The organism is Enterobacter sp. BNK-14 (assembly GCF_047456095.1).
Classification (GTDB): domain Bacteria; phylum Pseudomonadota; class Gammaproteobacteria; order Enterobacterales; family Enterobacteriaceae; genus Enterobacter; species Enterobacter kobei.
Genome location: NZ_CP179897.1, coordinates 2,747,179 through 2,804,849, shown reverse-complemented (window position 1 = coordinate 2,804,849; position 57,671 = coordinate 2,747,179). Strand labels below are relative to the sequence as shown.

Annotated in this window: 46 protein-coding genes, 1 tRNA gene and 3 rRNA genes (1 of these 50 running past the window's edge); 19 read left to right on the top strand and 31 right to left on the bottom strand. The window is 53.7% G+C overall.

Going from position 1 to position 57,671, the window contains the following annotated elements; translation table 11 throughout:
* Window positions 1–174 precede the first annotated feature (174 nt).
* The 15 genes from glmS to asnC all read right to left on the bottom strand — a co-directional run bounded on the left by glmS (window position 175) and on the right by asnC (window position 15,234).
* Entirely contained in the window at window positions 175–2,004 is a 1,830-nt protein-coding gene (gene glmS, locus ACMGGM_RS13360; protein ID WP_045134505.1) for a glutamine--fructose-6-phosphate transaminase (isomerizing), read from the bottom strand.
* A 224-nt stretch (window positions 2,005–2,228) separates the two neighbouring features.
* Window positions 2,229–3,599, bottom strand: coding sequence for a bifunctional UDP-N-acetylglucosamine diphosphorylase/glucosamine-1-phosphate N-acetyltransferase GlmU (glmU, locus tag ACMGGM_RS13355; RefSeq protein ID WP_045134506.1), 1,371 nt, complete (start codon window positions 3,597–3,599; stop codon window positions 2,229–2,231).
* A gap of 138 nt (window positions 3,600–3,737) precedes the next feature.
* Window positions 3,738–4,157, bottom strand: a complete 420-nt coding sequence (locus tag ACMGGM_RS13350) for a F0F1 ATP synthase subunit epsilon (protein ID WP_006177560.1) — start codon at window positions 4,155–4,157, stop codon at window positions 3,738–3,740.
* Between the two features lie 20 nt (window positions 4,158–4,177).
* The gene (gene atpD / locus ACMGGM_RS13345) at window positions 4,178–5,560 is read right to left on the bottom strand and encodes a F0F1 ATP synthase subunit beta (RefSeq protein ID WP_003862362.1); all 1,383 of its coding nucleotides are present in this window, start codon (window positions 5,558–5,560) and stop codon (window positions 4,178–4,180) included.
* A gap of 31 nt (window positions 5,561–5,591) precedes the next feature.
* Complete coding sequence (gene atpG / locus ACMGGM_RS13340) at window positions 5,592–6,455, bottom strand: F0F1 ATP synthase subunit gamma (protein WP_014881884.1); 864 nt, start codon at window positions 6,453–6,455, stop codon at window positions 5,592–5,594.
* A 51-nt stretch (window positions 6,456–6,506) separates the two neighbouring features.
* A complete protein-coding gene (gene atpA / locus ACMGGM_RS13335; RefSeq protein ID WP_003862367.1) occupies window positions 6,507–8,048 on the bottom strand; it encodes a F0F1 ATP synthase subunit alpha in 1,542 nt (513 codons plus the stop codon).
* A gap of 12 nt (window positions 8,049–8,060) precedes the next feature.
* A complete protein-coding gene (atpH, locus tag ACMGGM_RS13330; protein WP_008500192.1) occupies window positions 8,061–8,594 on the bottom strand; it encodes a F0F1 ATP synthase subunit delta in 534 nt (177 codons plus the stop codon).
* Window positions 8,595–8,608: 14 nt separating this feature from the next.
* Window positions 8,609–9,079, bottom strand: coding sequence for a F0F1 ATP synthase subunit B (gene atpF / locus ACMGGM_RS13325; RefSeq protein ID WP_003862370.1), 471 nt, complete (start codon window positions 9,077–9,079; stop codon window positions 8,609–8,611).
* 48 nt (window positions 9,080–9,127) lie between these two features.
* On the bottom strand, window positions 9,128–9,367 hold the full coding sequence (gene atpE, locus ACMGGM_RS13320; protein ID WP_000429386.1) for a F0F1 ATP synthase subunit C: 240 nt from the start codon (window positions 9,365–9,367) through the stop codon (window positions 9,128–9,130).
* 49 nt (window positions 9,368–9,416) lie between these two features.
* Window positions 9,417–10,232 (bottom strand): F0F1 ATP synthase subunit A, encoded by an 816-nt coding sequence (gene atpB, locus ACMGGM_RS13315; protein ID WP_014881883.1) that lies wholly within the window; start codon window positions 10,230–10,232, stop codon window positions 9,417–9,419.
* Window positions 10,233–10,240: 8 nt separating this feature from the next.
* Window positions 10,241–10,621: a F0F1 ATP synthase subunit I gene (gene atpI, locus ACMGGM_RS13310; protein WP_008500194.1), complete on the bottom strand. Its 381-nt coding sequence runs from the start codon at window positions 10,619–10,621 to the stop codon at window positions 10,241–10,243.
* A gap of 616 nt (window positions 10,622–11,237) precedes the next feature.
* Entirely contained in the window at window positions 11,238–11,864 is a 627-nt protein-coding gene (gene rsmG / locus ACMGGM_RS13305) for a 16S rRNA (guanine(527)-N(7))-methyltransferase RsmG (protein ID WP_014881881.1), read from the bottom strand.
* A 107-nt stretch (window positions 11,865–11,971) separates the two neighbouring features.
* The gene (gene mnmG, locus ACMGGM_RS13300) at window positions 11,972–13,861 is read right to left on the bottom strand and encodes a tRNA uridine-5-carboxymethylaminomethyl(34) synthesis enzyme MnmG (protein WP_008500196.1); all 1,890 of its coding nucleotides are present in this window, start codon (window positions 13,859–13,861) and stop codon (window positions 11,972–11,974) included.
* 374 nt (window positions 13,862–14,235) lie between these two features.
* Window positions 14,236–14,685, bottom strand: coding sequence for an FMN-binding protein MioC (mioC, locus tag ACMGGM_RS13295; RefSeq protein ID WP_045134507.1), 450 nt, complete (start codon window positions 14,683–14,685; stop codon window positions 14,236–14,238).
* Window positions 14,686–14,775: 90 nt separating this feature from the next.
* The gene (gene asnC, locus ACMGGM_RS13290) at window positions 14,776–15,234 is read right to left on the bottom strand and encodes a transcriptional regulator AsnC (RefSeq protein ID WP_014881879.1); all 459 of its coding nucleotides are present in this window, start codon (window positions 15,232–15,234) and stop codon (window positions 14,776–14,778) included.
* Window positions 15,235–15,385: 151 nt separating this feature from the next.
* On the opposite strand from asnC, the gene asnA reads away from it, so the two are divergent.
* Window positions 15,386–16,378: an aspartate--ammonia ligase gene (gene asnA, locus ACMGGM_RS13285; protein WP_023331652.1), complete on the top strand. Its 993-nt coding sequence runs from the start codon at window positions 15,386–15,388 to the stop codon at window positions 16,376–16,378.
* Here asnA and viaA read toward each other — a convergent pair whose 3' ends face one another.
* Together viaA and ravA are read right to left on the bottom strand one after the other, a co-directional pair.
* Window positions 16,379–17,830 carry an ATPase RavA stimulator ViaA gene (viaA, locus tag ACMGGM_RS13280; RefSeq protein WP_023331651.1) on the bottom strand — a complete coding sequence of 484 codons (1,452 nt, stop codon included), beginning with the start codon at window positions 17,828–17,830 and terminating at the stop codon, window positions 16,379–16,381.
* Window positions 17,824–19,320, bottom strand: coding sequence for an ATPase RavA (gene ravA, locus ACMGGM_RS13275; protein ID WP_045269671.1), 1,497 nt, complete (start codon window positions 19,318–19,320; stop codon window positions 17,824–17,826). Before ravA ends, viaA begins: the two co-directional genes overlap by 7 nt.
* A 222-nt stretch (window positions 19,321–19,542) precedes the next feature.
* On the opposite strand from ravA, the gene kup reads away from it, so the two are divergent.
* The 7 genes from kup (at window position 19,543) to rbsR (ending at window position 27,490) form a co-directional block, all read left to right on the top strand.
* Window positions 19,543–21,411 carry a low affinity potassium transporter Kup gene (kup, locus tag ACMGGM_RS13270; RefSeq protein ID WP_014881875.1) on the top strand — a complete coding sequence of 623 codons (1,869 nt, stop codon included), beginning with the start codon at window positions 19,543–19,545 and terminating at the stop codon, window positions 21,409–21,411.
* A gap of 226 nt (window positions 21,412–21,637) precedes the next feature.
* Window positions 21,638–22,057, top strand: a complete 420-nt coding sequence (gene rbsD, locus ACMGGM_RS13265; protein WP_014881874.1) for a D-ribose pyranase — start codon at window positions 21,638–21,640, stop codon at window positions 22,055–22,057.
* 7 nt (window positions 22,058–22,064) lie between these two features.
* Window positions 22,065–23,570: a ribose ABC transporter ATP-binding protein RbsA gene (gene rbsA, locus ACMGGM_RS13260; RefSeq protein WP_023336493.1), complete on the top strand. Its 1,506-nt coding sequence runs from the start codon at window positions 22,065–22,067 to the stop codon at window positions 23,568–23,570.
* A 4-nt stretch (window positions 23,571–23,574) separates the two neighbouring features.
* The gene (gene rbsC / locus ACMGGM_RS13255; RefSeq protein ID WP_014881872.1) at window positions 23,575–24,540 is read left to right on the top strand and encodes a ribose ABC transporter permease; all 966 of its coding nucleotides are present in this window, start codon (window positions 23,575–23,577) and stop codon (window positions 24,538–24,540) included.
* 27 nt (window positions 24,541–24,567) lie between these two features.
* The gene (gene rbsB / locus ACMGGM_RS13250) at window positions 24,568–25,458 is read left to right on the top strand and encodes a ribose ABC transporter substrate-binding protein RbsB (protein ID WP_014881871.1); all 891 of its coding nucleotides are present in this window, start codon (window positions 24,568–24,570) and stop codon (window positions 25,456–25,458) included.
* Between the two features lie 106 nt (window positions 25,459–25,564).
* Complete coding sequence (gene rbsK / locus ACMGGM_RS13245) at window positions 25,565–26,494, top strand: ribokinase (protein WP_045134511.1); 930 nt, start codon at window positions 25,565–25,567, stop codon at window positions 26,492–26,494.
* Window positions 26,495–26,497: 3 nt separating this feature from the next.
* Window positions 26,498–27,490: a ribose operon transcriptional repressor RbsR gene (gene rbsR / locus ACMGGM_RS13240; RefSeq protein ID WP_014881869.1), complete on the top strand. Its 993-nt coding sequence runs from the start codon at window positions 26,498–26,500 to the stop codon at window positions 27,488–27,490.
* Here the strand turns inward: rbsR and mdtD are convergent.
* Complete coding sequence (gene mdtD, locus ACMGGM_RS13235; RefSeq protein WP_045134508.1) at window positions 27,456–28,889, bottom strand: multidrug transporter subunit MdtD; 1,434 nt, start codon at window positions 28,887–28,889, stop codon at window positions 27,456–27,458. The genes rbsR and mdtD overlap by 35 nt on opposite strands.
* On the bottom strand, window positions 28,886–29,593 hold the full coding sequence (locus ACMGGM_RS13230) for a FadR/GntR family transcriptional regulator (protein ID WP_014881867.1): 708 nt from the start codon (window positions 29,591–29,593) through the stop codon (window positions 28,886–28,888). Before ACMGGM_RS13230 ends, mdtD begins: the two co-directional genes overlap by 4 nt.
* Window positions 29,594–30,045: 452 nt before the next feature.
* Between ACMGGM_RS13230 and ACMGGM_RS13225 the strand changes: the two genes are divergently transcribed.
* The 4 genes from ACMGGM_RS13225 to rrf all read left to right on the top strand — a co-directional run bounded on the left by ACMGGM_RS13225 (window position 30,046) and on the right by rrf (window position 35,023).
* A 16S ribosomal RNA gene (locus tag ACMGGM_RS13225) occupies window positions 30,046–31,585 on the top strand.
* An 85-nt stretch (window positions 31,586–31,670) separates the two neighbouring features.
* Window positions 31,671–31,746 (top strand) — tRNA-Glu (locus tag ACMGGM_RS13220).
* A 192-nt stretch (window positions 31,747–31,938) separates the two neighbouring features.
* Window positions 31,939–34,843: ribosomal RNA gene (locus tag ACMGGM_RS13215) — 23S ribosomal RNA — on the top strand.
* A gap of 64 nt (window positions 34,844–34,907) precedes the next feature.
* Window positions 34,908–35,023, top strand: a 5S ribosomal RNA gene (rrf, locus tag ACMGGM_RS13210).
* Together the 16S, 23S and 5S rRNA genes with 1 tRNA gene alongside form the textbook arrangement of a ribosomal RNA operon.
* Before the next feature lie 76 nt (window positions 35,024–35,099).
* On the opposite strand, the gene mobB is transcribed toward rrf, so the two are convergent.
* Entirely contained in the window at window positions 35,100–35,603 is a 504-nt protein-coding gene (gene mobB, locus ACMGGM_RS13205) for a molybdopterin-guanine dinucleotide biosynthesis protein MobB (RefSeq protein WP_050863110.1), read from the bottom strand.
* A complete protein-coding gene (gene mobA, locus ACMGGM_RS13200; RefSeq protein ID WP_023331643.1) occupies window positions 35,600–36,184 on the bottom strand; it encodes a molybdenum cofactor guanylyltransferase MobA in 585 nt (194 codons plus the stop codon). The genes mobB and mobA overlap by 4 nt, the downstream gene beginning before the upstream one ends.
* A 68-nt stretch (window positions 36,185–36,252) precedes the next feature.
* Here mobA and ACMGGM_RS13195 point away from each other — a divergent pair, with 68 nt between their 5' ends.
* The 3 genes from ACMGGM_RS13195 to dsbA all read left to right on the top strand — a co-directional run bounded on the left by ACMGGM_RS13195 (window position 36,253) and on the right by dsbA (window position 38,235).
* Window positions 36,253–36,522, top strand: a complete 270-nt coding sequence (locus ACMGGM_RS13195) for a YihD family protein (protein ID WP_003861904.1) — start codon at window positions 36,253–36,255, stop codon at window positions 36,520–36,522.
* A 75-nt stretch (window positions 36,523–36,597) separates the two neighbouring features.
* Window positions 36,598–37,584 carry a serine/threonine protein kinase gene (locus ACMGGM_RS13190; protein ID WP_047028113.1) on the top strand — a complete coding sequence of 329 codons (987 nt, stop codon included), beginning with the start codon at window positions 36,598–36,600 and terminating at the stop codon, window positions 37,582–37,584.
* 27 nt (window positions 37,585–37,611) lie between these two features.
* Window positions 37,612–38,235, top strand: coding sequence for a thiol:disulfide interchange protein DsbA (gene dsbA / locus ACMGGM_RS13185; RefSeq protein ID WP_014885768.1), 624 nt, complete (start codon window positions 37,612–37,614; stop codon window positions 38,233–38,235).
* A 23-nt stretch (window positions 38,236–38,258) separates the two neighbouring features.
* Here the strand turns inward: dsbA and ACMGGM_RS13180 are convergent, their stop codons facing one another.
* Window positions 38,259–39,167 (bottom strand): acyltransferase, encoded by a 909-nt coding sequence (locus tag ACMGGM_RS13180; RefSeq protein ID WP_063944127.1) that lies wholly within the window; start codon window positions 39,165–39,167, stop codon window positions 38,259–38,261.
* A 440-nt stretch (window positions 39,168–39,607) separates the two neighbouring features.
* Here ACMGGM_RS13180 and polA point away from each other — a divergent pair, with 440 nt between their 5' ends.
* Window positions 39,608–42,400 carry a DNA polymerase I gene (polA, locus tag ACMGGM_RS13175; RefSeq protein ID WP_032635200.1) on the top strand — a complete coding sequence of 931 codons (2,793 nt, stop codon included), beginning with the start codon at window positions 39,608–39,610 and terminating at the stop codon, window positions 42,398–42,400.
* A 312-nt stretch (window positions 42,401–42,712) separates the two neighbouring features.
* Here the strand turns inward: polA and yihA are convergent, their stop codons facing one another.
* The gene (yihA, locus tag ACMGGM_RS13170; RefSeq protein WP_014885764.1) at window positions 42,713–43,342 is read right to left on the bottom strand and encodes a ribosome biogenesis GTP-binding protein YihA/YsxC; all 630 of its coding nucleotides are present in this window, start codon (window positions 43,340–43,342) and stop codon (window positions 42,713–42,715) included.
* A gap of 577 nt (window positions 43,343–43,919) precedes the next feature.
* Between yihA and yihI the strand changes: the two genes are divergently transcribed.
* Entirely contained in the window at window positions 43,920–44,435 is a 516-nt protein-coding gene (gene yihI, locus ACMGGM_RS13165; protein ID WP_014885763.1) for a Der GTPase-activating protein YihI, read from the top strand.
* Between the two features lie 188 nt (window positions 44,436–44,623).
* Window positions 44,624–45,997 (top strand): oxygen-independent coproporphyrinogen III oxidase, encoded by a 1,374-nt coding sequence (gene hemN, locus ACMGGM_RS13160; RefSeq protein WP_032635196.1) that lies wholly within the window; start codon window positions 44,624–44,626, stop codon window positions 45,995–45,997.
* A 99-nt stretch (window positions 45,998–46,096) separates the two neighbouring features.
* Here hemN and ACMGGM_RS13155 read toward each other — a convergent pair whose 3' ends face one another.
* From ACMGGM_RS13155 to glnA, 4 genes are all read right to left on the bottom strand, one after another.
* On the bottom strand, window positions 46,097–46,207 hold the full coding sequence (locus tag ACMGGM_RS13155) for a YshB family small membrane protein (RefSeq protein ID WP_023331639.1): 111 nt from the start codon (window positions 46,205–46,207) through the stop codon (window positions 46,097–46,099).
* 110 nt (window positions 46,208–46,317) lie between these two features.
* Window positions 46,318–47,730, bottom strand: coding sequence for a nitrogen regulation protein NR(I) (glnG, locus tag ACMGGM_RS13150; RefSeq protein ID WP_045134855.1), 1,413 nt, complete (start codon window positions 47,728–47,730; stop codon window positions 46,318–46,320).
* Window positions 47,731–47,741: 11 nt separating this feature from the next.
* Window positions 47,742–48,791: a nitrogen regulation protein NR(II) gene (glnL, locus tag ACMGGM_RS13145; protein WP_045134856.1), complete on the bottom strand. Its 1,050-nt coding sequence runs from the start codon at window positions 48,789–48,791 to the stop codon at window positions 47,742–47,744.
* 169 nt (window positions 48,792–48,960) lie between these two features.
* Window positions 48,961–50,370, bottom strand: coding sequence for a glutamate--ammonia ligase (gene glnA / locus ACMGGM_RS13140; protein ID WP_008501856.1), 1,410 nt, complete (start codon window positions 50,368–50,370; stop codon window positions 48,961–48,963).
* A 378-nt stretch (window positions 50,371–50,748) separates the two neighbouring features.
* On the opposite strand from glnA, the gene typA reads away from it, so the two are divergent.
* The gene (typA, locus tag ACMGGM_RS13135) at window positions 50,749–52,572 is read left to right on the top strand and encodes a ribosome-dependent GTPase TypA (protein ID WP_023331638.1); all 1,824 of its coding nucleotides are present in this window, start codon (window positions 50,749–50,751) and stop codon (window positions 52,570–52,572) included.
* 50 nt (window positions 52,573–52,622) lie between these two features.
* Here the strand turns inward: typA and ompL are convergent, their stop codons facing one another.
* The 4 genes from ompL to ACMGGM_RS13115 form a co-directional block, all read right to left on the bottom strand.
* Window positions 52,623–53,309, bottom strand: a complete 687-nt coding sequence (gene ompL, locus ACMGGM_RS13130; RefSeq protein ID WP_047343719.1) for a porin OmpL — start codon at window positions 53,307–53,309, stop codon at window positions 52,623–52,625.
* Between the two features lie 74 nt (window positions 53,310–53,383).
* Window positions 53,384–54,808, bottom strand: coding sequence for an MFS transporter (locus ACMGGM_RS13125; RefSeq protein ID WP_047343718.1), 1,425 nt, complete (start codon window positions 54,806–54,808; stop codon window positions 53,384–53,386).
* 43 nt (window positions 54,809–54,851) lie between these two features.
* The gene (locus tag ACMGGM_RS13120) at window positions 54,852–56,234 is read right to left on the bottom strand and encodes an MFS transporter (protein WP_014885756.1); all 1,383 of its coding nucleotides are present in this window, start codon (window positions 56,232–56,234) and stop codon (window positions 54,852–54,854) included.
* A gap of 45 nt (window positions 56,235–56,279) precedes the next feature.
* On the bottom strand, window positions 56,280–57,671 hold the 3' portion of the coding sequence (locus ACMGGM_RS13115; protein ID WP_063944125.1) for an alpha-glucosidase. The gene runs 633 nt beyond the window's last position; 1,392 of the gene's 2,025 nt are visible here — the last part of the coding sequence; its start codon lies beyond the right edge, outside the window; it ends in the stop codon at window positions 56,280–56,282.

Here is a 57,671-nt window from a genome sequence, read left to right as displayed (position 1 = left end):
ATGAAATGAGGTCTTAATATAATATTATATTTAAAAAAACAGGATTAATTCTACCAGGATTTATATATCTCTATTATTCCAGAATTATATTTTCAGAGTAAATTTATATTTACCGATCAAAAAATAGCCCCACAATCATAGATTTATGGGGCTATTTCACTTCAATATATAAAATTATTCAACCGTGACCGATTTCGCCAGGTTACGCGGCTGGTCAACGTCAGTGCCTTTGATCAGCGCCACGTGATAAGCCAACAGCTGCAGCGGAACAGTGTAGAAGATCGGTGCAATCACCTCTTCGACATGCGGCATTTCGATGATGTGCATATTGTCGCTGCTGGCAAAACCGGCATCTTTATCAGCGAAGACGTACAGGACACCGCCGCGAGCGCGCACTTCTTCGATGTTGGATTTCAGTTTTTCCAGCAGTTCGTTGTTTGGTGCAACAACGATGACCGGCATATCCGCATCAATCAGCGCCAGAGGGCCGTGTTTCAGCTCGCCTGCCGCATAAGCTTCAGCGTGAATGTAGGAGATCTCTTTCAGCTTCAGCGCGCCTTCCAGCGCGATCGGATACTGATCGCCACGGCCCAGGAACAGGGCGTGATGTTTGTCAGAGAAATCTTCCGCCAGCGCTTCAATACGTTTGTCCTGAGACAGCATCTGCTCAATACGGCTCGGCAGCGCCTGCAGCCCGTGAACGATGTCGTGCTCAACGGAAGCATCTTCACCTTTCAGGCGCGCCAGCTTCGCCACCAGCATCAGCAGAACCGTCAACTGAGTGGTAAACGCTTTAGTAGAGGCGACGCCAATTTCGGTGCCCGCTTTGGTCATCAACGCCAGATCGGACTCGCGCACCAGTGAAGAACCTGGAACGTTACAGATGGCCAGAGAGCCCAGGTAACCCAGCTCTTTAGAAAGACGCAGCGCTGCCAGGGTATCTGCCGTTTCACCGGACTGAGACAAGGTGATCATCAGGCTGTTGCGACGCACAGCGGATTTGCGATAGCGGAATTCAGACGCGATTTCCACGTCGCACGGCACACCCGCCAGGGATTCAAACCAGTAGCGAGAGACCATACCGGAGTTGTAGGAGGTGCCACAGGCGACGATCTGAATATGCTCAACCTTGCCGAGCAGTTCATTGGCATTGGCACCCAGTTCGCTCAGATCCACCTCGCCGTGGCTAATGCGCCCGGTTAGGGTGTTTTTGATCGCGTTTGGCTGCTCGTAAATCTCTTTCTGCATGTAATGACGGTACGCACCTTTATCGCCCGCATCGTACTGCAGATTCGATTCGATCTCCTGACGCTTAACCTGCTCGCCTTTGGTATCGAAGACGGTCACGCTGCGGCGAGTCACTTCCGCGATATCTCCCTCTTCCAGGAAGATAAAGCGGCGGGTCACTGGCAGAAGTGCCAGCTGATCGGAGGCGATGAAGTTTTCCCCCATCCCCAGACCGATAACCATTGGGCTACCGGAACGCGCGGCCAGCAGCGTGGACGAGTCGCGGGAATCCATGATTACCGTACCGTACGCACCGCGCAGCTGAGGAATAGCGCGCAGTACCGCTTCACGGAGCGTGCCGCCCTGTGCCAGCTCCCAGTGCACCAGGTGAGCAATCACTTCGGTGTCGGTTTCTGAGACAAAGGTATAACCGCGCGCTTTCAGTTCTTCTCGCAGGGGTTCGTGGTTTTCGATAATGCCGTTATGGACGACCACGATGTGTTCAGACACATGCGGGTGGGCGTTACCTTCGGATGGTTCACCGTGCGTCGCCCAGCGGGTGTGCGCAATACCCGTCCCGCCGTGCAGCGGATGTTCTTCCGCAGCCTGGGCCAGCATCTGCACTTTACCCAGGCGGCGCAGACGGGTCATATGACCTTCTGCATCTACGACAGCCAGACCGGCAGAGTCATAACCACGGTATTCCAGACGACGTAAACCTTCGAGAAGGATTTCAGCAATATCACGCTGCGCAACTGCGCCAACAATTCCACACATATTTTAGATTCCGAATTTAGGCATGATGCCTGCGTTGTCGCTGACCTGTATTTGCCCTTTCCGGGCACCCCGAGCCTTGTAGAGAGTGGGGTTATAGTTATGGGTACTGCTTGTGGGGGGAGATATATATTTATCTCCTCACCCGGATTTGCCTGATGACGGCTACGCCTTATCAGGCAAACTCAATGGTAGGGCGGGTAAGCGTAGCGCCACCCGCCTTGTTGTTACTTCTTCTTCACCGGGCGTTTCCAGCCCTGCTTGTGCACCTGCGGCACGCGGCTTAACACTAACTCGTTATCCGCCACGTCACGCGTCACGGTCGTCCCGGCGGCAATGGTCACGCCGTTACCTACGGTGACAGGCGCCACCAGCTGCGTGTCAGAACCCACAAACACGTCGTCGCCGATAATGGTTTTGAACTTGTTGGCACCGTCATAGTTACAGGTAATGGTTCCTGCACCAATATTCACGTTGTCGCCAATTTCTGCGTCACCCAGATAGGTCAGATGACCGGCTTTCGAGCCTTTCCCCAGACGCGCTTTTTTCATTTCCACGAAGTTGCCTACGTGAGCGCCTTCCAGCAGCTCAGCACCTGGACGCAGACGCGCAAACGGACCGATAGTACACGCCGCGTCCAGATGAGCATCTTCAACCACGCTGTACGGGCTAATTTCGCAGTCGTCACCGATGACGCTGTTTTTGATCACACAGCCGGCGCCAATTTTGACGCGGTTGCCAAGCTGAACGTTGCCTTCAAGGATAACGTTAGTATCAATCTCAACATCTCGCCCGTGCGACAAGGTCCCGCGCAGATCGAAACGCGCTGGATCGCGCAGCATTACGCCGGCCAGCAGCAGCTTTTCGGCCTGCTCAGACTGATAAATGCGCTCGAGACGAGAAAGCTGCAGACGGTTATTCACGCCGTCCGTTTCACTGATGCGCGCCGGATGAACGGCGGCAATTTCACGCCCTTCGTGGTACGCCATCGCAATGATATCGGTGATGTAGTACTCACCCTGCGCGTTGTTGTTATTGAGCTTCGACAGCCAGCGCTTCATATCTGCGCCATTGGCAATCAGGATACCGGTGTTGATCTCCTGAATCTGACGCTGTTCATCGCTGGCGTCTTTGTGTTCAACGATACCCGTTACGTGGCCGTTCTCACGCGTGATACGGCCATAGCCTGTTGGGTCGTCCAGCACGACGGTTAATAAACCGATGCCGCCCTGCGGTTTGGCTGCACGCAGGCGAGTCAGCGTCTCGACGGAGATCAGCGGGACGTCTCCGTAGAGCATCAGGATGTCTTCGTCATCGGCAAAGAAAGGGGCGGCCTGCTGCATTGCATGGCCAGTACCCAGTTGTTCAGCCTGGAGCACCCAGTTGAGCGCGTCATCGCTCAGCGCCTTTTTAAGCAGATCGCCACCGTGTCCATAAACCAGATGGACCTGGCGGGCCCCCAGTTCATTCGCTGCATCAATGACATGCTGCACCATTGGCTTTCCTGCCAGACGGTGAAGCACTTTAGGCAGATCGGAATACATGCGGGTACCTTTGCCAGCGGCAAGGATCACCACGCTCATCGCACTGTTTGACATACGCATCCTGACGGTAATTTAAGTGAGAAGTAAAAACGTTTGATGCTTAAAATTCTACATCTTTTTCATCATGAATTAAGGCACAAAAAAAAAGCCAGCCTGGTATACAGACTGGCTTTTGAGCTTTTCAAGCCGGTGTTACATCGCTTTTTTGGTCAACTCGATAACGCGCAGTTTCGCGATCGCTTTGGCCAGCTCCGCAGACGCCTGAGCGTAATCCACGTCACCATGAGAGCTGCTAATGTGCTCTTCAGCCTTACGCTTCGATTCCAGGGCTCGTGCTTCGTCGAGATCCTGGCCACGAATAGCGGTATCGGCCAGAACGGTCACACTGCCTGGCTGCACTTCAAGAATGCCGCCGGACAGATAGATAAACTCTTCATGACCGAACTGTTTAACGATGCGGATCATACCAGGCTTAATGGCGGTGAGCAGCGGTGCGTGACCCGGGAAAATACCCAGTTCACCTTCACTACCCGTTACCTGGATTTTCTCGACCAGACCAGAGAACATTTGTTGCTCTGCGCTGACGACATCCAGGTGGTAAGTCATTGCCATATCACCCTCCGATTAAGGCGTTAAAGTTTTTTGGCTTTTTCCACTGCTTCTTCGATGGAACCAACCATGTAGAACGCCTGCTCTGGCAGGTGATCGTATTCGCCTTCCATGATGCCTTTAAAGCCACGGATGGTGTCTTTCAGGGAAACGTATTTACCCGGAGAACCGGTGAATACTTCCGCAACGAAGAACGGCTGGGACAGGAAGCGCTGGATCTTACGCGCACGTGCTACCACCAGTTTGTCTTCTTCAGACAGCTCATCCATACCCAGGATGGCGATGATGTCTTTCAGTTCCTGGTAACGCTGCAGCAGGGACTGTACGCCACGCGCGGTGTCGTAGTGTTCCTGACCCACAACCAGTGGATCCAGCTGACGGCTGGTGGAGTCCAGCGGGTCAACGGCCGGGTAGATACCCAGAGACGCGATCTGACGGCTCAGTACCACGGTTGCATCTAAGTGCGCAAAGGTGGTGGCTGGTGATGGGTCAGTCAAGTCATCCGCAGGTACGTATACCGCCTGAACGGAGGTGATAGAACCGGTTTTGGTAGAGGTGATACGTTCCTGAAGAACACCCATCTCTTCCGCCAGCGTAGGCTGATAACCTACCGCTGAAGGCATACGACCCAGCAGTGCAGATACTTCAGTACCGGCCAGGGTGTAACGATAGATGTTATCAACGAACAGCAGAACGTCACGGCCTTCGTCACGGAACTTCTCAGCCATCGTCAGACCAGTCAGCGCAACGCGCAGACGGTTTCCTGGTGGCTCGTTCATCTGGCCGTAAACCAGGGATACTTTGTCCAGAACGTTGGAGTCGGTCATTTCGTGGTAGAAGTCGTTACCCTCACGAGTACGTTCACCTACGCCCGCAAATACAGAGTAACCGGAGTGCTCGATCGCGATGTTACGGATCAGCTCCATCATGTTTACGGTTTTACCTACACCCGCACCACCGAACAGACCCACTTTACCGCCCTTCGCAAACGGACACATCAGGTCGATAACTTTGATGCCGGTTTCCAGCAGTTCCTGAGAGCTTGACAGCTCTTCGTAGGAAGGTGCCGCGCGGTGGATAGCCCAACGCTCTTCTTCACCGATGTCGCCTTTCATGTCGATTGGCTGACCCAATACGTTCATGATACGACCCAGTGTTGCTTTACCTACAGGCACTTCGATCGGGTGCTCAAGGTCTTTCACTTCCAGACCACGACGCAGACCGTCGGAAGAACCCATCGCGATGGTACGCACGATACCGCCGCCGAGCTGCTGCTGAACTTCCAGCACCAGGCTCTCGTTACCATTCTGTACCTCAAGCGCGTCGTACACGCGTGGTACGGCGTCCTGAGGGAACTCGACGTCCACCACGGCGCCGATTACCTGGACAATCTTTCCAGTAGCCATCTTGAATCCTCTACGTAATTCGTAAACCTGGTTAAACCGCGGCGGCCCCCGAGACAATCTCGGTGAGTTCCTGAGTAATGCTGGCCTGACGAGCTTTGTTGTAAACCAACTGCAGCTCTTTAATCAGGCTGCCGCCATTATCGGTCGCGGCTTTCATCGCCACCATTCGTGCGGCCTGCTCGCTGGCCAGGTTTTCTACAACGCCCTGATAAACCTGAGATTCAACGTAACGACGCAGCAGGGTATCCAGCAGCGGTTTCGGATCGGGTTCATACAGGTAATCCCAGGCTTTCTGCTTCAACTCGTCATCTTCTGATGCCGGTAAAGGCAGCATCTGAGTGATCGTTGGCACCTGAGACATGGTGTTAATAAATTTGTTGCTGACAACGTACAGTCTGTCCAGACGGCCTTCATCATAGGCCTGCAACATCACTTTAACCGGGCCGATCAGTTCGGACAGGGACGGGTTATCACCCATACCGGTCACCTGAGCGACAATGTTGCCACCAACGGAGTTAAAGAAAGAGACGCCTTTAGAGCCAATCAGTGCCAGATCGCACTGAACGCCTTTATCGGACCAGCCTTTCATATCCGCCAGCAGTTTTTTGAACAGGTTAATGTTCAAGCCGCCACACAGACCACGGTCAGTCGACACCACCAGGTAGCCCACGCGCTTAACGTCGCGCTCTTCCAGGTAAGGGTGCTTGTATTCCAGATTACCGTTTGCAAGGTGACCAATCACTTTGCGCATGGTCTCTGCATAAGGACGGCTGGCCGCCATGCGATCCTGCGATTTACGCATTTTGGAAGCGGCGACCATCTCCATCGCTTTAGTGATCTTTTGCGTGTTCTGGACGCTTGCGATCTTACTACGTATCTCTTTTGCGCCGGCCATGAGCTTCTCCTCAATGCCAGGCGGCTTGTCCTGAGACAAGCCGCCGGACGATTACCAGGATTGGGTTGCTTTGAAGGAATCGAGGATAGCTTTCAGCTTGCCTTCGATTTCGTCGTTATAGCCACCGGTCTGGTTGATCTCTTGCATCAGCGGAGCGTGATCACGGTCGACGTAAGCCAGCAGAGCGGCTTCGAAGCTACCGATTTTCGCCAGTTCCACATCTTCGAGGTAACCGCGTTCAGCCGCGAACAGTACCAGGCCCTGCTGAGCAACAGACATTGGTGCGTACTGTTTCTGCTTCAGCAGCTCGGTCACTTTCTGACCGTGGCTCAGCTGTTTACGGGTTGCTTCGTCCAGATCGGATGCGAACTGAGAGAACGCAGCCAGTTCACGATACTGTGCCAGCGCGGTACGGATACCACCGGACAGTTTCTTGATGATCTTGGTCTGAGCAGCACCACCAACACGGGATACGGAGATACCCGGGTTAACCGCCGGACGAATACCGGAGTTAAACAGGTTGGTTTCCAGGAAGATCTGACCATCGGTAATGGAGATTACGTTGGTCGGAACGAACGCAGAAACGTCACCCGCCTGGGTTTCAATGATCGGCAGTGCGGTCAGAGAGCCCGTTTTACCCTTCACTTCACCTTTGGTGAAATTCTCGACGTATTCCGCGTTAACGCGGGAAGCACGCTCCAGCAGACGAGAGTGGAGGTAGAATACGTCGCCCGGGAATGCTTCACGTCCTGGTGGACGACGGAGCAGCAGGGAAACCTGACGATAAGCAACAGCCTGTTTAGACAGGTCATCGTATACGATCAGTGCATCTTCACCGCGGTCACGGAAGTATTCGCCCATTGCGCAACCCGCGTATGGCGCCAGGTATTGCAGTGCAGCAGATTCAGAAGCGGTAGCCACAACCACGATGGTGTTAGACAGCGCGCCGTGCTCTTCCAGTTTACGAACCACGTTAGAAATGGTGGACGCTTTCTGGCCGATAGCCACGTACACACATTTGATGCCGGAGTCACGCTGGTTGATGATGGCGTCGATTGCCATCGCGGTTTTACCGGTCTGACGGTCACCGATGATCAGTTCACGCTGACCACGACCGATTGGGATCATGGCGTCAACAGACTTATAGCCTGTCTGAACAGGCTGATCGACGGACTGACGATCGATAACGCCTGGTGCGATAACTTCGATTGGAGAGAAGCCATCGTGCTCAACCGGACCTTTACCGTCGATTGGCGCACCCAGGGTGTTAACAACGCGGCCCAGCAGGCCACGGCCAACCGGCACTTCCAGAATACGGCCAGTACACTTAACCTTCATGCCTTCGGCGAGGTCAGCGTATGGACCCATCACAACCGCACCTACGGAGTCGCGCTCCAGGTTCAGTGCGATAGCGTAACGGTTACCCGGCAGGGAAATCATCTCACCCTGCATACAATCGGCCAGGCCGTGGATGCGGATAACACCGTCACTTACAGAAACAATAGTACCTTCATTGTGAGCTTCGCTCACAACATTGAACTGAGCAATGCGCTGCTTGATCAGTTCGCTGATTTCGGTGGAATTCAGTTGCATGCTCCAGTCCCCTTAAGACTGCAAGACGTCTGCAAGGCGTTCAAGACGGCCGCGTACGCTGCCATCAATGACCATATCACCCGAGCGGATGATTACGCCTGCCATTACAGACTTATCGATTTTGCAATTCAGCTTAACTTTGCGTGACAGACGTTTTTCCATCGCGGCGGTGATTTTCGCAAGCTGTTCATCACTCAGTTCAGTCGCTGAAGTCACTTCGACTTCAGCTGTTGCTTCACTAAGGGCACGTAAGTGCTCAAACTGCTCGAGAACATCCGGGAGCACACGGAGACGACCATTTTCTGCCATCACCTTAATCAGGTTCTGGCCGTTGGCATCCAGTTGCTCTCCGCACACGGCGATAAACGACGCGGCGAGAGTTTCAGGCGCTAACGCACCGGAAAGCAACTCGGCCATTTGTTCGTTTTTCGTCACCTCAGCGGCAAACGCCAGCATATTCTGCCAGCGATCGACATTTTGGTGTTCGATAGCAAAGTCAAAAGCTGCTTTGGCGTAGGGGCGAGCTACCGTAACAAATTCAGACATCAGCCCCTCCCTCCTTACAGTTCAGCGACAAGTTTGTCCACGATGTCGCTGTTAGCAGCTTCATCCACGGAACGTTCGATGATCTTCTCGGCGCCAGCAACAGCCAGAATCGCAACCTGCTTACGCAGTTCTTCACGAGCACGTTTACGCTCAGCTTCAATTTCAGCCTGAGCCTGTGTCACGATCTTAGTACGTTCCTGTTCTGCTTCAGCTTTGGCTTCGTCCAGGATCTGCGAACGGCGTTTGTTAGCCTGTTCGATGATGACCTGAGCTTCCGCTTTCGCTTTTTTCAGCTGGTCTGTCGCGTTGGCCTGTGCAAGGTCCAAATCTTTCTTAGCGCGTTCTGCAGAAGCCAGACCGTCAGCAATTTCTTTCTGACGTTTTTCGATGGCAGCCATTAAAGGCGGCCATACATACTTCATGCAGAACCAGACAAAGAGAATAAACGCGATGGCCTGGCCGAGGATTGTTGCGTTCATGTTCACAGCACAATACCTCTTAAATTTCTGTGGCTTGGGGTTTTAAAACAACTACTACGCGACAGCAAACATCACGTACAGACCCAGACCTACAGCGATCATTGGGATAGCATCCACCAGACCCATAACGATAAAGAACTGAGTACGCAGCAGAGGAATCAGATCAGGTTGACGCGCTGCGCCTTCCAGGAATTTGCCCCCGAGGATGCCGATACCGATCGCAGCACCGATAGCCGCCAGACCCATCATCACAGCGGCAGCCATGTACAGCAGATCCATATTCAGGTTTTCCATGACAGTCTCCAGTTTGTTTCAATTAAAACGTAGTAGTGTTGGTAAAAAATCAGTGCTCTTCAGACGCCATCGACAGATAGACGATCGTCAGAACCATGAAGATAAAGGCTTGCAGCGTAATGATCAGGATGTGGAAAATGGCCCATGGCACATTCAGAATCCACTGTGACCACCACGGCAGAAGACCCGCGATCAGAATGAAAATCAGCTCACCCGCATACATGTTGCCGAACAGTCGCAGACCCAGTGAAACAGGTTTGGACAGCAGGCTAACGCCTTCCAGGATCAGGTTGACCGGAATAAACGCCCAGTGGTTGAACGGCTGCAAGGTAAGCTCTTTCACAAAGCCGCTTACGCCTTTCATTTTGATGCTGTAGAAAAGAATCAGGATAAACACGCCCAGCGCCATCGACAGAGTGATGTTCACGTCCGCAGACGGTACAACACGCAGCGCAGGCAGGCCGAAGATGTGCTCGCCGATGAACGGCAGCAGGTCAATTGGCAGCAGGTCCATCAGGTTCATCAGGAAGACCCAAACGAACACGGTCAAGGCCAGCGGAGCAATCAGCTTGCTCTTACCATGGTACATGTCTTTCACGCTGCCATGGACGAAGCCGATGATCATTTCAACGAATGTCTGGAATTTCCCTGGAACACCGCTGGTCGCCTTTTTAGCAACGCTGCGGAACATGGCCAGGAACAGAAGACCCAATACCACCGAGAAGAACATGGAGTCGATGTTGATCGTCCAGAAGGTGGCCGGGGGGTTATGCGGATCCACCAGCGAGAATGTACGCAGGTCCAGCTGAAGGTTATTCAGATGGTGACCTATGTAATCCTGCGGCGTCATATTTTCTGAAGCCATGATGCCTTTTACCCTTTGTTATTGATTACAGCTGGAGCCAGAACTTGTACCACCAGCACCAAAACCCACGTTGCTATCAGCGGCATGAAGACCACTTTCAAAACCGCCAGCGCCATCACCAGTAGAGCAAAGGTCAGCAACACCTTACACACTTCGCCAAGAGCGAAGGACCAGGCCACGCGGCCTTTGGCGGGTGTATGCGCCTGATGACGCCAGGCAAAAATCATAAATAACACGTTTGGCAGCACAACTGCCAAACCCCCGCACACGGCGGAGATGCCCCAGAAGGGGTCTTTGAGGCTAAACAGCAGTCCACTTGCTATCACAGCCAGAAACTGAATGAACAGAAGCTTACGAGCAACGTTTCTACTCAAGAGCGACACAGACATCACGTTTTTACTCCTGCTCCCTTCGAGGTATGCCGCGTGTCGTATAAAACGTCCTTTAAGGCTCAGAGTCAAGCATCAAAAAGCGGACAAATTATACGGTGCGTACCCGTGATTTCAAACATTAAGTAGCGAAAAGGTGAATAAATGTTTAAATATTTTTCCCCACCGCTATTTTTCAACTTTCGCTGAAAGCATCGACCTTCGAGCAAAACTGCAAACAGCGCGAAAACGTTGACTACAAAGCGTGCACGAGATCACAAAACACACATTTGCGATAAGGTTGTATTTATCAAAGCCGTAAATCGCACAGGAGTATCTTTCTGAAATCAAAGATAAAATATCGCAACTATTTTCAAAACAGCCCCGTACACAATAAAAACCTTTTATTGACATTCTTAATAAATAATTAACATCACACTCTGATTACAGTCATCCACTTTTAGCAGACTGATATTTTCATAGTTGACTATCTTCACGGTGAATAATAGGCGCAACGTTAACCATAAGAAAAACCATGGTAAAAAAGAGGTTAAATGCTAACGGGTAAATCCATGTGAGTTGTGCTGTTTTTTAACATCACCAGAACAGCACAAATTCCACATTTTTTATTAATTTTTTAAAAATTGTTTGGCTTAATTATCACCAGATGACGTTCACCGTCGAGCTGAGGAATGTTTAATTTCTCGATGGATTCAACGGCAAAACCGTCCGGAAGCTGTTCAATTTCATCACCCGGCAGTTGCCCTTTCAGCGCATAGAAACGCCCTTTCTCTTCTGCGGGCAAATGTTTACACCAGCTCACCATGTCATTGAGTGAAGCAAAGGCGCGGCTGATAACACCGTCAAACGGCGGTTCTGCCGGAAACGCCTCTACCCTGCTTTGAACGGGCGTGATGTTCTCAAGCTTCAGCTCATGCTGAACCTGTCGTAAAAAGCGCACGCGCTTACCGAGGCTGTCCAGCAGCGTGAAATGACTTTCCGGCCGGACAATCGACAGCGGAACCCCTGGCAGACCGGGCCCCGTGCCAACGTCGATAAAACGCTCACCCTTCAGATACGGTGCAACAACGATGCTATCGAGAATATGGCGTACCAGCATCTCGTTGGGGTCGCGTACCGACGTCAGGTTGTACGCTTTGTTCCATTTGTTCAGCATATCGACATAGGCCACCAGCTGGTTTTTCTGGTGATCGGTGAGCGAAATACCTGCCTGATCCAGCAGACGAGAGAGTTTGTTGAGCACGGTGAATACCTGTTGGAAAACTTAGGTGGCGGGTGGCGCTTCGCTTACCCGCCCTACGGGTTCAGTAGGCCCGGTAAGCGCATCGCCACCGGGCAATGTTCTGGGCATTACGCGCTGCGGCGCAGCATACCCTGTTTCTTCAACCACACCAGCAGAATCGAAATCGCGGCGGGCGTAACGCCAGAGATACGTGATGCCTGGCCGATGGATACCGGTTTATGATCGTTCAGCTTAGCGATCACTTCGTTGGAAAGCCCCGTCACCTGACGGTAGTCCAGCATTTCCGGCAGCAACGTGTTTTCGTTACGCTGCTGTTTTTCAATCTCATCCTGTTGGCGCGCGATATAGCCTTCGTACTTCACCTGAATTTCGACCTGTTCAGCGGCTTCGGCATCTTCAAGACCCGGGGCGAACGCGGTGAGTTTCACCAGATTCTCATAGGTCACTTCCGGACGACGCAGCAGATCTTCACCGCTGGCTTCACGTGAGAGCGGCGCAGTTAAGTGAGCGTTCACTTCGGCAGCGGTTTCCGCCTGTGGATTAACCCACGTGGTTTTCAGACGCTGACGTTCCTGTTCAATGCGCTCCAGCTTCTCGTTAAAGCGTGCCCAGCGTTCGTCATCGACCAGACCCAGCTCGCGGCCCATTTCAGTCAGACGCAGGTCGGCGTTATCTTCGCGCAGCATCAGGCGATATTCCGCACGAGAGGTAAACATACGGTACGGTTCTTTAGTGCCCAGGGTGCAGAGATCGTCAACCAGTACGCCCAGATAGGCCTGAGAACGCGCCGGGGCCCAGCCCTCTTTTTCGGCAGAGAAACGGGCAGCGTTCAGACCGGCCAGCAGACCCTGTGCAGCCGCTTCTTCGTAACCGGTGGTGCCGTTAATCTGGCCCGCGAAGAACAGACCGTGGATGAATTTGCTCTCCAGGGTTGGCTTCAGGTCACGCGGGTCGAAGAAATCGTACTCAATAGCGTAGCCAGGGCGAACGATTTTCGCATTCTCCATGCCCTGCATTGAGCGAACAATCTGCATCTGCACATCGAACGGCAGGCTGGTGGAGATACCGTTCGGATAAATTTCGTTTGAGGTTAGCCCTTCCGGCTCCAGGAAGATCTGGTGCTGGTTACGATCGGCAAAGCGCATCACTTTGTCTTCGATCGACGGGCAGTAACGCGGACCGATCCCTTCGATCACACCGGCGTACATTGGGCTGCGATCGAGGTTATTGCGGATCACGTCATGGGTTTTTTCGTTGGTATGCGTGATGTAGCACGGTACCTGCTGCGGATGTTGCGCCGCATTGCCCATGAACGAGAAGACCGGCATCGGGTTATCACCGTGCTGTTGCGCAAGCACGCTGAAATCAATGGTGCGCGCGTCAATACGCGGCGGTGTGCCAGTCTTCAGGCGGCTTACGCGCAGTGGCAGTTCACGCAGACGACGAGAGAGCGGAATGGATGGCGGATCGCCTGCACGGCCACCGCTGTAGTTATCCAGACCAATATGAATTTTCCCGTCCAGGAAGGTGCCGACGGTCAGTACCACCGCTTTGGCGCGGAATTTAAGGCCCATCTGGGTCACAGCACCCACGACGCGATCGTTCTCAACGATAAGATCTTCTACCGCCTGCTGGAAGATCATCAGGTTTGGCTGATTCTCCAGCGCGGTACGTACGGCCTGACGATAAAGCACGCGGTCTGCCTGTGCACGAGTGGCACGCACTGCCGGCCCTTTACTCGCGTTTAGTATCCTAAACTGGATGCCTGCATGATCGATCGCTTTCGCCATCAGGCCGCCAAGCGCATCCACTTCTTTTACCAGGTGTCCTTTCCCAATGCCGCCAATCGCCGGATTACAGGACATTTGTCCCAGCGTGTCGATATTGTGTGTCAAAAGCAGGGTCTGTTGACCCATACGCGCTGCGGCCATTGCGGCCTCAGTGCCTGCGTGACCCCCGCCAATGATGATGACGTCAAAAGGATCCTGATAAAACATGGTGGTCTGCCTCGCGTAAAGCGGTATGAAAATGGATTGAAGCCCGGGCCGTGGATTCTACTCAACTTTAGTCTTTCGAGAAAGCATTGGGATCCTGGGCTATTAAAAAGAAGATCTTTTTATTTAGAGATCTGTTCTATTGTGATCTCTTATTAGGATCGCGTACTTGTGTGGATAAGTCCGATCCGGCAAATAAGATCATGCAGTTAGGAAGGATCGTTTGCTGTGAATGATCGGTGATCCTGGACCGTATAAGCTGGGATCAGATCGCGACTTTATACACAGGCTAAAAACGATACAACAGTTGTTCTTTGGATAACTACGGGTTAATACGAGCTTTTAACCAGAGTTATCCACATCTGATCGCGCGATCTTTAATCGTTTTTGAGTAAATTTTTCCATTCACCCAACCAGATCTCGGCCGGATCCTCCGGAATATCATGATCGAGGATGTTGATCTTGAGTGTTTCACCCAGCTGTTTTGCTCCGCAAGAGGTGATAACAGCTTCGACTTTCTCTATTGCCCCGCAAAAGGTGTCATATTCACGACTGCCGATCCCCACAGCGCCAAAACGGACCTTTGAGAGGTCAGGCTGCTGTTCCTGCAGTTCGTCATATAAAGGTTGCAGGTTATCCGGCAGATCGCCCGCGCCATGCGTGGAGGTGATCAGCAGCCAGACCCCGTCAGTCGGGAGATCTTCAAGCAGCGGTCCGTGCAGGGTTTGTGTTGAAAAGCCCGCATCTTCCAGCTTCTCAGCCAAATGTTCCGCTACATATTCCGCACCACCGAGGGTGCTGCCGCTGATAAGGGTAATGTCCGCCATTGATCGCTCGCTCAGATAAAGAGGGAGATATTGTACGCTGTGAACGAGCTGGGATCTACCTGTGGAAAATGTGGGAATGAATTTGCCCGATCATGGGCGGATGGTACGCATGATCGGGTTTTGCAGGGAGATCAGTGTCTCGGTGGACTGAATTTCATCAATTGTTTGGATCTTGTTGATAAGTACCTGCTGGAGGGCATCGATGGATCGGCACATCACTTTTATAAAGATGCTGTAGTGCCCCGTGGTGTAGTACGCCTCGGTGACCTCATCCAGCGCATTGAGCCTGGCCAGGGCGGAAGGATAGTCTTTTGCGCTTTTAAGAATGATGCCGATAAAGCAGCAGACGTCGTAACCCAGCTGCTTCGGGCTGACGTCAATGCGCGCGCCGGTAATGATCCCCGCCTGCTTCATTTTCTCTACGCGAACGTGAATGGTTCCCGGGCTGACACCAAACTGTTTCGCCAGTTCGGCGTAGGCGGTACGGGCATTGGCCATTAACGCCTCGAGGATGCCGCGGTCGAGATTGTCGATCTGATAATTTTCCATAGCTTTTTCTTATGAAGATTGATGATTCTTTCTATTCTAGCGTCATATTTTATCGATTCAAAAGTGAAGTCGGCTTTTTGTTGTTGAGTTATTGAATTAAGTGCCGGTTCTGTTGCTTAATCATTACCAACAGGACGCAGGAGTATAAATAATGAAAACCGCTTACATCGCAAAACAACGCCAGATCAGTTTCGTTAAATCCCATTTTTCCCGCCAGCTGGAAGAGAAGCTTGGGCTGATTGAGGTTCAGGCACCAATTCTGAGCCGGGTGGGCGACGGGACGCAGGATAACTTGTCTGGATGCGAAAAAGCGGTACAGGTGAAAGTGAAAACACTGCCAGATGCCCAGTTCGAAGTGGTTCATTCCCTGGCGAAGTGGAAGCGTCAAACCCTGGGACAACACGACTTCAGCGCGGGCGAAGGGCTTTACACGCACATGAAAGCCCTTCGCCCCGATGAAGACCGCCTCTCACCTATTCACTCTGTTTACGTTGACCAGTGGGACTGGGAGCGCGTGATGGGTGATGGCGAGCGTCACCTCGGCACGCTGAAATCCACCGTTGAGGCGATCTACGCCGGGATCAAAGCGACTGAAGCGGCCGTGAGCAAAGAGTTTGGTCTGGCACCGTTCCTGCCGGACACGATCCACTTTGTTCATAGCCAGGCACTGTTGAGCCGTTTCCCGGATCTTGATGCCAAAGGCCGTGAACGTGCGATCGCGAAAGAGTTGGGTGCAGTATTCCTGATCGGCATTGGCGGCAAACTCTCTGATGGCAAACGCCACGACGTCCGTGCGCCGGATTATGATGACTGGAGCACCGCGGGCGAGCACGACTATGCCGGGCTGAACGGCGATATCCTGGTCTGGAACCCGGTACTGGAAGATGCATTTGAGCTCTCCTCTATGGGGATCCGCGTGGATGCCGACGCGCTGAAACGCCAGCTGGCGGTGACCGGTGACGAAGATCGTCTCAAATTAGAGTGGCACCAGGCGTTGCTGCGCGGCGAAATGCCGCAGACCATCGGGGGAGGGATCGGCCAGTCCCGTCTGACCATGCTGCTGCTGCAACTGCCGCATATTGGTCAGGTACAGTGTGGCGTCTGGCCGCAGCAGGTGCGTGACAGCGTGGGATCTCTTCTTTAATTAACGCTGCCAGCGTCTGAGCAGACGGCTACGCAACCCGGTATCAAAGCGCCAGATATGATCGAAGATGCGCATGATGCCGGGTTTTCCATGAGCGGACATCGCGACGGCGTGAAAACGGTGCTGATGTACCCGCTGTAACTCCTTCACTTTATTAACCACATCATCCGGCAGTCGCTGGGCGATAAAATCGGAAATGACGACCGCATCGGCGTCGTACCAGTCACCCCCCTGCATCCGCTCAACGATGCTGCGAAAGCAGCTGGCCAGGTCAGTGCCCCCGCGAAAACGCTGGCTTAAAAAACGGATTGCCTGCTCTATTCCCTGCTGGTTCGTCAGCTCATAACCCACGACTTCGCTGGAGAAGAGCATGATGAAGCAGCGACGGCGGTCGGCGAGCGCCACGCGCATCAGTGCCAGGCAAAACGCTTTTGCACACTGTTCGTTAAATCCGCCCATCGAACCGGACGTATCCACACAAACAATAAACGGCCCGCGCGGCTGTTCATCAAAATCCTGATGGACGACCGGACGCTGGCTAAGTTTCTCGCGCCACGCTTCGCCGTGCAGCCGGTAGGTAAGAAGCTGTTTTTCCACCAGCCGACGGTAGAACTCATACTCCAGCTCGGTCATTCCCAGCGTGCTCAGTTCGGTGGGCAGCAGGCGCAGAATGTCATCGCTCTGCTGGAGCCCGTCGACCTGTTCTGGCACGGTTGCCGGTTCACGCACCAGGGTGCGGAAGGTTTCCATCGGGGCATCCTTCTTTGGAACTGATTTTGCCTCCCTTGAGCGCCCCAGCTGTTCAGCAAGCTTCATCAATTCCGGCTGCTGCGCCAGAAAATCGCCGTATTTGACGATCAACTGGTAATCTCCGCGTTTGAGCTGACCGGCACTCATGTCCCAGAGACGTCCTGCGGCGTTTTCATTTTCCACCAGCACCTGCTCAAGCTGACCGCTTAAGGTCATGCGTTCCTGAACTTCACTGAGCAGCTGTTCACGTTCTTCATCCAGCAACTGCTGGTTTAACGTTGTGGCCTGAACCACCAGACTGAGGCGCCAGCGTTGTAAAAAGAGAGTATGCAGTGCGGGGGTAAAGGTGGCGTTATCCGTGACCAGCGCCCGGGCCTGGCTGGCAAACGGAGAGTGGACGTTATCGAGTACTGCCAGGGTTTGTGGGAGCTGGACGATAAACTGCGTCGTGGAGAGCCGTTGACACTGTTGATAGGCCGCGACTTCCTCCGTCAGTTCCGGCGGAACTTCAGTCTCTTTGAATCGCTGTCGCAGATTATCTCGCCAGCGCGGAAGATCGTCGGTCATCGCCTTTTTGAGCTTCGGGAATTTTTCAAAAAACGCCGCCAGCTGTGGCGACGCCAGAAGGGTAATCACCACCTCCTCGATCAACCCTTCCTCGCTGACCGCCAGCATCACGTTGAGCGTGTCCAGCGTTAGCATTGACGCGCCTGTTTGATCTGCGCGCTGACATCCTGCAGGCTGGCTTCGATGCGACCTAACCAGTCGCTATGAATAAAGAGGCATTTTTGCTGCTCGCTAAAGCGGGTGTGCTGCTGGTGCCATTCGGTATCCAGGGCGTCCAACTGCTGTTTGATCTCTTCCGGCACGCTGTCAGAAGCGGTGCCAGGAAGCGCAAGACGCGAGCCCTGCAGGCTGACGTCGCGGATTACCAGGTGCTGGCTGCTGTCTACTTCCATCGTGAGCGGCTGCGCGAAACCGATGCCGTTGAGTTTTCCGCGGATCTCACCGCCTTTGTCGAGCCACTGAGACAGCGCCTCGCGCTCAACCGTAATGTGTACCACCTGCATATCATGCAGTTTGAGCGGCTGCTGGAGCAGCAGCGTTAGCGTCGTACCGGTCAGATCGGCGGGGAGTTCGTAATGCGGTTTGCGGGCGAACATACCGCCCAGACGATTGACTTTCAGCGCCGTTTTATCACTTTGCTGCTGTTGGAGCTGGATGCGGCGTTGAGTAATCGCCCCCAGCTGGTTGAGCATCGCCTGCTGCCCCCATGCGTGTCCGGTCATCAATACGTCCAGCTGCTGCTGCATCAGGTTCATGCCTTCTGCGTCGTGCCAGAGGCAGTCTTTCAGCAGGATCAGATCGATGGGCGCGACGGCATCACGACCGCTGAACAGGGCGCTCGCCTGGAGCAGACGAATCGCCTTTTTCCAGCGACGGTCCGAGACATACGGTGCGGAAGGAAGTAAATCAAGCTGCTGGCGCAGCATGAAGATCAGTTCAAAAACGGCATCGGGCAGTTTAATTTTGCCGATATCTTCCTGCCACTGGTGATACTCCTCGTCCGTCACCTGCAAAGAAGCCGCCACCGGGTTTTCGTTCTCATCCTGCTGGCTGACCAGCATAGAGCGGAAGTTTGACTTGTCCTGGACTTTATCGAGCCACAGGCGGATCAGCATACGGTCATACAGCGCTTCCAGGCTGCTGTCGGCTTCGGGCAGTTCGTTTGACGCGGCCACCAGCAGACGCATGGGGATTTTCTCTTCGCTGGCCCCGTTGCGAAACCGGCGTTCGTTAATCGCCGTGAGCAGGGTGTTCAGAATTGCCGGGCCTGCTTTCCAGATCTCATCGAGAAAGACAATTTCTGCTTCCGGAAGATAACCCGCCGTCAGACGCTCATAACGCCCCTCGTCTTTGAGGGCCTGAATAGAGAGCGGACCGAAAACCTCTTCGGGGGTGGAAAAGCGCGTCATGAGATATTCAAAGGCGCGAGCATTCTGAAAAGCGAACTTCAGGCGGCGTGCGATCAGGCTTTTGGCAATGCCCGGCGGACCCAGCAGAAACACGCTTTCACCGCTCAACGCTGCCAGTAAGCAAAGGCGAATGGCGTGGCTACGCTCGAAAAGGCCTTTCTCTAGCGCACTGCTGAGGCGGGAAATTCTTTCTGCTAATAAATGTGAGTGAGCCATAATAGTTTTGCATCCTTTCGCCGTCGTGGCGGCCAATTGAAGCGAGTATAGACGTTTCAGTCAGAGCTGGTAATAGGCTGAAGTGCGGCGCAATTTTCTTTGCGCTACATTAATGCGGTTGCATTTAGGGGTTCGATTTTGCAACGAATCGTGCATACTGTGCGCTTTTTGTGGGCCAAGGGACCGGGAACACATTTGTTATTTAAACGAAAAGACTAGTCTATGAGCACTGATAATAAGCAATCATTACCCGCAATAACGCTTGCTGCGATCGGGGTTGTCTACGGTGATATCGGTACCAGCCCGCTTTATACGCTTCGTGAATGTCTGTCCGGCCAGTTTGGCTTTGGTGTTGAGCGTGATGCCGTGTTTGGCTTCTTGTCACTCATCTTCTGGCTGCTGATCCTGGTTGTTTCTGTTAAATATCTCTCCTTCGTTATGCGTGCAGATAACGCTGGCGAAGGCGGGATCCTGACCCTCATGTCCCTTGCCGGGCGCAACACCTCCGCCAGAATGACGTCCGTGCTGGTGATTATCGGCCTGATCGGCGGCAGTTTCTTCTACGGAGAGGTGGTTATCACACCCGCCATTTCGGTCCTCTCGGCGATAGAGGGCCTGGAGATTATTGCGCCACAGCTCGATACGTGGGTGGTTCCGCTGGCGATAATCGTATTAACGCTGCTGTTTGCGATCCAGAAGCACGGTACCGGGCTGGTGGGTAAACTGTTTGCGCCGATTATGCTGGCCTGGTTCCTGATCCTCGCGGCCCTCGGTTTGCGCAGCATTATTGCTAACCCTGAAGTGCTGCATGCCCTGAATCCTTACTGGGCCGTGCATTTCTTCCTCGAATATAAAGTTGTTTCCTTCGTGGCGCTTGGCGCGGTCGTGCTCTCCATCACTGGCGTTGAGGCGTTGTATGCCGATATGGGGCACTTCGGGAAACTGCCTATCCGCGTGGCATGGTTTATTGTGGTGCTGCCGTCGCTGGTGCTGAACTACTTCGGTCAGGGCGCGCTGCTGCTCAAGAACCCGGAAGCGATTAAGAACCCGTTCTTCCTGCTGGCGCCTGACTGGGCGCTGGTACCGATGCTGATTCTGGCGACGCTGGCGACCGTCATTGCTTCTCAGGCGGTGATTTCGGGGGTGTTCTCTCTGACGCGCCAGGCCGTGCGTCTGGGGTATCTCTCGCCAATGCGCATCATCCATACTTCTGAGATGGAGTCGGGTCAGATCTACATTCCGTTCGTTAACTGGCTGCTCTATTTCGCGGTTGTGATTGTTATCGTGAGCTTTGAGCACTCCAGTAACCTGGCGGCGGCGTACGGTATTGCGGTAACCGGTACGATGGTGCTGACATCGCTTCTTTCCACCACCGTGGCGTACCGAAACTGGCACTGGAATAAATTCCTTGTGGCAATGATTCTGGTGGGCTTCCTGTGCATCGACGTACCGTTGTTCTCTGCGAACCTCGACAAGATTGTCTCCGGCGGCTGGCTGCCGCTGACGCTGGGTCTGGTGATGTTCATCGTGATGACCACGTGGAAGAGCGAGCGCTTCCGTCTGCTGCGTCGTATGCATGAGCACGGTAACTCTCTGGAGGCGATGATCGCTTCCCTGGAGAAATCCCCGCCGGTGCGCGTGCCGGGAACGGCGGTGTATATGTCTCGTGCCCTGAACGTCATCCCGTTCGCGCTGATGCATAACCTCAAGCACAACAAGGTTCTGCACGAGCGCGTGATCCTGCTGACGTTGCGTACCGAAGATGCGCCGTACGTTCACAACGTGCGTCGCGTGCAAATCGAGCAGCTGTCCCCGACATTCTGGCGCGTGGTGGCGAGTTACGGCTGGCGCGAAACGCCAAATGTCGAAGAGGTGTTCCACCGCTGCGGTCTTGAAGGGTTAAGTTGCCGGATGATGGAGACGTCGTTCTTTATGTCGCACGAGTCGCTGATTATCGGCAAGCGTCCCTGGTATTTGCGCCTGCGCGGTAAGCTTTATCTTATCCTGCAGCGTAACGCCCTGCGTGCGCCTGACCAGTTTGAGATCCCGCCTAACCGCGTGATTGAGCTGGGAACGCAGGTCGAGATTTAAGTCCTTCTGCGGGCTGATGCCCTCACCCCGCCCCTCTCCCACAGGGAGAGGGCGCAAACATAAAAAACGGTAACCTGACGGTTACCGTTTTGCATTTACCTCCCCCTCTATTTCACTTAGCGAAACGTTTCGACGTTGATCACAAATCTGTTACGCCATGATGGTTTTCTGAACACTCTTGCGGCTACACTCTTTTTAGCGAAACGTTTCGCTAGTGGAGCAGAAAATGAAGAAAGGCACAGTTCTCAACTCAGAAATCTCATCGGTCATTTCCCGTCTTGGTCATACCGATACGCTGGTGGTTTGCGATGCAGGCTTACCGGTTCCGCGCAGCACAACCCGTATTGATATGGCGTTAACGCAGGGAGTTCCTTCGTTTATGCAGGTACTGGATGTGGTGACGTCGGAGATGCAGGTTGAGGCGGCCATTCTCGCGGCGGAAATCAAACAACATAATCCGCAACTCCACGAAACGTTGCTTAAGTTTATTGAGCAACTGCAGCAACACCAGGGAAACACCATAGAAATTCGTTACACAACGCACGAGCAGTTCAAACAACAAACCGCAGACAGTCAGGCGGTGATTCGCAGCGGGGAGTGTTCCCCGTATGCGAATATCATTCTCTGTGCTGGCGTCACCTTCTGAGGCCATCATGGACGCATTACTGCAACTCAAGGGGATCGATAAATCGTTCCCGGGCGTAAAAGCCCTCTCCGGTGCGGCGCTGAATGTCTACTCCGGTCGCGTGATGGCGCTGGTGGGCGAAAACGGTGCGGGCAAATCCACCATGATGAAAGTGCTGACCGGGATCTACCAGCGTGATGCCGGTTCGCTGCTCTGGCTGGGTAAAGAGACCACCTTTAACGGCCCGAAATCTTCTCAGGAAGCGGGTATCGGTATCATCCACCAGGAGCTAAACCTGATCCCGCAGCTCACCATTGCGGAGAACATCTTCCTCGGCCGTGAGTTTGTGAACCGGTTTGGCAAAATCGACTGGAAAACCATGTACGCCGAAGCGGACAAGCTGCTCGCGAAGCTGAACCTGCGCTTTAAGAGCGACCGTCTGGTAGGCGAGCTCTCCATCGGCGATCAGCAGATGGTGGAAATCGCGAAGGTGCTGAGCTTTGAATCCAAAGTCATCATCATGGATGAGCCGACCGACGCTCTGACTGATACCGAAACCGAATCCCTGTTCCGCGTGATCCGCGAGCTGAAATCGCAGGGACGTGGGATTGTCTATATTTCTCACCGCATGAAAGAGATCTTCGAGATTTGCGATGACGTCACCGTCTTCCGCGACGGGCAGTTTATTGCCGAGCGCGAAGTGGCGACGCTGACCGAAGATACGCTCATCGAAATGATGGTGGGACGTAAGCTGGAAGATCAGTATCCGCGTCTGGATAAAGCACCGGGTGAGATCCGCCTGAAGGTGGATAACCTCTGCGGTCCGGGCGTTCACGATGTGACCTTTACCCTGCGCCAGGGTGAGATCCTCGGTGTCGCGGGTCTGATGGGCGCGGGACGTACCGAACTGATGAAAGTGCTCTACGGCGCACTGCCGCGCACCAGCGGTTATGTCACCCTCGACGGTCATGAAGTGGTGACGCGCTCTCCGCAGGATGGACTGGCGAACGGTATCGTCTATATCTCTGAAGACCGCAAGCGCGACGGTTTAGTGCTGGGCATGTCGGTAAAAGAGAACATGTCGCTTACCGCGCTGCGCTATTTCAGCCGCAGCGGCGGCAGCCTTAAGCATAAAGACGAGCAGCAGGCGGTCAGTGATTTTATCCGTCTTTTTAACGTCAAAACGCCGTCAATGGAGCAGGCGATTGGCCTGTTGTCCGGTGGTAATCAGCAGAAAGTGGCGATTGCCCGCGGGCTGATGACGCGCCCGAAAGTCTTGATCCTCGACGAGCCAACCCGCGGCGTAGACGTGGGCGCAAAGAAAGAGATCTATCAGCTGATTAACCAGTTCAAGGCCGACGGGCTGAGCATCATTCTGGTCTCTTCCGAGATGCCAGAAGTATTAGGCATGAGCGATCGCATTATCGTCATGCATGAAGGGCATCTCGGCGGTGAATTCACTCGCGAGCAGGCCACCCAGGAAGTTCTGATGGCTGCCGCTGTGGGCAAGCTTAATCGCGTGAATCAGGAGTAAGAAGATGACTACCCAGGCTGTTTCTGGTCGCCGCTATTTCACAAAGGCATGGCTGATGGAACAAAAATCGCTGATTGCCCTGCTGGTGCTGATCGCGATTGTGTCGACCATGAGCCCGAATTTCTTCACCGTTAATAACCTCTTCAACATTCTGCAGCAGACGTCTGTGAACGCCATTATGGCGGTCGGGATGACGCTGGTGATTTTGACCTCGGGTATCGATCTGTCCGTCGGTTCCCTGCTGGCGCTCACCGGTGCGATCGCCGCTTCGCTTGTCGGGATTGAAGTCAACGCGCTGGTGGCGGTTGCCGCTGCACTGGCAGCAGGCGCGGCGATTGGCGCTGTAACCGGCGTAATCGTGGCAAAAGGGCGTGTTCAGGCGTTTATCGCCACGCTGGTAATGATGCTGCTGCTGCGCGGTGTGACCATGGTCTACACCAACGGTAGCCCGGTCAATACCGGGTTTACGGATAATGCCGATCTGTTTGGCTGGTTCGGTATTGGCCGTCCGCTGGGCGTCCCGACGCCGGTCTGGATCATGGCTATCGTCTTCCTGGCGGCGTGGTACATGCTGCATCACACTCGTCTGGGTCGTTACATTTATGCGCTGGGCGGTAACGAAGCGGCAACGCGTCTGTCCGGTATTAGCGTCAATAAAGTCAAAATTATCGTTTACTCCCTGTGCGGCCTGCTGGCCTCTCTGGCGGGCATCATCGAAGTGGCGCGTCTTTCTTCTGCGCAGCCAACGGCGGGTACGGGCTATGAACTGGATGCCATCGCGGCGGTGGTTCTGGGCGGTACGAGTCTGGCGGGCGGTAAAGGTCGCATTGTTGGGACATTGATCGGCGCACTGATCCTCGGTTTCCTGAATAATGGTTTGAATTTGTTAGGTGTTTCCTCCTATTACCAGATGATCGTTAAGGCAGTGGTGATTTTGCTGGCGGTACTGGTAGACAACAAAAAACAGTAACTGACGACACTACAGGACATCTTAGATATGAACATGAAAAAACTGGCTACTCTGGTTTCCGCTGTCGCGCTGAGCGCAACCGTAAGTGCTAACGCCATGGCGAAAGACACCATCGCGCTGGTTGTCTCTACCCTTAACAACCCGTTCTTCGTCTCCCTGAAGGATGGTGCGCAGAAAGAAGCTGACAAGCTGGGTTACAACCTGGTCGTGCTGGATTCTCAGAACAACCCGGCGAAAGAGCTGGCGAACGTTCAGGACTTAACCGTTCGTGGCACCAAAATCCTGCTGATCAACCCAACCGATTCTGACGCCGTAGGTAACGCCGTTAAAATGGCAAACCAGGCGAAAATTCCGGTGATCACGCTGGACCGTCAGGCGAACAAAGGCGATGTAGTCAGCCACATCGCGTCTGATAACGTGCTGGGCGGTAAAATCGCCGGTGATTACATTGCGAAGAAAGCCGGTGAAGGCGCCAAAGTCATCGAACTGCAGGGGATTGCCGGGACGTCCGCAGCGCGTGAGCGTGGCGAAGGCTTCCAGCAAGCTGTTGCTGCACACAAATTCAACGTCCTGGCGAGCCAGCCAGCAGACTTCGACCGTACTAAAGGTCTGAACGTTATGCAGAACCTGCTGACCGCACATCCTGACGTGCAGGCTGTGTTTGCACAGAACGATGAGATGGCGCTGGGTGCGCTGCGTGCCCTGCAGACTGCAGGTAAATCTGATGTGATGGTTGTCGGATTTGACGGTACGCCGGATGGTGAAAAAGCGGTAAATGATGGCAAACTGGCTGCGACCATCGCTCAGCTGCCTGAGCAGATTGGCGCGACTGGCGTACAAACTGCCGACAAAGTGCTGAAGGGCGAAAAAGTTCAGGCCAAATACCCTGTTGACCTGAAGCTGGTCATCAAGCAGTAAAAGGCGAATCAGGCAGTCGCTGGCTGCCTGAGGGACACCAATAAAGAAAAGTGTGGCATACGCCACCGGTTAACACCGGTGGCGCTCTCAGATGGACAATCCAACCATGAAAACCGCAGGTAACCTCGTCGTCCTTGGCAGTATCAATGCCGATCACATTCTTAACCTTGAATTATTCCCTGCACCGGGCGAAACCGTCACGGGTAATCAGTACCAGGTAGCATTTGGCGGTAAGGGCGCAAACCAGGCCGTCGCCGCCGGACGCAGTGGGGCGAATATTGCGTTTATCGCCTGCACGGGTGATGACGATACCGGTGAGCGCGTACGTAAACAGCTGGCCAGCGATAATATTGATATCGCGCCGGTCAGCGTTGTTGCGGGGGAGTCTACCGGCGTGGCGCTGATTTTCGTCAACGCTGAAGGTGAGAATGTCATCGGTATTCATGCGGGTGCTAACGCTGCGCTGACGACGGCGCGCGTAGAAGCGCAACGAGCACTCATCGGTGGAGCCGAAGCCCTGCTGATGCAGCTGGAGTCACCGGTTGAAAGCGTGCTGGCCGCCGCCAAAATTGCGCATGAAAACCATACCACTGTCGTACTTAACCCTGCTCCAGCCCGTGTATTATCAGACGAGTTGTTGGCGCTGGTGGACATCATTACGCCAAACGAAACCGAAGCGGAAAAGCTGACGGGCATTCGTGTTGAAAATGATGATAATGCCGCGCGTGCGGCGAAAGTGTTGCATGAAAAGGGCATCGGGACCGTTATCATTACTCTTGGCAGCCGTGGGGTGTGGGCAAGCGTAAACGGCGAAGGGCGTCGCGTGCCGGGCTTCAGGGTTAAAGCCATTGATACGATTGCCGCAGGCGATACCTTCAACGGTGCGCTGGTGACGGCGCTGCTGGAAGGCAAAGTGATGGATGATGCGATCCGCTTTGCGCATGCCGCCGCCGCAATTGCGGTGACGCGTAAAGGGGCACAGCCTTCCGTACCGTGGCGCAAAGAGATCGATGAATTCTTAAGTCAGCAGGGGTAACGCTTGGCTACGATGAAAGATGTCGCCCGCATGGCGGGCGTTTCTACTTCGACTGTCTCTCACGTTATTAATAACGATCGTTTCGTTAGCGAGGCGATTCGGGAGAAAGTCGAAGCCGCAGTAAAAGATCTCAACTATGCGCCGTCGGCGCTGGCGCGCAGCCTTAAGCTTAACCAGACGCGCACCATCGGTATGCTGATCACCGCCAGTACCAACCCTTTTTATTCTGAACTTGTTCGCGGCGTAGAGCGCAGCTGCTTCGAGCGTGGCTACAGTCTGGTGCTGTGCAATACCGAGGGTGATGAACAGCGCATGAACCGTAACCTGGAAACGCTGATGCAAAAACGCGTCGACGGGTTATTGCTGCTCTGTACCGAAACCCATCAACCGTCGAAAGAGATTATCCAGCGCTACCCTTCAATTCCTACGGTGATGATGGACTGGGCGCCGTTCGATGGGACCAGCGATCTGATTCAGGATAATTCCCTGCTGGGCGGCGACATGGCAACTCAGCATCTGATCGATAAAGGTCATACCCGCATCGCCTGCATTACCGGCCCGCTGGATAAAACCCCGGCGCGCTTGCGTCTGGAAGGTTATCTCTCGGCGATGGAACGCGCGGGTCTTGCCATCCCTGACGGCTACCGGATCACCGGTGATTTCGAATTTAACGGCGGCTTTGAGGCGATGCAGACATTGCTGATGCAAGAGCCGCGTCCGCAGGCGGTATTTATCGGTAACGATGCGATGGCATTTGGTGCTTATCAGGCGTTGTATCAGGCGGGGTTACGCGTTCCGGACGATATGGCGATCATTGGCTACGATGATATCGAACTGGCGCGCTACATGACGCCGCCGCTGACCACCATTCATCAGCCGAAAGATGAACTGGGTGAGCTGGCCATTGATGTGTTGATCCACCGAATGGCGCAGCCCACGCTGCAACAGCAACGTCTGCAGCTTACTCCTGTTCTGATGGAACGGGGTTCGGTTTAGCCTTTGCTTTGTGGCGCTCTTTGATCAGGTTTCGGCCGTCTTTCGGTTTTAACAGCATAAAGACCAGCGCCGATACCACCGTGAGTGCGCCCATCGTAATAAAGGTATAGTGGAACTGCTCAACGGTATTCGCGCTGTCAAAACCCTCATAAAAGCGCAGCACTGCTGCACTTACCGCCACCCCTAAACTGATCGACAGCTGCTGCGTTACCGCCAGCACGCTGTTGCCGCTACTGGCATTGTCGTCAGTCAGATCGGCAAGGGTAATGGTGTTCATCGACGTAAATTGCGTCGACATTGCCATGCCCAGCACAAACAACGGCAGGATCAGCATCCAGACGGGAAGAGAGGCGGATTGCAGAGAGAATTGCGCAATCATCAGGCCGATAAAGATCGTCACGCCAACCAGCGTCTTACGATAGCCAAACCAGCGCAGTACCTGCGTAACGGTTGATTTTGCCAGAATTGAACCCATTGCCGTGGGCGCCATCATGCAGCCGGCAATCAGGGCCGGATAGCCAAAACCTACCTGCAACATCAATGGCATCAGGAACGGTACGCATCCTGTCCCCAGGCGTGAAGCTATGTTTCCTGCAATCCCGACGGAGAAGGTCCGGGTGTTAAACAGCGATAAAGAGATAAGCGGTGTCGGGTGGCGACGCGCATGACGTATATAAAGAAGGAAAAGCAGAATACCGCTGAGGATGACGGCCAGTGCCAGCCACGTTTCAACGATTTTCTCACCAAACAGCTCCATCCCGCTGGAGAACAGCACCAGGCTCAGACCAAACAGGAAAAATCCGCCCATATCGAAGCTGCGTCTTGGCGTGGTGAAGTTGGGCATATATTTGCGAGCGTAGAACAGCCCTGCCACACCAATCGGGATATTAATCAGGAAGATCCAGTGCCAGCTTGCCCAGGTCACAAACACGCCGCCGAGTACCGGGCCCAGTATCGGGCCGACGAGGCCCGGCATGGTGACGAAGTTGAGCACGGGAAGCAGCTCGCTGCGTGGGTAGGCACGCAGCAATGCCAGGCGCGCCACGGGCATCATCATCGCGCCGCCAATGCCCTGTAACACGCGGAAGATAACCAGCTCTGTTAAGGATGTGGAGAGCGCGCAGGCCAGCGAACCCAGGGTAAAGAGCGTTACGGCCAGCATGAAAACTCTGCGGGTACCGAAGCGGTCAGCCAGCCAGCCGCTTACCGGGATCAGCATCGCCACCGTCAGGGTATAGCTGATGATGGCGGATTGCATTGCCAGCGGGGAGCGGTTGAGGCTTTGTGCAATGGCGGGAAGCGCTGTGTTGAGGATGGTGGCATCCAGTGCCTGCATAAAGAACGCCATGGCTGCAATCCACGGCAATCCGGCCATGCTGCGCGCTTTTTTCTTTGTCATTTATCTACCTGCTGGTGGGTTGGCGCGGCCAGCAATGCCTGGCACGCACTCAGGGCTCGCTGCCCGTCGCTCTCCTGAATGGCATCCACTATCGCCTGATGCAAATCCAGCTTTACCACTTCGTCTTGTGTAATAGAGGAAAAGTAGGTGTGGTACACCGAATGGAATAACGAGGCAAAGGAGGTCAGGAAGGGATTGGCGCTCATCATATAGATATGTTCATGCCAGGCCATATCGACCTCAACCCAGCGTTCCCGGTTGAAGTGTTTTTTCAGGAATACCATTTCTTCCATCAACGCGTTAAGTTGCGCTTTCTGCTCTGCTGTTCCGAGCGTGGCGGCAAGCAGGCAGGCCTGGGGTTCAAGGCTGCTACGCATCACGAGGAAGTGATCGACCACCTGATGAAAGTTATCTTCGGTCATCCACCAGGAGAGCAGCTCCTGATCGAGAAAATTCCAGTTACTCTGCGGCATCACGCGCGTACCAATGCGCGGGCGCGGGAGAACCATCCCTTTTGCCGTCAGGGTTTTCACCGCTTCACGAACGGCGGTACGGCTCACCCCAAACTGCTCGCCCAACTCCATTTCACCCGGCAGGATGCTGCCCGGGGCATATTTTCCCGCTAAAATCCGCTGCGCCAGCTTTTCTGCCAGCACATAGGAGAGGTTTTTTTGGGCGGCCAGCTGTTGTGCGCTTAATGGCATCGCGTTTATTCCTTAATGTTTCATGCTGATAATTATGCCACCTCGAATGTGATTGTGGTTGTAGATACATCAAATAGAACAATTTGTAGCTTGATTTCACCGCTATTGGTGAAAAAAAACACGGACGGAAACTTTTTTTAAATTTCCTCTTGTCACTGTGAAATAACTCCCTATAATGCGCCTCCACTGACACGGAACAACGGCACACACGCCGCCGGGTCAGCAGAGAAAAGCAAAATAAACGCTTGACTCTGAAGCGGGAAAGCGTAATATGCACACCCCGCGCCGCAGCGAAAACGAAGCGGCACTGCTCTTTAACAATTTATCAGACAATCTGTGTGGGCACTCAAAGTGACATGGATTCTTAACGTCGCAAGACGAAAAATGAATACCAAGTCTCTGAGTGAACATACGTAATTCATTACGAAGTTTAATTCACGAGCATCAAACTTAAATTGAAGAGTTTGATCATGGCTCAGATTGAACGCTGGCGGCAGGCCTAACACATGCAAGTCGAACGGTAGCACAGAGAGCTTGCTCTCGGGTGACGAGTGGCGGACGGGTGAGTAATGTCTGGGAAACTGCCTGATGGAGGGGGATAACTACTGGAAACGGTAGCTAATACCGCATAACGTCGCAAGACCAAAGAGGGGGACCTTCGGGCCTCTTGCCATCAGATGTGCCCAGATGGGATTAGCTAGTAGGTGGGGTAACGGCTCACCTAGGCGACGATCCCTAGCTGGTCTGAGAGGATGACCAGCCACACTGGAACTGAGACACGGTCCAGACTCCTACGGGAGGCAGCAGTGGGGAATATTGCACAATGGGCGCAAGCCTGATGCAGCCATGCCGCGTGTATGAAGAAGGCCTTCGGGTTGTAAAGTACTTTCAGCGGGGAGGAAGGTGTTGTGGTTAATAACCGCAGCAATTGACGTTACCCGCAGAAGAAGCACCGGCTAACTCCGTGCCAGCAGCCGCGGTAATACGGAGGGTGCAAGCGTTAATCGGAATTACTGGGCGTAAAGCGCACGCAGGCGGTCTGTCAAGTCGGATGTGAAATCCCCGGGCTCAACCTGGGAACTGCATTCGAAACTGGCAGGCTAGAGTCTTGTAGAGGGGGGTAGAATTCCAGGTGTAGCGGTGAAATGCGTAGAGATCTGGAGGAATACCGGTGGCGAAGGCGGCCCCCTGGACAAAGACTGACGCTCAGGTGCGAAAGCGTGGGGAGCAAACAGGATTAGATACCCTGGTAGTCCACGCCGTAAACGATGTCGACTTGGAGGTTGTGCCCTTGAGGCGTGGCTTCCGGAGCTAACGCGTTAAGTCGACCGCCTGGGGAGTACGGCCGCAAGGTTAAAACTCAAATGAATTGACGGGGGCCCGCACAAGCGGTGGAGCATGTGGTTTAATTCGATGCAACGCGAAGAACCTTACCTACTCTTGACATCCAGAGAACTTTCCAGAGATGGATTGGTGCCTTCGGGAACTCTGAGACAGGTGCTGCATGGCTGTCGTCAGCTCGTGTTGTGAAATGTTGGGTTAAGTCCCGCAACGAGCGCAACCCTTATCCTTTGTTGCCAGCGGTTAGGCCGGGAACTCAAAGGAGACTGCCAGTGATAAACTGGAGGAAGGTGGGGATGACGTCAAGTCATCATGGCCCTTACGAGTAGGGCTACACACGTGCTACAATGGCGCATACAAAGAGAAGCGACCTCGCGAGAGCAAGCGGACCTCATAAAGTGCGTCGTAGTCCGGATTGGAGTCTGCAACTCGACTCCATGAAGTCGGAATCGCTAGTAATCGTAGATCAGAATGCTACGGTGAATACGTTCCCGGGCCTTGTACACACCGCCCGTCACACCATGGGAGTGGGTTGCAAAAGAAGTAGGTAGCTTAACCTTCGGGAGGGCGCTTACCACTTTGTGATTCATGACTGGGGTGAAGTCGTAACAAGGTAACCGTAGGGGAACCTGCGGTTGGATCACCTCCTTACCTTAAAGAACCTGCCTTTGTAGTGCTCACACAGATTGTCTGATGAAAAGTAAATAGCAAGGCGTCTTGCGATTGAGACTTCAGTGTCCCCTTCGTCTAGAGGCCCAGGACACCGCCCTTTCACGGCGGTAACAGGGGTTCGAATCCCCTAGGGGACGCCACTTGCTGGTTCGTGAGTGAAAGTCACCTGCCGTCATATCTCAAAACTGACTTGCGAGTCATGTTTGAGATATTTGCTCTTTAAAAATCTGGATCAAGCTGAAAATTGAAACGACACACATGTTATGTGTGTTCGAGTCTCTCAAATTTTCGCAAACCGATGATGAATCGAAAGAAACATCTTCGGGTTGTGAGGTTAAGCGACTAAGCGTACACGGTGGATGCCCTGGCAGTCAGAGGCGATGAAGGACGTGCTAATCTGCGAAAAGCGCCGGCGAGGTGATATGAACCTTTGACCCGGCGATGTCCGAATGGGGAAACCCAGTGTGATTCGTCACACTATCGTTAACTGAATACATAGGTTAACGAGGCGAACCGGGGGAACTGAAACATCTAAGTACCCCGAGGAAAAGAAATCAACCGAGATTCCCCCAGTAGCGGCGAGCGAACGGGGAGCAGCCCGGAGTCTGAATCAGCTTGTGTGTTAGTGGAACGGTCTGGAAAGTCCGACGGTACAGGGTGATAGTCCCGTACACGAAAATGCACAGGCTGTGAACTCGAAGAGTAGGGCGGGACACGTGGTATCCTGTCTGAATATGGGGGGACCATCCTCCAAGGCTAAATACTCCTGACTGACCGATAGTGAACCAGTACCGTGAGGGAAAGGCGAAAAGAACCCCGGCGAGGGGAGTGAAAAAGAACCTGAAACCGTGTACGTACAAGCAGTGGGAGCCTACTTGTTAGGTGACTGCGTACCTTTTGTATAATGGGTCAGCGACTTATATTCTGTAGCAAGGTTAACCGTATAGGGGAGCCGAAGGGAAACCGAGTCTTAACTGGGCGTTAAGTTGCAGGGTATAGACCCGAAACCCGGTGATCTAGCCATGGGCAGGTTGAAGGTTGGGTAACACTAACTGGAGGACCGAACCGACTAATGTTGAAAAATTAGCGGATGACCTGTGGCTGGGGGTGAAAGGCCAATCAAACCGGGAGATAGCTGGTTCTCCCCGAAAGCTATTTAGGTAGCGCCTCGTGAACTCATCTTCGGGGGTAGAGCACTGTTTCGGCTAGGGGGCCATCCCGGCTTACCAACCCGATGCAAACTACGAATACCGAAGAATGTTATCACGGGAGACACACGGCGGGTGCTAACGTCCGTCGTGAAGAGGGAAACAACCCAGACCGCCAGCTAAGGTCCCAAAGTCATGGTTAAGTGGGAAACGATGTGGGAAGGCACAGACAGCCAGGATGTTGGCTTAGAAGCAGCCATCATTTAAAGAAAGCGTAATAGCTCACTGGTCGAGTCGGCCTGCGCGGAAGATGTAACGGGGCTAAACCATGCACCGAAGCTGCGGCAGCGACGCTTATGCGTTGTTGGGTAGGGGAGCGTTCTGTAAGCCGTTGAAGGTGGCCTGTGAGGGTTGCTGGAGGTATCAGAAGTGCGAATGCTGACATAAGTAACGATAAAGCGGGTGAAAAGCCCGCTCGCCGGAAGACCAAGGGTTCCTGTCCAACGTTAATCGGGGCAGGGTGAGTCGACCCCTAAGGCGAGGCCGAAAGGCGTAGTCGATGGGAAACAGGTTAATATTCCTGTACTTGGTGTTACTGCGAAGGGGGGACGGAGAAGGCTATGTTAGCCGGGCGACGGTTGTCCCGGTTTAAGCATGTAGGCGGAGGTTCCAGGTAAATCCGGTACCTTTTAACGCTGAGGTGTGATGACGAGGCACTACGGTGCTGAAGTAACAAATGCCCTGCTTCCAGGAAAAGCCTCTAAGCATCAGGTAACACGAAATCGTACCCCAAACCGACACAGGTGGTCAGGTAGAGAATACCAAGGCGCTTGAGAGAACTCGGGTGAAGGAACTAGGCAAAATGGTGCCGTAACTTCGGGAGAAGGCACGCTGATATGTAGGTGAAGCCCCTGCGGGTGGAGCTGAAATCAGTCGAAGATACCAGCTGGCTGCAACTGTTTATTAAAAACACAGCACTGTGCAAACACGAAAGTGGACGTATACGGTGTGACGCCTGCCCGGTGCCGGAAGGTTAATTGATGGGGTTAGCGGCAACGCGAAGCTCTTGATCGAAGCCCCGGTAAACGGCGGCCGTAACTATAACGGTCCTAAGGTAGCGAAATTCCTTGTCGGGTAAGTTCCGACCTGCACGAATGGCGTAATGATGGCCAGGCTGTCTCCACCCGAGACTCAGTGAAATTGAACTCGCTGTGAAGATGCAGTGTACCCGCGGCAAGACGGAAAGACCCCGTGAACCTTTACTATAGCTTGACACTGAACACTGGTCCTTGATGTGTAGGATAGGTGGGAGGCTTTGAAGCGTGGACGCCAGTCTGCGTGGAGCCGACCTTGAAATACCACCCTTTAATGGCTGGTGTTCTAACGTAGACCCGTGATCCGGGTTGCGGACAGTGTCTGGTGGGTAGTTTGACTGGGGCGGTCTCCTCCCAAAGAGTAACGGAGGAGCACGAAGGTTAGCTAATCCTGGTCGGACATCAGGAGGTTAGTGCAATGGCATAAGCTAGCTTGACTGCGAGAGTGACGGCTCGAGCAGGTGCGAAAGCAGGTCATAGTGATCCGGTGGTTCTGAATGGAAGGGCCATCGCTCAACGGATAAAAGGTACTCCGGGGATAACAGGCTGATACCGCCCAAGAGTTCATATCGACGGCGGTGTTTGGCACCTCGATGTCGGCTCATCACATCCTGGGGCTGAAGTAGGTCCCAAGGGTATGGCTGTTCGCCATTTAAAGTGGTACGCGAGCTGGGTTTAGAACGTCGTGAGACAGTTCGGTCCCTATCTGCCGTGGGCGCTGGAGAATTGAGGGGGGCTGCTCCTAGTACGAGAGGACCGGAGTGGACGCATCACTGGTGTTCGGGTTGTCATGCCAATGGCACTGCCCGGTAGCTAAATGCGGAAGAGATAAGTGCTGAAAGCATCTAAGCACGAAACTTGCCCCGAGATGAGTTCTCCCTGAGACTATAAGTCTCCTGAAGGAACGTTAAAGACTATGACGTTGATAGGTCGGGTGTGTAAGCGCAGCGATGCGTTGAGCTAACCGATACTAATGAACCGTGAGGCTTAACCTTACAACGCCGAAGCTGTTTTGGCGGTGAGAGACGATTTTCAGCCTGATACAGATAACAGAATTTGCCTGGCGGCTTTAGCGCGGTGGTCCCACCTGACCCCATGCCGAACTCAGAAGTGAAACGCCGTAGCGCCGATGGTAGTGTGGGGTCTCCCCATGTGAGAGTAGGGAACTGCCAGGCATCAAATAGAAGAACCCCGTACCGTAAGGTGCGGGGTTTTTTGCTTTGGGCTTCTCTCTCCCACAGGAAGAGGGCATCAAACCGCACTCCACGTCGTAATAAACTCCGCTATCCCATCCACATCATTTAAATCCAACAGCGGAACCTCAAGCGGCAATACAACATCACTGGCCACCGCAATCACATGCTCATCAAGCGTTAACTCGCTAACATCATGCCCGGCATCGCTTCGGAACAGCAGGATCTTAGGTACAGCCTCATGCTTAAACCCCTCGACCAGCACCAGATCCAGGCTGGAATGATCCATCCGGCTGACCAGATAAGCCAGATCCAGCGGTGCCTCATCTGGCGTTTCTGTCATTAATGCCCAGCGCTGATTGCTTGCCACGATTGTCTGCGCGGCACCCGCTTTACGCAGCTCATAGCTGTCTTTTCCCGGTTTATCGACATCCATGTTATGGTGCGTATGCTTAATCAATCCGGGGCGAATACCTTTCGCACACAGTGCGGGTATTAGTTTCTTCAGCAGCGTGGTTTTCCCTGTGCCGCTCCATGCGGAAATAGCTAAAACGGGGATCATCTCTTCTCCTGCATCCTCTGCAAATCTTCACTCGTATTCACGTTCACAAAAGCCGATTTGAAATCGCTAAAATCAACAGGATGGCCGCCAGACTGGCGCATAAACACCATCACTCTGCGTTCTCCCGCCGCCAGATACGCCTCCAGAGAAGACACTAGCGAGCGGTGCATTAAGGCAATAGCAGGATGGTCGCGCTCGCCGTCATGTACCCAAACCACGGATGCTGTGCCACGAAGCTGAACCAGACGCTCAACGAGACAGGATGGAATAAACGGGGTATCGCAGGGACAGAACAGAAACCACTCACTGTTCGACTGCTGCATCACTGAGAGCATACCGGCCAGCGGCCCCGGGTAATCCTCAATATTATCCTGATACACGGCATACCCGCTGTGCTGATACGTGTCGATATGCCTGTTCGCGCTGATGGCAAGGGTTGTCACCTGGCCGGCGAGCGTATCAGCGACACATTGCCATAAGGGTTTGCCATTCAGGAGCTGGAGCCCCTTATCTTTCCCTCCCATCCGCGTTGCTCTGCCACCTGCCAGAACGACCCCAATGATTTCCTGGCTAAGATTCACGAATATCGCCTCTTTTATTGTGGGATTGACCCTGCTAACGTGTCACTCTAAATGAAAGGAGCACCACCATGAAATGTAAACGTCTGAATGAAGTTATTGAACTCCTCCAGCCAGCCTGGCAAAAAGAGCCAGAGCTTAATCTGATGCAATTCTTGCAGAAACTGGCAAAAGAGTCAGGTTTTGACGGCGAACTGGCAGACCTTTCTGACGACATCCTGATCTACCACCTCAAAATGCGCGATTCTGCCAAAGATGCTGTTATTCCTGGTATTCAGAAGGATTATGAGGAAGATTTTAAAACGGCGCTGCTGCGCGCCCGTGGCGTAATTAAAGAGTAAAAGCTTGTAAGCGGAGCCACCGAAATCGCCACAAGATGATATCCTGAATCATTCGTATAATTTCCGGATGATCGGATGAACGACCAGGCTTTTACTTTCCAGACATTACACCCGGATACCATTATGGATGCCCTGTTTGAACAGGGCATTCGTGTGGATTCGGGGTTAACGCCTTTAAATAGCTACGAAAACCGTGTCTATCAATTTCAGGATGAGGATCGTCAGCGCTTTGTCGTGAAGTTCTATCGGCCTGAACGTTGGACCGCAGAACAAATTCAGGAAGAGCATCAGTTTGCTCACGATCTGCTGGATGACGATGTCCCGGTTGCCGCACCGATAAAATTCAACAACCAAACGCTGCTGACGCATGAAGGCTTTTATTACGCTGTATTCCCAAGCCTGGGTGGCCGCCAGTTTGAAGCGGATAATATCGATCAAATGGAGTGGGTTGCCCGCTATCTGGGTCGCATTCACCAGACGGGAAGAAAAACGGCATTCACAGCCCGACCGACGATCGGTATTCAGGAATATCTTATCGAGCCGCGCCAGGTATTCGAAACCTCTGCACTGATCCCCACTGGGCTAAAGGCTGATTTCCTCAGCGCCACCGATAAACTTATTGCTGCGGTAAAAACCTGCTGGCGCGATGATATTTCCGTCCTGCGCCTGCACGGCGATTGTCACGCCGGAAATATACTCTGGCGCGATGGCCCGCTGTTTGTTGATCTTGATGATGCGCGCATGGGGCCCGCGGTTCAGGACCTGTGGATGCTGCTGAATGGCGACAAAGCCGAGCAACGCATGCAGCTTGAAACCATTATTGAAGCCTATGAAGAATTTAGCCCGTTTAATTCAGACGAAATTGCCCTGATTGAACCTTTACGTGCGATGCGTTTTGTATATTATCTCGCGTGGTTAATCAGGCGTTGGGACGATCCCGCATTTCCCCGTAATTTCCCGTGGCTTACCGGGGAAGATTACTGGCGCAGCCAGATATCTACATTCACTGAGCAGGTTAAGGTTCTTCAGGAACCCCCGCTGCAATTAACGCCGATGTATTAATAGGACACACCCAGGAGAGAGTTAATCATGAAAAAAATTTGGCTGGCGCTGGCAGGTATGATTCTGGCATTTAGCGCTTCTGCTGCACAATTTACCGACGGCAAACAGTACACTACGCTGGAGAAGCCGGTTGCTGGCGAGCCACAGGTTCTCGAGTTCTTCTCGTTCTACTGCCCGCACTGCTACCAGTTCGAAGAAGTGCTGCATGTTTCTGACAACGTGAAGAAAAAACTGCCGGAAGGCACCAAAATGACCAAGTACCACGTTGAGTTCCTGGGCCCATTGGGTAAAGACCTGACTCAGGCGTGGGCGGTTGCGATGGCACTGGGCGTGGAAGATAAGATCACTGCCCCAATGTTTGAAGCCGTGCAGAAAACCCAGACCGTTCAGACCACAGCGGATATCCGTAAAGTGTTCGTTGATGCTGGTGTGAAAGGGGAAGAGTATGACGCCGCGTGGAATAGCTTTGTGGTGAAATCTCTGGTTGCTCAGCAGGAAAAAGCGGCGTCTGACCTGCAGCTTCAGGGCGTTCCGGCGATGTTCGTTAACGGTAAATATCAGCTGAACATGCAGGGCATGGACACCAGCAGCATGGATATTTTCGTTCAGCAGTATGCTGACACCGTGAAATACCTGGTTGAGAAAAAGTAAGTTCTTAGAGATGAAAACGCCGGTCACTGACCGGCGTTTTTGTATGAAGATTTAATGCTGTCTATCTGCTCGTCTTTTTCTTTCCAGAGTGTATTAAGCCACTGCTGGAAACGACGTTTGAAATTTTTATCGTTAACGTAGTCGCCATGCAGTTCGGCATCGACGGGAACTAAATTCACCCGCACAACAATGTGTGTCAGCTTGCCGCTGAGCATATCGAAGAACGGGGTGTTATCGTTCTTCGGGTAGCAGAGCGTGACGTTGAGTAACTTATCGAACTGAGCACCCAGTACATTAAGCGCCATCGCAATGCCCGCCGCCTTTGGCGGCAGCAGGTTTTGATACGGGGAGCGTGTTTGCTGACGTTTCTCTTCCGTAAACCGGGAGCCTTCCACAAAGTTCACAATGGTTGTTGGATGCGCGCGAAACTTTTCGCAGGAACGGCGGGTGGTCTCTACATCCTTACCACGACGCTCCGGATGACGAAGCAAATAGCTGCGCGAATAGCGTTTCATAAACGGCATATCGAGCGCCCAGCAGGCCAGCCCAATAAAAGGTACCCAGGCAAGTTGTTGCTTGAGGAAGTATTTATTCATCGGGATGTGTTTGCGGAAAAGCACGCATAACACCACGATGTCGGCCCAGCTGTGATGATTACAAATCAGCAGATACCAGTTCTTTTTATTGAGGCTCTCCAGTCCTTCGACATCCCACTTCAGATGCGGGTTCAGACACAACAGGATCGCCAGCCCTTCACACCAACAGTACATCATGAAGTTACAAAACGCTGACACGGCTCGCCACACCGAGGGCACAGGCAGCAGCAGTTTAATGATCCCGGCGATGATGATCGGCACGGAACAGGCGATCGTCACCAGAATAGTTAAAATGATGCTTAACAGTAAGGTTATTGCAGCGAGCAATCTCGACATGATGAGTTTTTTCAGGTGGTTAGCGGTAAGAGCGCGGCCGACACGTCGGCGCTGGGCGCTGATTTTACCAGAAAAACGACAAAGTATTGGCGCTTTCACGCCGTCATTTGACCGCTTTTACCCTGACGCAGAAGATTTCTCTAATATTGCGCACTAATCAGGACTTATATCCACATAGACTAAATTGCCATCAGTAAGTTGTTTTTATGTGATGCGCTTAATTAACAATATGATATTTAATGATTTATTATCAGTCTTGATCTGCAATGGCTGTCTGTTTTTCATTTGAAGTGAAAATATTCACAAACTTATCCACAGTTTGATTTTTGCGAGCGATCCTCACGATCGCAAAATCTTTTTCTGTATCGGGACTGAATAACTGATGTTTTCATCCTTATGTGGCATCCTTTACGCATAAATTGATTAAAGGCACGGACATTATGGTTCAGATCCCAGAAAACCCACTTATTCTCGTCGATGGCTCATCTTACCTGTATCGGGCATACCATGCGTTTCCTCCTCTGACCAATAGCGCAGGGGAACCTACCGGCGCAATGTACGGCGTGCTGAATATGCTGCGCAGCCTGATCCTTCAGTATCAGCCAACCCATGCGGCAGTCGTTTTTGATGCGAAAGGCAAAACCTTCCGCGATGAGTTGTTCGAGCATTACAAATCCCACCGTCCGCCTATGCCTGACGATCTACGTGCGCAAATTGAGCCGCTGCACGCCATGGTGAAAGCGATGGGCCTGCCGCTGCTGGCTGTCTCCGGTGTGGAGGCCGACGACGTCATCGGTACGCTGGCGCGAGAAGCAGAAAAAATGGGTCGTCCGGTACTGATCAGCACCGGTGATAAAGATATGGCACAGTTGGTGACGCCAGGCATCACCCTGATTAACACTATGACCAATACCATTCTGGGGCCAGAAGAGGTGGTCACTAAGTATGGCGTGCCGCCGGAACTGATTATCGACTTCCTTGCCTTGATGGGCGACTCCTCGGATAACATTCCTGGTGTGCCCGGCGTCGGTGAAAAAACCGCACAGGCGTTGCTTCAGGGTCTGGGTGGGTTGGATACGCTTTACGCCGAATCAGACAAAATTGCAGGCCTCTCCTTCCGTGGCGCAAAAACCATGGCCGGCAAACTGGAAGAGAACAAAGAGGTGGCTTATCTCTCTTATAAGCTGGCAACAATCAAAACCGATGTAGAACTGGAACTGGGCTGTGAGCAGCTGGAAGTGCAACAGCCTTCTGCTGACGAATTGCTGAGCCTGTTTAAGAAATACGAATTCAAGCGCTGGACCACTGACGTGGAAGCGGGTAAATGGCTGCAGGCGAAAGGGGCCAAACCTGCTGCAAAGCCAAAAGAGACGATTGTCGTTGATGCCGAAGAGCAGGCAGAAGAAGAAGCCACAGTCCTCTCCTTCGATAACTACGAAACCATTCTTGAAGAGTCGCAGCTGATCGCCTGGATCGAGAAACTGAAAAAGGCACCGGTGTTTGCCTTTGATACCGAAACTGACAGCCTCGATAATATCTCTGCCAACATGGTGGGTCTGTCCTTTGCAACAGAGCCGGGTATGGCAGCCTATGTGCCTGTGGCGCACGATTATCTGGATGCACCAGAGCAGATCTCTCGCGAACGTGTGCTTGAGCTGCTGAAGCCGATTCTGGAAGACGAAAAGGCGCTGAAGGTCGGGCAAAACCTCAAGTATGACCGCGGTATTCTGCAAAACTACGGCATTGAACTGCGCGGGATTGCCTTCGACACCATGCTCGAATCCTACATTCTGGACAGCGTCGCGGGTCGTCATGATATGGATTCCTTATCTGACCGCTGGCTCAAGCACAAAACCATCACCTTTGAAGAGATTGCCGGTAAAGGAAAAAATCAGCTCACCTTTAACCAGATAGCTCTCGAAGAAGCAGGGCGCTACGCGGCGGAAGATGCCGACGTCACGCTGCAGCTGCATCTGAAAATGTGGCCGAAACTGCAGAAGCATGAAGGTCCGCTCAACGTGTTCCAGCATATCGAAATGCCGCTGGTTCCCGTGTTGTCGCGTATTGAACGCAACGGCGTAAAAATCGACCCTACGGTGCTGCATAACCACTCCGGAGAGTTGGCACAGCGTCTGACCGAGCTTGAGCAGAAAGCCCATGAGCTTGCAGGCGAACCGTTTAACCTCTCTTCACCGAAACAGTTGCAAACCATCCTGTTTGAAAAACAGGGCATCAAGCCGCTGAAGAAAACCCCTGGCGGTGCGCCATCCACCTCTGAAGAGGTGCTGGAAGAACTGGCACTGGATTACCCGCTGCCAAAAGTGATCCTGCAGTACCGTGGTCTCGCGAAGCTGAAGTCTACTTATACCGACAAGCTCCCGCTGATGATCAACCCGAAAACGGGCCGGGTGCATACGTCATATCATCAGGCGGTTGCGGCAACCGGTCGACTCTCGTCAACCGATCCAAACCTGCAGAACATCCCGGTGCGTAATGAAGAGGGGCGTCGCATTCGCCAGGCCTTTATTGCACCTGATGACTACCTGATTGTCTCGGCTGACTACTCGCAAATTGAGTTGCGCATTATGGCGCACCTGTCCCGTGACAAAGGCCTGCTGACGGCATTTGCGGAAGGGAAAGATATTCACCGGGCGACCGCAGCGGAAGTGTTCGGTTTGCCGCTGGACAGCGTGACAAACGAGCAGCGCCGCAGCGCAAAAGCGATCAACTTCGGTCTGATCTACGGTATGAGCGCTTTCGGCCTTTCACGCCAGCTCAACATCCCGCGTAAAGAGTCGCAGAAGTATATGGATCTCTACTTCGAACGTTACCCGGGCGTGCTGGAGTACATGGAACGCACTCGCGCTCAGGCGAAAGAGAAAGGTTACGTTGAAACCCTGGATGGCCGCCGTCTTTATCTTCCGGACATCAAATCCAGCAACGCGGCGCGCCGCGCTGGCGCAGAACGTGCCGCGATCAACGCCCCGATGCAGGGAACTGCAGCAGACATCATCAAGCGTGCAATGATTGCCGTGGATGCCTGGCTGGAGAAAGAGAAGCCGCGCGTGAAAATGATCATGCAGGTACACGATGAACTGGTGTTTGAAGTGCATAAAGACGATCTCGACACCGTGTCGAAAAAGATCCACGAACTGATGGAAAGCAGCATGACGCTTGACGTGCCGTTGCTGGTGGAAGTGGGGAGTGGTGAAAACTGGGATCAGGCTCACTAACGGTTCTGTGAATAACGCGCTTTTTATGTAAGTTAGCAACATAACCACGTGCGTTTTGTGACGATCATTAGAATTCCCTATGTAAAGAATGAAAAAAAACTACAAAAAGTGCTTTTTCTGCAGCAAAAAAAGGGGTAGAGTTATCGACGTAGGGTACAGAGGTAAGATGTTCTATCTTTCAGACCTTTTACTTCACGTAATCGGATTTGGCTGAATATTTTAGCCGCCCCAGTCAGTAATGACTGGGGCGTTTTTTATTGTGGCAAAGAAAAGTTCAGGTAAAAAAAAGCGCGGGCATTGCCGCGCTCAGTATTACTCTTCTTCCGCTTCTGTCGCGGGTTCCAGCTCGTTAAACCAGCTATCAAGCTTCTGGCGCAGCTTGTCTACACCCTGTTTTTTCAGCGAAGAGAAAGGCTCCACCTGTACATCGCCATTGAAGGCCAGTACCGCTTCGCGAACCATATTCACCTGCGCTTTACGCGCACCGCTTGCCAGCTTATCGGCTTTTGTCAGCAGCACCAGCACGGCAATATCGCTTGCGACGGCCCAGTCGATCATCTGCTGATCGAGATCTTTCAGCGGATGGCGAATGTCCATCAGCACCACCAGACCTTTCAGGCACATGCGTTTTTCCAGGTATTCGCCCAGCGCACGTTGCCATTTTATCTTCATCTCTTCAGGCACCTGCGCATAACCATATCCCGGCAAGTCGACCAGGCGTTTGCCTTCAGCCACTTCAAAGAGGTTGATCAGCTGGGTACGGCCAGGCGTTTTTGAGGTGCGCGCCAGGTTCTTCTGATTGGTCAGCGTATTCAGGGCGCTGGATTTCCCCGCATTGGAGCGGCCAGCAAAAGCCACTTCAATACCGGTATCAGATGGCAGGTGGCGAATATCGGGCGCACTGGTGACAAAATGCGTCTGTTGGTAGTTCCAGGTAGTCACGTGGTCGTCTCCAAAATCGTAATCTGGGGGGGATTATACCCGAATGCCAACAAAAGGCTTTTCTCATTACACAGAGCTTGCAGGGGAAAGCCCGCACTTGTGTGAGAGATCGGCTCATCATGCTATGGGAGATTTAAGAGAATTCGCAGGTGTCAAAAAAGTCAAACTGTTTTAAATCATAAGCTTATTTCCGGGTAATTGTCTGAAAATCTCTTTTTGCACCGTTTCGTTGCTTGTTAGTTTAAGCGAACAAGGTAAAGTATGCGTCAGGGCGAGGAAGCCAACAGGAATTCGACTTAAGGATTAGGGTCAGGAGCGCCAGGAGGCGAAGACGCAGGACAGTCAGGACGACCGGCGCTTGGAGGCGTTTTAAAAGGAAAGGGAACCGTACACGGACGGTATCAGCCAAGGGATAAACAGGGTTTGTTGTTGGTAAACATGGAATGTCTGACCCGCTAAGGGTTGTGAGTCAGGAAAAAAGGCGACAGATTGCTCTGTCGCCTTTTTTCTTTGCTTGCTTTCTGCTAGATTTCGCCGCAATTCTATACTGAAGAAAACGACTTAAAGACAAAACATCATGAAAAAACCAACCTCCGCAGCGGGTGCTAAACGCCCTGCGAAAGCACGCCGCAAAACGCGCGAAGAACTGAACCAGGAAGCGCGCGATCGCAAACGCGATAAAAAACATCGTGGCCATGCTGCGGGAAGCCGTGCGAACGGCGGTGGTGCAGCGGGCGCTTCTGCAAAAGGCAAACAGCAGAAAGATCCTCGTATCGGCAGTAAAACTCCCATTCCACTGGGCGTGACAGACACCCCGGTCACTAAGCAGCACAAACCAAAGAGCGAGAAACCTATGCTTTCACCGCAGGCTGAGCTGGATTTGCTGGAGAACGATGAGCGCCTGGACGCGCTGCTGGAACGTCTTGAAGAGGGTGAAACCCTGACCGCTGAAGAGCAATCATGGGTGGATGCCAAACTGGACCGCATTGATGAGCTGATGCAGAAGCTGGGTCTGTCTTATGACGACGAAGACGACGAAGAAGAAGATGAAAAGCAGGAAGATATGATGCGTCTTCTGAAGGGTGGAAACTAACATTTGCACCCGGCAGGTACGATAGTCCTGCTTATAACCCTTCCGGTTATATGTTATCTGGTGTGGTTATTCGTTAAACTACGGCGGTTGTCGCGGCGACAGAAGTGGCTGCGCACCCGAATGATGGCCCGCAACGGGGCCAGAACGGGCCGCCGTATACGAACGCGACACCAACGGAAGGAGTGAGCATGTCAGCACCAACTATCGACTGGGATTTGGCCCTAATCCAGAAATATAACTATTCCGGGCCGCGTTATACGTCATACCCCACTGCGCTGGAGTTCTCCGATGCCTTCGGCGAGGCGGATTTTCAGCAGGCTGTTGCGCGCTATCCTGAGCGCCCGCTGTCGCTCTACGTCCATATTCCGTTCTGCCACAAGCTCTGCTACTTCTGCGGCTGCAATAAAATCGTTACCCGTCAGCAGCATAAAGCCGATCAGTATCTCGATGCGCTCGAACAGGAAATTCTTCACCGCGCACCGCTGTTTAAAGGGCGTCACGTCAGCCAGCTTCATTGGGGCGGCGGCACGCCAACCTACCTGAATAAAGCGCAAATCACGCGTTTGATGACGCTTTTACGCAGCCACTTTAATTTTAATGACGATGCTGAAATCTCGATCGAGGTTGATCCGCGTGAAATTGAGCTGGATGTCCTGGATCACTTACGCGCGGAAGGCTTCAACCGTCTGAGCATGGGCGTGCAGGATTTCAACAAAGAGGTCCAGCGTCTGGTGAACCGCGAGCAGGACGAAGAGTTTATCTTTGCCTTGCTCAATCATGCGCGTGAAATCGGCTTTACGTCGACCAATATTGACCTGATTTACGGCCTGCCAAAACAGACGCCGGAGAGCTTTGCCTTCACGCTGAAACGTGTAGCCGAGCTTAACCCGGACCGCCTGAGCGTCTTTAACTACGCGCACCTGCCAACGTTGTTCGCCGCCCAGCGTAAAATCAAAGATGCTGATCTCCCTTCTGCTCAGCAGAAATTGGATATCCTGCAGGAAACCATTACTTCACTGACCGAGACCGGCTATCAGTTTATCGGTATGGATCACTTTGCTCGTCCGGATGACGAACTGGCGATCGCCCAGCGAGAAGGGGTGCTGCACCGCAACTTCCAGGGATACACCACGCAGGGCGATACCGATCTGCTCGGTCTGGGCGTCTCCGCGATAAGCATGATGGGCGACTGCTACGCGCAGAACCAGAAAGAGCTGAAGCTGTATTATCAGCAGGTGGATGAAACCGGCAACGCCCTGTGGCGCGGCATTGCGTTAACCCGTGATGACTGTATCCGTCGCGATGTGATCAAGGCGCTTATCTGCAACTTCCGTCTCGAATTCAGCGATGTTGAGGCGCACTGGGATCTGCACTTCAGGGATTACTTCGCGGAAGATCTGAAGCTTCTGGCACCGCTGGCGAAAGATGGGCTGGTGGAGGTGTCGGAGAGTGCCGTTGAGGTCACGCCGAAGGGGCGTCTGTTGATTCGTAACATCTGTATGTGCTTTGACGCGTATCTGCGCCAGAAGGCGCGCATGCAGCAGTTCTCGCGGGTAATTTAAGCAGCAATGCCGGGTGTCGCTTCGCTTACCCGGCCTACATTTGCGCTTTTGTAGGCCGGGTAAGGCGAAGCCGCCACCCGGCTTTTCATTGACAGCTCGCTAGCTAAACAGCCCCACCAGCGCCGCACACAAAACAGCCGCAACGGCGGTTTGTGGCGTGTGGCTTTCAACGGCTCCGCTAGAGAGCATATTTACCAAAGTTTCCAGCATGATCGACACCCTCAATTTCCGGGCACGATCATACAAAACTCATCAGAACAGTAAAGCGCAAAATAACGGCAATTTGCGCTCAATTAATAACCTTTACACTTCGGGTAAGATTACTCCATTCCCAGCTCTTTAAGCTTGCGCGTCAGGGTATTACGTCCCCATCCCAACAGGCGGGCGGCTTCCTGCTTATGGCCTTGCGTATGACGAAGCGCGGTGGTCAACAACGTACGTTCCATCTCTGGCTGGGCTTCAGACAACAAGTTTTGATGACCGGAACGCAGCGCGCGGTCGGCCCATTGTGCCAGCAGCGTCGCCCAACTGTCCGGCAACGCGTGACCGGTACTGCTCTCAGGCGCGGTCGCTTCAAACAGTTCGGCCGGTAAATCCTGAATTAACACTTCCTGCCCGGCAGCCATCACGGTTAACCAGCGACAGGTATTCTCCAGCTGACGCACGTTGCCAGGCCACGCCAGACGCGTCAGGGCGGCATCGGTTTCCGGGTGAAGCTGCTTGGCTTCCACACCCAGCTCGCGGGCGGCCACCTGCAGGAAATGGCGCGCCAGGCGGGGAATATCTTCCCGGCGCTCACGCAGCGGCGGCAGATGAACGCGAATCACGTTCAGGCGATGGAATAAATCCTCACGGAATTTGCCTTCCTGTACGCGTTGCTCCAGGTTCTGGTGCGTCGCGGCGATAATGCGCACGTCCACCTTCACCGGCGCGTAGCCGCCCACGCGATAAAACTGCCCGTCGGCCAGCACGCGCAACAGGCGGGTCTGAACATCCAGCGGCATATCGCCGATCTCGTCCAGGAAAAGCGTCCCGCCATCAGCCTGTTCGAAGCGCCCCTGGCGAATGGTATTCGCGCCGGTAAAGGCCCCCTTCTCGTGGCCGAACAGCTCGGACTCAATCAAATCTTTTGGGATCGCGGCCATATTCAGGGCGATAAACGGCGCTTTTGCTCGCGGGCTGTGGCGATGCAAGGCATGCGCCACAAGCTCTTTACCGGTTCCCGACTCACCGTTAATCAGCACGCTGATGGATGAACGCGACAGACGGCCAATAATGCGAAACACATCCTGCATCGCTGGCGCTTCGCCGATGATGTCGGTGGTAGGCCCAAAATCGGGCGCGTGACGCGGCTGTTGCTGCTCCTGGTAATGGCTAATCGCACGCTCAACCAGTGCCACCGCCTCATCGATATCAAACGGTTTGGGCAGATAATCGAACGCCCCTTGCTGATAGGCACTCACAGCGGCATCCAAATCGGAGTGTGCCGTCATTATGATGACCGGAAGCATAGGGTGGCGTTGTTTAATCTGCTTTAAAAGCGCCAGCCCGTCCATGCCCGGCATGCGAATATCCGAAAGCAGAACGTCTGGCGTTTTGGTGGTGAGTGCATCGAGCACGTCGCTGCCGCTCTCAAACGCCGTGCAGCTTAATCCTGCCCCTGTGAGCGCGCGTTCAAGCACCCAACGGATGGAGCTATCGTCATCGACTACCCAGACTATCCCTCGTTGCATAAACGTCACCTTTATTTTTTAATCGGCAGGAAAACCGAAAACTCGGTATGTCCCGGCCAACTGGTAAATTCAATTTTTCCGGAGTGCTGATCGATCAAGCTGCGGGCGATAGATAAGCCCAAGCCGGTCCCGCCTTCGCGACCGCTGACCATCGGATAAAACAGAGTGTCCTGAAGATGGGAGGGAATACCGGGCCCGTTATCCTCGACGTCGATGCGCGCCGCCAGCCGATAGCGCACGCCATGTAAGGTGAGCTGGAAGGCGGTACGGGTACGTAAAATAATCTCGCCCCCTTCCGGTCCCAGCGCCTGCAGGGCATTACGCACGATATTCAACAGGACCTGCTCAATTTGATCCGGGTCATGCGCCAGTTCCGGCAGGCTGGGGTCGTAATCACGCACCAGCGTGATGTTCTCCGGCAGCTCCATCGAGACGAGTTTCACGACGCGTTCAGCCACCTTATGAATGCTTTCCGTAACATGCATTCCCGGCTGTTGCGGCCCCAGAAGACGGTCAACCAGATTACGCAGACGGTCCGCCTGCTCAATGATGACGTTGGTGTACTCCGCCAGCGCAGGATCGGGTAACGCCTTGGTCAGAAGCTGCGCCGCACCGCGTAACCCACCCAGCGGGTTTTTGATTTCATGCGCCAGACCACGCACCAGGTCACGGGCGGCAATTTGCTGCGCATGCTGGAGCTGCTCCTGGCTCAGGCGACGCTGATTATCCATCGGCGCCATTTCAAGCAGGATCATCCCTTCTGGAAGTCGTTGCGCAGTCAGCGACAGAATATGCGAGCGCCCGTCGATCACCAGCGTCACTTCGTTATCGGTAAACCCCTGGCCGGCCTGCAAACTTTCGTGCATCAGGCCAATATTCAGCGAAAAATAGCTCAGGAGTTCCGGAAGCGGGGTACCAAACAGTTTCCGCGCGCTTTGGGCCAGCAGCTGCTGCGCCGCCGGGTTGGCGTAATGAACGGCCAGCTCGTCGTCGACCAGCAAGATACTGTTAATTAAAGAATTGAGGATCTGCCCAGCATCGGGCAGCGTGCCAGTTGCCATTCAGCAGTCTCCTGGAGTCGTTGCACTGTTTTAGTGCAGTATAGCTTTTTCGGCGTAAAAAGCGCGTGAGATCAGGTTGTTGGTGGAGAAAAAAGCCCATCCGGAGATGGGCTAAAAGTTTCCACGGCAACTACTCCCGGCGCTTGTCACGCCGGGTAAAACAACTTAATTAAACGCTGTAGTACAGTTCGAACTCAACCGGGTGTGGCGTCATGCGCACGCGGTCGTTCTCTTCGGTACGCAGGGCGATGTAAGCATCGATAGCGTCGTCAGTGAACACGCCGCCCGCCGTCAGGAACTCACGGTCTGCGTCCAGCGCCTGCAGGGCTTCTTCCAGAGAGCCAGCAACCTGTGGGATCTCTTTCGCTTCTTCTGGCGGCAGGTCGTACAGGTTTTTGTCCATCGCTTCGCCTGGGTGGATCTTGTTCTTGATACCGTCCAGACCGGCCATCAACAGTGCTGCGAAGCACAGGTATGGGTTAGCCGCTGGGTCCGGGAAGCGAACTTCGATACGACGCGCTTTAGGAGACGCCACCACCGGGATACGGATAGAAGCAGAACGGTTACGCGCAGAGTAAGCCAGCATGACTGGTGCTTCGTAGCCCGGGACCAGACGCTTGTAGGAGTTCGTGGTTGGGTTCGCCAGGGCGTTGATCGCTTTAGCGTGTTTGATAACGCCGCCAATGTAGTACAGAGCCTGCTCAGACAGACCAGCATATTTGTCGCCAGAGAACAGGTTGGTGCCGTTCTTGGACAAAGACATGTGGCAGTGCATACCGGAACCGTTATCGCCAAACATCGGTTTTGGCATGAAGGTCGCGGTTTTACCGAAACGGTGCGCAACGTTATGCACAACGTATTTGTAGATCTGAATTTCGTCCGCTTTTTTGGTCATGGTGTTGAAGCGGGTAGCCACTTCGTTCTGACCAGCAGTCGCGACTTCGTGGTGGTGAGCTTCAACCACCAGGCCCATTTCTTCCATCACCAGACACATGGTGGAACGGATGTCCTGTGCAGAGTCGACCGGTGGAACCGGGAAGTAACCGCCTTTCACGCCTGGACGGTGACCTTTGTTACCACCTTCGTATTTGGTGGAGGAGTTCCATGCACCTTCGATGTCGTCGATTGCTACGTGGGAGCCAGAAATAGAGGCACCGAAACGGATGTCATCGAACAGGAAGAACTCTGGCTCTGGCCCGAACAGCACGGTGTCCGCGATGCCGGTAGAACGCAGGTACTCTTCAGCGCGTTTAGCGATAGAACGTGGGTCGCGGTCGTAGCCCTGCAGCGTGCCTGGCTCGAGGATGTCGCAACGGATGATCAGGGTTGGTTCTTCGAAGAACGGATCAATGACCGCGGTGGTCGCATCTGGCATCAGAACCATGTCGGATTCGTTAATGCCTTTCCAGCCACCAATGGAGGAGCCGTCAAACATTTTGCCTTCTTCAAAGAATTCGGCGTTCACCTGATGAGCAGGGATTGTGACGTGCTGTTCTTTACCTTTGGTATCAGTGAAGCGCAGATCAACAAACTTCACTTCATGTTCGTTCAGCATCGTCAAAACGTGTTCAGCGGACATACTTAACTCTCCAGATTGGTCATTGTCGTCGTGGTAACGAGGTCTTCAATTTCTGTTTGTACTGGCCGTGTGCCATGTATTTTTATAAAGCGAAATCTGTGCCAACTTTTAAAACACCCCAAAAAGGCGTTATCATGCGCACCATAGTGCAAAAGGGCTGCACCACAATGGATTTGTTGCACCAGTATAGTGCTTCAATGTGAACATTGAGCACCATATTGGTGCAATTTACGTTAAAGTGCCCTTTTACCGCTCCGTGAAAGCGATCACAAAGCATCTCTGCAATACTTGTTTGCGGGGGATGTTTGTGATCCTGTTTTGTAGTGCGATTAATCCGTGTACAATAACGCGCTATTTCTAAATGCCTGAGGCAAAGTTGTGATCGAAAATTTGCGTAACATCGCCATCATCGCGCACGTAGACCATGGTAAAACTACCCTGGTTGACAAGCTGCTGCAGCAATCCGGTACGTTTGATGCGCGTGCCGAAACCCAAGAACGCGTGATGGACTCCAACGATTTGGAGAAAGAGCGTGGGATTACCATCCTCGCGAAAAACACCGCGATTAAATGGAATGACTACCGTATCAACATCGTTGATACCCCAGGGCACGCCGACTTCGGTGGTGAAGTTGAACGTGTAATGTCCATGGTAGACTCCGTTCTGCTGGTCGTTGACGCAATGGATGGCCCAATGCCACAGACGCGCTTCGTGACCAAAAAAGCTTTTGCCCATGGTCTGAAGCCAATCGTTGTTATCAACAAAGTTGACCGTCCTGGCGCGCGTCCTGACTGGGTTGTTGACCAGGTCTTCGACCTGTTCGTTAACCTCGACGCGACCGACGAGCAGCTGGACTTCCCTATCGTTTACGCGTCTGCGCTGAACGGTATCGCTGGTCTGGACCATGAAGACATGGCTGAAGACATGACCCCGCTGTATCAGGCGATTGTTGACCGTGTTCCTGCGCCAAACGTTGACCTGGACGGCACCCTGCAGATGCAGATCTCCCAGCTCGACTACAACAATTATGTTGGCGTCATCGGCATTGGTCGTATCAAGCGCGGTAAAGTGAAGCCTAACCAGCAGGTCACTATCATCGATAGCGAAGGCAAAACCCGTAACGGTAAAGTCGGTAAAGTCCTGACTCACCTGGGTCTTGAGCGTATCGAGAGCGACATCGCGGAAGCGGGTGACATCATCGCGATCACCGGTCTGGGCGAGCTGAACATCTCCGACACCATCTGCGATCCGCAGAACGTCGAAGCGCTGCCTGCTCTGTCCGTTGATGAACCAACCGTATCCATGTTCTTCAACGTCAACACCTCTCCGTTCTGTGGTAAAGAAGGTAAATTCGTTACCTCTCGTCAGATCCTTGACCGCCTGAACAAAGAGCTGGTGCACAACGTTGCGCTGCGCGTTGAAGAAACTGAAGACGCTGATGCATTCCGCGTTTCGGGTCGTGGTGAGCTGCACCTGTCAGTCCTGATCGAAAACATGCGCCGTGAAGGTTTCGAGATGGCGGTTTCCCGTCCGAAAGTTATCTTCCGCGAAATCGACGGCCGTAAACAAGAGCCGTTTGAGAACGTAACGCTGGACGTTGAAGAGCAGCACCAGGGTTCTGTTATGCAGGCACTGGGCGAGCGTAAAGGCGACCTGAAAAACATGAATCCAGATGGCAAAGGCCGCGTACGTCTCGACTACGTGATCCCAAGCCGTGGCCTGATCGGCTTCCGTTCTGAGTTCATGACCATGACCTCCGGTACCGGTCTGCTGTACTCCACCTTCAGCCACTACGACGACGTGCGTCCGGGCGAAGTGGGCCAGCGTAACAACGGCGTGCTGATCTCCAACGGTCAGGGTAAAGCGGTTGCGTTCGCGCTGTTCGGTCTGCAGGATCGCGGTAAGCTGTTCCTGGGTCACGGTGCAGAAGTTTACGAAGGCCAGATCATCGGTATTCACAGTCGTTCTAACGACCTGACCGTAAACTGCCTGACCGGTAAGAAACTGACCAACATGCGTGCGTCCGGTACTGACGAAGCAACGGTTCTGGTTCCACCGATCAAGATGACTCTGGAGCAGGCTCTGGAATTCATCGATGATGACGAACTGGTCGAAGTGACTCCACAGTCAATTCGTATCCGTAAACGTCACCTGACCGAGAACGATCGTAAACGTGCTATGCGCGGTGCGAAAGAAGACTAATACGGTCAATCCGTAGTAAAAAAGCCGCTGAGAAATCAGCGGCTTTTTTGTTAGAACGAGTACCGTAACCCCAGGCGAATTCGGTACTGCTCGCGGTTGTAATCATTCCATCTGTCCAGCCACTGAAGTTCGAGGTACGGCAGCCAGTTTCTGTCGATCTTATAGCTGAATTTATTGGTGATTTCCCAGTGATGGTCTTTGCCATTTTTGCTGTGATAATCATTCACCCGCTGGAAAAAGTGCGGTTCAAACGTGTAGAAAAACGCATCCGTTACTTTGAAATTCCAGTAGTTGGCAAACTCGTGCGTGTCGTTCTTATCCATCTGACCGTTATAGTCCGGCGTATCGTAATTGTTATGGTTATAGCGATAGCGGAAGGTCAGGTTAAACCAGTCGATGAATTTATAGTTGGTGTCCAGATAGACGGCACCACCCGAACCGGCGCTGCTGTCATTAATCAATCCGCCGGGCTGGAAGGTGAGTTTGTCGGTGGGTTTAAAGAGCGGATACCATCCCTCTATTTCGTTATAGCTGTGCTTCAGCTCATCCCATTTCCCCACGTTATAGGCATTGGTGAACATCAGCCCCGCGCCCATATCAAAGTTATATCCCGCACGCAGGATCATCTCGTGCAGTTCAGAGGCCGTATTGTAAGCTTCGCGGGTTTCGACATAGGCCCCGGCAAATACCGGGCAGGACACAGACGACACGATCAGTACAGTGATGATTCTTTTCATAATTTGTCCATGTATCAGGTACAGAAAGGCCTCCCTCCTGATTAACAGGAAGGACATATTGGCCGGATTTATTGTTATAAAGTGACTGCTGACGCTTTATTGTTGGTGGTTATCTCAGGGGTATTCGCTGATTGTTTTTTCCGTTTTCCAATCTCCTCGATAATAAAGGCGAAGCGCGCTTCGTTGAGTTTATAAAACAGCCCCATGGTCACAGCGGCGACGATTGCCAGACCGCATGGCCAGAGGAAAATAAGCTGACGCAATCCCAGCAGCGTGCCCGCGCTTTGAACGGCATGGGGAACGTAGCCAATCTGGGTCAGCATGATGCCGGGCAGGAAGCCAGCGAGGGCGGCGGATATTTTGCGCGAGAAGGTATAACCGGTGTAAACCGACCCTTCGGCGCGGATGCCGGTTTTCCATTCGCCATAGTCGACGGTATCCGGCACCAGCGCCCAGTTCAGGCTGTTCACAAACGCCGTGCCGAAGAAGGCCATGCAGGAAAACAGCACAAACAGCAGGGAGCTGGTCCCCCAGAAGAAGTTCAGCACGTCACCCACTGCCCACAGTGCCAGCCCACCCAGATACACCTGCTTCTTGCCAAAGCGCTTCACCGCGCCGGGCACCAGAAACACGCCAATCAGAATGCAGCCCATGCTGAAAAAACCCATCCACGACAGCAGATGAAGATCGTTCAGCACGTACTGGGTGTAATAGACCTGAATCGCCAGCTTGATGTTAAACGCGGCGAGGGTACACAGGTTGGCGATGCACAGCACCAGCAGTGGCGGGTTGCGGAAAATCGCGCAGAACGATTTCAGAATGCCGGGCTTATGGTGATCGGGCGTGAGCTCCACGTAGCGCTCTTTCACACCGCTGTAGCACCACCACATGCAGAACAGGCCACCCGTCACAAACACCAGCGCGGCCACCAGATAACCGAGTGAGGGCTGGTGGACGAACAGTGCCTGAATGGGCATAAAGCCTACGGTGCAGAGCAACAGCCCCACCGTCGCGCCGCCCTGACGCCAGGCGGCCAGCTGCGCACGCTCGTTCGGGTTTTTGGTTATGGCCGGAACCATCGCGCCGTAGGAGCAATTCATCAGGCTGTAGCACAGGCCAAACAGCATAAAGAGCACCGTGGCGAGCGCCGTTTTCACCGTCAGGCTAAAGTCGTTGGCCATAAACTGCGCCGTCGCGACCAGCGCCACCGGGACGGAGGCGTAGAGAATGAACGGCCGGAATTTTCCCTTCTTACCGATATTCCGCCGGGAGTCCAGCAGCACGCCGGTCAGCATGTCGGTAAACGCGGTGAAGAATTTCGCCACCAGGAAAATAATGCCGCCATAGAACGCGGGCATGCCCAGTTCATCGGTGTAAAACTTCAGCAAATACAGCGTGCCAATACACAGCATCAGGTTCGAGCCAAAATCGCCCATCCCGTAGGCGCACTTCTCACGCAGGCTCAATTTCAGGGTTAACGGATCAGTATTATCTCTCATGGTCGATCCTCAGAGCGCCCCGCAGGGCGCTCTATCACGTCATTTATGCCGTACGCTTGCGCAGTTCGATCTCTTCGACGATGCGCACATACATCTTCTCGTTGAGGTTGTAGAAGCAGCCCATCGCCACGATGGTGATGACCGCCAGCAGGCTTGGATAGATAAATATCAGCTGCCGCAGCCCTTCAACCGTACCGGCGGATTGCACTACGTTGGGCACATAGCCGATCTGCGTGAGCATGATCCCCGGGAAGAAGCCCGCCAGCGCCTGAGATACCTTGCGGAAGAAGGTAAAGCCGGTATAGACCGTTCCCTCGGAGCGCACGCCGGTGCGCCACTCGCCGTACTCCACGGTGTCGGAGACCAGCGCCCAGTTCAGGCTGTTCACAAACGCGGAACCGAAGAACGCGAGGCAGGAGAACGCCACAAAGCTCACCGAGCCGCCGCCGAAGAAGTAGTTGAGCAGATCGCCCGCCACCCAAATCATCAGCCCGCTGATGTAGACCTTTTTCTTACCGAAGCGCCGCACTGCGCCGGGCATCATAAAGACGCCGATAAAAATACAACCCATGCTGAAGAAGCCCATATACGACAGCAGAATCGGGTCGTTCAGCACGTACTGCGTGTAGTAGACCTGGATGGCGAGCTTGACGTTAAAGGCACCCAGCGTGCACAGGTTAGCGATGCACAGAATAAACAGCGGTCGGTTCCCGGCGATGGCGCGAAAAGACTGTAACAGCCCCGGCTTTTGCGCCGGATTGGCAGGCTGCATCTCGACGTAACGTTCGGTCACGCCCTTATAGCACCACCACATAAAGAACAGCCCGAACAGTGAGAAGAGGGTGGCGGCAAAGATATAGCCCAGTTGATCGTTGCCCTCAATCAGGTTCATCACCGGGACAAAGCCCACGGTACAGAGCAGCAGGCCGAGCGTGGCACCGCCCTGACGCCATGCGGCCAGCGAGGCGCGCTCGTCCGGGTTTTTGGTAATGGCGGGCACCATCGCGCCGTAAGAACAGTTCATCATGCTGAAGAACAGGCCGTACAGCATAAACAGCACGGTTGCCATCACCGTTTTACCGGTCACCTCAAACGGCGTGCCGACAAAGTTGGCAATCGCCAGCAGCGTCACCGGGAAGGCGGCGTACAGCACGAACGGGCGGAATTTCCCTTTCGGGCCAATCTTGCGCCGGGAGTCGAGCATGATCCCGGTGCCCATATCGGTGAAGGCGGTAAAGAACTTCGCAATCAGGAAGATGATCCCGCCGTAGGTGCCCGGCAGCCCCAGCACGTCGGTGTAAAACTTCAGCAGATACAGCGTGCCGATATCCAGCAGGATGTTAGAGCCGAGATCGCCCATCCCGTAGGCGAGTTTCTCTTTAAACGGCAGGCGCAGGGTTGCCGGATCAGAAGTATGTTGACTCATTATTGTTCTCCGTCTGCCCGCAGGTTTCCCTGCGGGCGAGCCTTATCAGATATGACGTAAGGTGCTAAACAGATCTGCCCATTCACTGTGCTGGCGATAGAAGACCGGTGGCTTGCCGAGTGGGGCATCAACGGTCACGTCACCGCCCTGGCAGCATTCCCCGGTCCACGCATTCACCCAGTTGTCCTGCGGCAGATAGAGCGTCCAGTCCGTGCGCCCCTCTTCGTGAACGGGCGCCACCAGCAGATCGCGGCCAAACAGATACTGGTATTTCAGCGTGTAGGCGCGTGCGTCGTCCTCGTAGTGCAGGAACAGCGGGCGCATCACCGGCAGGCCGCTTTTCGCGTTCTGCGCGACGGCGGCTTTGATATACGGCTTCAGGGTGGTGAAAACGGTGGTCATGCGCGCGAAGTGCGCGATGGTTTCCGCATCGCCGTCGAACTGCCAGTTATCGCCAGGACGGTTACCTTCGTGGGTGCGCATCATCGGCGTGAAGGCGTTAAAATCGCACCAGCGCAGCAGCAACTCTTTACTGCGCTTCATCTCGAACAGGGTGGTATAGCCGCCGATGTCGCTGTGGTGCAGGCCGTGCCCGGTCATCGCCAGAGACAGCGCCGCAGGCACCACGGATGCCAGACCGTCGTCCAGGCTCCAGTCGACGTTCTGATCTCCCGCCCACATCATCACCGAGTGCTTCTGGCTGCCGGTGTAGCCTGCGCGCATAAAGAACAGGATCTCGCCAAGTTTGCCGGTCTCCTCCAGCGCCTCGTAGTTACATTTGGCCCACAGGGCTGGCCACGCGTTGTGCATGATCTCTGCGCTAACGCCGTTGTGCAGGAACGTGTCAGTCGGCAGATACTCTCCGAAATCGGCCATCCAGCCGCCGCAGCCCAGTTCGATCAGGTTCTTTTTGATGACCTCTTTGTACCAGTCGTAGGCTTCAGGATTGGTCAGGTCGATGACGCCCGCATAGAACTCGCCAAACTCGACGTGGTAGTCCTTGCCGTCGGCATTTTTAGTCAGATAGCCGCGTTTCGCTGCTTCTTCGCAGAGATCTTTATCGCTGGCGACGTACGGGTTGATGTAGGAGAGGAACTGCACGCCTTCCTGTTTCCATTGTGGAATACGCTCGTCAAGCTGTGGGTACAGCTCGTTGTTCCACTTCCAGTTCCACATCACGCGTTTGCCGAAGGAGGTCATGCGAATGCCGGACCAGTCCTGCGCCCAGATGCCGTTCACCTTCACGCCCCCTTTGCGCATGACGTCGAGCTTCTGCTGACAGACCTCGGTGCCGCCCTGAATACCCAGCGTCACGCCGTCGTAAACCCAGTCTGGCAGTTCAGGCTGACGCCCCAGCAGTCCGGTGAGTTTTTCCAGCAGACCGACGTAGGTTTCCGCACAGTCGAAGCGCAACGTGGCGGTATCTTCCCAGAACGC

Bases quoted from the DNA above. Each gene is read 5' to 3' on its own strand.
- polA (WP_032635200.1), top strand. From the start codon at position 39,608: ATGGTTCAGATCCCAGAAAACCCACTTATTCTCGTCGATGGCTCATCT.
- ACMGGM_RS13190 (WP_047028113.1), top strand. From the start codon at position 36,598: ATGAACGACCAGGCTTTTACTTTCCAGACATTACACCCGGATACCATT.
- glmU (WP_045134506.1), bottom strand. From the start codon at position 3,599: ATGTCAAACAGTGCGATGAGCGTGGTGATCCTTGCCGCTGGCAAAGGT.
- atpI (WP_008500194.1), bottom strand. From the start codon at position 10,621: ATGTCTGTGTCGCTCTTGAGTAGAAACGTTGCTCGTAAGCTTCTGTTC.
- kup (WP_014881875.1), top strand. From the start codon at position 19,543: ATGAGCACTGATAATAAGCAATCATTACCCGCAATAACGCTTGCTGCG.
- atpD (WP_003862362.1), bottom strand. From the start codon at position 5,560: ATGGCTACTGGAAAGATTGTCCAGGTAATCGGCGCCGTGGTGGACGTC.
- yihI (WP_014885763.1), top strand. From the start codon at position 43,920: ATGAAAAAACCAACCTCCGCAGCGGGTGCTAAACGCCCTGCGAAAGCA.
- ompL (WP_047343719.1), bottom strand. From the start codon at position 53,309: ATGAAAAGAATCATCACTGTACTGATCGTGTCGTCTGTGTCCTGCCCG.
- hemN (WP_032635196.1), top strand. From the start codon at position 44,624: ATGTCAGCACCAACTATCGACTGGGATTTGGCCCTAATCCAGAAATAT.
- glnL (WP_045134856.1), bottom strand. From the start codon at position 48,791: ATGGCAACTGGCACGCTGCCCGATGCTGGGCAGATCCTCAATTCTTTA.
- dsbA (WP_014885768.1), top strand. From the start codon at position 37,612: ATGAAAAAAATTTGGCTGGCGCTGGCAGGTATGATTCTGGCATTTAGC.
- asnC (WP_014881879.1), bottom strand. From the start codon at position 15,234: ATGGAAAATTATCAGATCGACAATCTCGACCGCGGCATCCTCGAGGCG.
- mioC (WP_045134507.1), bottom strand. From the start codon at position 14,685: ATGGCGGACATTACCCTTATCAGCGGCAGCACCCTCGGTGGTGCGGAA.
- rbsK (WP_045134511.1), top strand. From the start codon at position 25,565: ATGAAAACCGCAGGTAACCTCGTCGTCCTTGGCAGTATCAATGCCGAT.
- ACMGGM_RS13155 (WP_023331639.1), bottom strand. From the start codon at position 46,207: ATGCTGGAAACTTTGGTAAATATGCTCTCTAGCGGAGCCGTTGAAAGC.
- mobB (WP_050863110.1), bottom strand. From the start codon at position 35,603: ATGATCCCCGTTTTAGCTATTTCCGCATGGAGCGGCACAGGGAAAACC.
- atpE (WP_000429386.1), bottom strand. From the start codon at position 9,367: ATGGAAAACCTGAATATGGATCTGCTGTACATGGCTGCCGCTGTGATG.
- ACMGGM_RS13180 (WP_063944127.1), bottom strand. From the start codon at position 39,167: ATGTCGAGATTGCTCGCTGCAATAACCTTACTGTTAAGCATCATTTTA.
- asnA (WP_023331652.1), top strand. From the start codon at position 15,386: ATGAAAACCGCTTACATCGCAAAACAACGCCAGATCAGTTTCGTTAAA.
- rbsA (WP_023336493.1), top strand. From the start codon at position 22,065: ATGGACGCATTACTGCAACTCAAGGGGATCGATAAATCGTTCCCGGGC.
- mdtD (WP_045134508.1), bottom strand. From the start codon at position 28,889: ATGACAAAGAAAAAAGCGCGCAGCATGGCCGGATTGCCGTGGATTGCA.
- mnmG (WP_008500196.1), bottom strand. From the start codon at position 13,861: ATGTTTTATCAGGATCCTTTTGACGTCATCATCATTGGCGGGGGTCAC.
- ACMGGM_RS13230 (WP_014881867.1), bottom strand. From the start codon at position 29,593: ATGCCATTAAGCGCACAACAGCTGGCCGCCCAAAAAAACCTCTCCTAT.
- viaA (WP_023331651.1), bottom strand. From the start codon at position 17,830: ATGCTAACGCTGGACACGCTCAACGTGATGCTGGCGGTCAGCGAGGAA.
- glnG (WP_045134855.1), bottom strand. From the start codon at position 47,730: ATGCAACGAGGGATAGTCTGGGTAGTCGATGACGATAGCTCCATCCGT.
- glmS (WP_045134505.1), bottom strand. From the start codon at position 2,004: ATGTGTGGAATTGTTGGCGCAGTTGCGCAGCGTGATATTGCTGAAATC.
- ACMGGM_RS13120 (WP_014885756.1), bottom strand. From the start codon at position 56,234: ATGAGTCAACATACTTCTGATCCGGCAACCCTGCGCCTGCCGTTTAAA.
- ACMGGM_RS13350 (WP_006177560.1), bottom strand. From the start codon at position 4,157: ATGGCAATGACTTACCACCTGGATGTCGTCAGCGCAGAGCAACAAATG.
- atpB (WP_014881883.1), bottom strand. From the start codon at position 10,232: ATGGCTTCAGAAAATATGACGCCGCAGGATTACATAGGTCACCATCTG.
- ravA (WP_045269671.1), bottom strand. From the start codon at position 19,320: ATGGCTCACTCACATTTATTAGCAGAAAGAATTTCCCGCCTCAGCAGT.
- rbsD (WP_014881874.1), top strand. From the start codon at position 21,638: ATGAAGAAAGGCACAGTTCTCAACTCAGAAATCTCATCGGTCATTTCC.
- atpH (WP_008500192.1), bottom strand. From the start codon at position 8,594: ATGTCTGAATTTGTTACGGTAGCTCGCCCCTACGCCAAAGCAGCTTTT.
- ACMGGM_RS13195 (WP_003861904.1), top strand. From the start codon at position 36,253: ATGAAATGTAAACGTCTGAATGAAGTTATTGAACTCCTCCAGCCAGCC.
- glnA (WP_008501856.1), bottom strand. From the start codon at position 50,370: ATGTCCGCTGAACACGTTTTGACGATGCTGAACGAACATGAAGTGAAG.
- rbsB (WP_014881871.1), top strand. From the start codon at position 24,568: ATGAACATGAAAAAACTGGCTACTCTGGTTTCCGCTGTCGCGCTGAGC.
- atpA (WP_003862367.1), bottom strand. From the start codon at position 8,048: ATGCAACTGAATTCCACCGAAATCAGCGAACTGATCAAGCAGCGCATT.
- atpG (WP_014881884.1), bottom strand. From the start codon at position 6,455: ATGGCCGGCGCAAAAGAGATACGTAGTAAGATCGCAAGCGTCCAGAAC.
- ACMGGM_RS13125 (WP_047343718.1), bottom strand. From the start codon at position 54,808: ATGAGAGATAATACTGATCCGTTAACCCTGAAATTGAGCCTGCGTGAG.
- rbsC (WP_014881872.1), top strand. From the start codon at position 23,575: ATGACTACCCAGGCTGTTTCTGGTCGCCGCTATTTCACAAAGGCATGG.